Genomic DNA, 55725 nt, shown 5'->3' on the forward strand with positions numbered 1-55725 from the left:
GCGGACGACGCACTGGGGGCCAGCGCGGATCACGTCGCGGGGATCAGGCGGATGATCCGGGGCGGCTGAGGCTCAGGAATCGGCGGGCGGGTTCGCGCGCGTCACGATGAAGACCGCCACGGCCGTCAGGATCACCACCTGCACCGCCCAGTAAGGGTGGGGCAGGATGAACCAGCTGACGCAAAGGCCGACGGCCATGCTGACGCAGACGATGACCTTGACGCGCGGGTCGATGGCCCGGTGTTCCTGCCAGTCCCGGATCTGGGGGCCGAAGACCGGATGGGTCATCAGCATGTTGTGGAACCGCGGCGACGAGCGGTTGAAGGCGAAGGCCGCCACGATCAGGAAGGGCACGGTGGGCACGATCGGCAGCACCGACCCGGCAAGAGCCAGGACGATGGCGAGAATCCCGATCGCACCCCAGAGAAGCCGCATCAGTAGCGGTAATGCTCCGACTTGAACGGCCCCTGGACCGGCACGCCGATGTAATCGGCCTGGTCGGGGCGCAGTTCGGTCAGCTTGACGCCGATCTTGTCCAGATGCAGCCGCGCGACCTTTTCGTCCAAAGCCTTGGGCAGGATGTAGACGCCGGGCTGGTATTCGTCGCCCTTGGTCCAAAGCTCGATCTGCGCCAGCACCTGGTTGGTGAAGCTGGCCGACATGACAAAGGACGGGTGGCCCGTGGCGTTGCCGAGGTTCAGCAGGCGGCCTTGGCTCAGCAGGATGATGCGGTTGCCCGAGGGCATCTCGATCAGGTCCACCTGGTCCTTGACGTTGGTCCACTTGTGGTTGCGAAGGGCCGCGACCTGGATCTCGTTGTCGAAATGGCCGATGTTGCCGACAATGGCCATGTCCTTCATCTCGCGCATGTGCTCGATGCGGATCACGTCCTTGTTGCCGGTGGTGGTGACAAAGATGTCGGCGGTGGACACCACGTCTTCCAGCAGCACGACCTCGAAGCCGTCCATCGCGGCCTGCAGGGCGCAGATCGGGTCCACTTCCGTGACCTTCACGCGCGCGCCCGCGCCGCGCAGGGACGCGGCCGAGCCCTTGCCTACGTCGCCATAGCCGCAGACCACGGCGACCTTGCCCGCCATCATCACGTCGGTCGCGCGGCGGATGCCGTCCACGAGCGATTCCTTGCAGCCGTACTTGTTGTCGAACTTGGACTTGGTGACGCTGTCGTTCACGTTGATCGCCGGGAACGGCAGGCGGCCCTGCTTGTGCAGGTCATACAGGCGATGGACGCCCGTCGTGGTTTCCTCGGACACGCCACGGATGGCGTCGCGCTGCCGGGCGAACCAGCCGGGCGACTGCGCGATCCGCTTGCGGATCTGGGCGAACAGCGCCTCCTCCTCCTCGGACTGGGGAGTGGCGATCAGGTCGGTCTCGCCCGCCTCGACCCGCGCGCCCAGCAGGACATACAGCGTCGCGTCGCCGCCGTCGTCCAGGATCATGTTCGCGGTTCCCTCGGGGAACTGGAAGATGCGGTCGGTATAGGCCCAGTATTCCTCAAGCGTCTCGCCCTTGACGGCGAAGACGGGGATGCCCGCGGCGGCGATGGCGGCCGCGGCGTGGTCCTGGGTCGAATAGATGTTGCAGGACGCCCAGCGCACCTCGGCGCCCAGCGCGACCAGCGTTTCGATCAGCACGGCGGTCTGCACGGTCATGTGCAGCGACCCCGCGATCCGCGCCCCGGTCAGGGGCTTGGCCCCGCCGAATTCCTCGCGCAGGGCCATCAGGCCCGGCATCTCGGTCTGCGCGATGTCCAGTTCCTTTCGGCCGAAATCGGCCAGGCCGATGTCGCGCACGAGATGGTCGGGAGAAGCTGCCGGATTCATCGAGGACCTCGCTGGAACGGGAACAGGGCGGCCTTGTCACAGACCGCCCTCGAAAGCAACGCAGGTTCGGTGAAACGAGGCGTTTTTCCCCGATCAGCCCAGGCCGACCTTGGCGTAGAAGGCCCCCGGATCGACCCCGTCCTGATAGCCGATCCCCGAGGCGATCACGCAATGGGTGTCGCCGCGGTCCAGAAGCACCGTCCAGGTGCCCATCAGGTCCGAACCCCACAGCTGCGTCCCATCCGCGCGGCGGGCAACAAGATCCTCGTCGAACTCGGACTTCAGCGCGGTGCTGACGATCGGCGCGGCATCGCACCAGGGCAGGTTGCCGCTGGACTCGGTGGTCTGGGCAGGAAGGCTGCGCACGAGTTCGACCACCTCGGGCCCGGACATGCCGGCCACGGCCGTCCATCCCTTGACGGGCGCGTTCAGCGCGGGCGACGGGACGACGGCGGACTGGGCGGCGCTCACGGAAAGCGTGGCGGCAAGGGCAGCAAGGGCAACACGGGGCAAACGCATAGCAAGCGCCTTTCCTCAAACATCGTCAAGCAGTTTCATCTGGGTCGTGATGAAAACACCACAATTCGGGCGCAGTTCCGCCCGGGCCAGATTTCGACTCTTGACAAACCTGTGAGAACCGGACGTGCGGATTGTTTTTCCATCACAATCCGCGTCCGAAAAAATTTGCGGCCCTGCGGCAGAGGGTAGCAATCGCAGCCCTGTCCTGCGACACTCGGGTCAAAACAAGACATCAGGCGACGGGCGGGGCAGATGGCGAACTGGTGGAGGATGGCGGCAGCGGCCACCGCGGCAGGCTGCATGCTGGCCGGGACGGCGGCCGGGCAAAGCGGCAGCGGCTCGGGGTCGTCGGCGTCCTCGCCCTTCTCGGGCCTGCTCTCGCGCGGCGACCCGGTGGCGAACTCGCCCGTGGACCTGCAATTCCGCGTATCCAACGGCGACGAAGCCCTTGAGCGGCGGTTGCGCAACACTTCGCGCATCACCGGCGCGCTGGCCGAGGGACGCTATACCGCCCAGGACGTGCTGGCGGCGGCGCGGGCGGATTACTCGCGGCTTCTGGGGCTGCTTTACGACGAGGGGTATTACGACTCGATCATCGAGATCCGGCTGGACGGGGTCGAGGCGGCGGGGATCGCGCCGCTGGATGCGCCCCGGATCGTGCGCCAGGTGGTCGTCACGGTCGATCCGGGCCGGGCCTTCCGGTATTCGCGCGCCGAGATCGCCCCGGTCGCGCCGGGAACGGAACTGCCCGCCGACTATCGCGTGGGCGAGATCGCACGCACCTCGGACATGCGCACGGCCGCGCGCCAGGGGGTGACCGGCTGGCGCGACCACGGCCACGCCAAGGCCGAGGTCGCGCAGACCGAAATCATCGCCGATCACGAGATCCACCGCGTCGAAAGCCGCATCGCCCTGTCCCCCGGCCCGCAGGTCCGCTTCGGCCAGCTGCGCGCCACCGGCAACCAGCGGCTCAGCACCCGCCGGCTTTACAAGATCGCGGGCTTTCCCGAGGGCGAGCGCTTCGATCCCGAGAAGCTGGAGGAGGTCCGCCGCCGCCTGCGCCGCACCGGGGTCTTTTCCTCGATCACGCTGGAAGAGGCCGGAACCCTGGGACCCGGCAACACGCTGGACGTCAACCTGACGGTGCTGGAACAGCGCCTGCGCCGGATCGGCGCGGGCTTCGAGATCAGCAGCACCGACGGGGCTCAGATCTCGGGCTACTGGATCCACCGCAACCTGCTGGGCGGGGCCGAGCGGCTGCGCGTGGATGCCGAGGCCAAGGACATCGGATCGGGCACCTCGGGACGCGACTACCGCCTGGGCGTGCGGATCGACCGCCCCGCGACGATCGCGCCCGACATCACCGCCTCGGTCGAGGCGCGGGCCGAGCGGCTGCGCGAGGAGGACTATGACCTCGACCTGGGCGTCCTCGGCTTCGGCCTGACCTGGCTGCCCAGCGAGCGGCTGACGGGTCAGACCACGCTGGAATACCGCCGCTCGCGCGTGCGGGACGACACGGGGATCACCGATTTCGAGATCCTGGCGCTGCCGACCTCGGTCACATGGGACCGCCGCGACGAGCCCACGGACGCCAGGCGCGGCTATTGGCTGACCGCGACCGCGACGCCTTTCACGGGGCTGAACGACGATGCAGGATCGGGCCTGCGCTTCGTCGGCGAGGGCCGGGCCTACCGGAGTTTCGGCGAGGACAACCGCTTCACCCTGGCGGGGCGGGCGCGGGCGGGCACGATCTGGGGGCCCGAAATCGAGGAAACCCCGCGCGACTACCTGTTCTATTCGGGCGGGGGCGGCTCGGTCCGCGGCCAGCCCTATGAGTCGCTGGGCGTGCGGGTGATCGAGGGGCCCGACGGCGTCACGGTCAAGACCGGCGGCATGAGCGTGGCGAACCTGACCGCCGAAGCGCGCTTCCAGGTGCGGGAACGGATCGGCGTCGTGGCCTTCGCCGACGCGGGCCGTGTCTGGGCCGACAGCTCGTTCGACGGCCAGACCGACTGGCACGCGGGCGCGGGCCTGGGCGTGCGCTACAACACCCCCATCGGCCCCCTGAGGCTGGACGTCGCGGGTCCCGTGGGCGGCGACACCGGCGAGGGGGTGCAGCTTTACCTTGGACTGGGGCAGGCCTTCTGATGAAAAAGCTTCTGGCCGCCTTGGCCCTCGTCTTCCTGCTGCCCGTCGCGCCGATCCCGGCGCAGGAGCCGCCGGCACCGCCCGCTTCCGCGGCCGCCCCAGAGGCGGAAGGCGGCATCGCCGCCAAGGCCGCCGAGATTTCCGCCGAGGTCGAGGACGATCAGGGCTTCATCACCCGTTTCCTTGAACGCAACCTGTCCAGCGCCGGGCGGCAGGTCGAGATCCGGGGCTTCCAGGGGGCGCTGTCCTCGCGGGCGACCTTCACCGAACTGACCATCGCCGACGCCCAGGGCGTCTGGATCACGCTGCGCAACGGCGCGATCCAGTGGAACCGCTCGGCCCTTTTTGCCCGGCGCATCGAGATCCAGGAACTGTCGGCCGAGGAGATCCTCCTGCCCCGCCTGCCGCAAGGCGAAGGGAACGCCCGCACCCCCGAGGTGCGCGAATTCGCCCTGCCCACCCTGCCTGTCGGCATCAGCATCGCCCGCATCGCGGCGGGCCGGGTCGAACTGGGCCAGCCGGTCATCGGCGAGGCGGCGGTGGTTTCGATCGACGGCGCGATGAACCTTGCGGGCGGCGAGGGCGCGGCCAAGCTGGCCATCAACCGCGTGGACGGCAAGCGCGGCACCTTCGCCGTGGATGCGGCCTATTCCAACGAAACCACCGTGCTGCGGCTGGACCTGCAACTGGACGAGGACGCGGGCGGGCTGTTCGCCAATCTCGTGGGCCTCAACGGCCGCCCCGCCGTGCGCGCCGAGATCCGGGGCGAGGGGCCGCTGCGCGACTTCATGGCCGAGGTCCGGCTGGCCACGAACGGGCAGGACCGCGTGACCGGCCGCGCCTCGGTCCGGGCGCAGCCCGGCGAGGACGGCACCCCCGGCACCGCCTTCCGGCTGGAACTGGGCGGCGACGTCGCAAGCCTCCTGCCGCCCGAGAACGCCCCCTTCTTCGGCCCCCAGTCGCAGGTGCTGGTCGAGGGCTGGCGCGGCGAGAACGGGAGGCTGTCGCTGCCCGTCCTGCTGATCGACACGGAATCGCTGAACCTCACCGGCTCGGTCACGACCAATGACACCGGCGCGCCCCAGTCGGTGGTGCTGCTGATGACCTTGGGCGAGGATGCGGGCGCGACCACCCTGCCCGCCCGCCTGCCCTTGCGGGGCGAGCCCATCGACGTGCAGTCGGGCAGCCTGCAGATCAGCTATGACGCCGCGCAAAGCGACGCCTGGACACTGAACGGCCGCCTGGGCGACGTGACACGGGGGGGCAACCGCATCGGCGCGCTGACGCTGGAAGGCGGCGGCTCGGTCCGGCTGGAGGGCGGAAGGCTTCAGGCCGTCCTGGGGCGCATCGGCTTCGGCACCCGGGGCCTCGCGCTGGCCGACGCCGGGTTGCAGGCCGCGCTGGGCGCCGAGATCACGGGCGAAACCGGCTTCGACTTCACCCCCGGAAACGCGCTGGAACTGGCGGGCTTCAGCCTGTCGGGGCGCGACTACGGCCTCAGCGGCGACATCCTGATCGACGGGCTGCGCTCGGGGATCACCGTTTCGGGCGAACTGGACGCGGCCTACGAGGACGTGTCGCACCTTTCCACCCTTGCCGGGCGGCCGCTGACGGGGCAGGCCTCGGGGCGCGTCAGCGGGCTTTACACCGTGCTGACGCGCGGCTTCGACGCCGAGGTCGAGCTGAACGGCACCGACATCACCCTGAACCAGGAACAGCTGGACCGCCTGCTGGCGGGCGAGGCCGCGATCACGGTCAGCGCGCGCCGCGACGAGGCGGGAATCGAGATCCGCGACCTGACGGTCGACGGGCAGCGGCTGACCGCGCAGGCGCAGGGGCTCATCAGCTCGACCGCGACCGACCTGCGCGCGACGATGCGGCTGGCCAGCCTGACCGACGCCGATCCCGCCATGGCCGGCGCGCTCGAGGCCGAGGCGACGGTGACGGGCGCCCCCGGCGCGCGGCGCGTCAACGTCTCGGGCACGGCGACGGACCTGGTGCTGGGGGTTGAACAGCTGGACCCCGTGCTTCAGGGCCGGACCGAGCTTCTGGCTGTTGCAGAGGAGCGCGAGGGCAGCTTCGTCATCGACAGCTTCCGCCTGTCGAACCCGCAGCTCGCGGCGGAAGGCAGCGGCAGCTTCGGCGAGGTTCTGGATGCCACCCTCGATCTGGACATTCCCAGCCTGACCGCCCTGCGCCCCGAGTTCTCGGGCGCCGTCCGGGCGACGGCACGCGTCAGCGGCCGCGAGGGCGCACGGCTGCTCGAGGTCAGCGGCACCGGCGAGGACCTGCGGCTGGGCCAGCAGGACGTGGACGGGGTGCTGGCGGGCGAAACGCGGCTGACGGTGCGCGGGACGCAGAAGGGCGAGGTCTTCACCATCGAGCAGGCGATCCTCGACAACCCCAGCGCGCGGGCCGACATCTCGGGCGTCATCGGGAACGGCAGCACCAACGTCAGCGGACAGGTGGACATGCGCGACCTGTCGGCCCTGGGCCTGGGCTGGCGCGGGTCCTTCGCGGCGACGGGCAGCTTTGCCGATGACGGCACCGGCACCCGGCGGCTGGTGGTGGACGGGACGGCGAACGACCTGTCGCTGGGACAGGCGCAGGCCGACGCCGCGCTGGCCGGGGCCACGCGCCTGACGCTGCGCGGCACGGAACGCGAGGGCGTTCTGACCATCGACGAGGCCGTCGTGGACAACCCCCGCCTGAACGCGACCGCGCAGGGCAGGCTGGGAGCGGGGCAGACCGATGTCACGGCGCAGTTGCGGGCCGACAGCCTCGCCTTCCTGGGGCGCGGCATCGGGGGCGGGCTGAACGCGACGGCCCGGCTGACCGACACGCCCCAGGGCCGCCGCGTCACCGCCGAGGGCAGCGCGAACGGGCTGCGGATCGGCAACGCACAGGTGGACCGGCTGCTTTCGGGCGCGACCCAGTTCGACGCCGCCGCCACCCTGCCCCGCCGGGGGCCCGTGGCCATCGAACGGCTGAACGCGCGGAACCCGCAGCTGCGGATCAGCGCGGATGGCTCGGCCACGGCGCTGAACGTGGATGCGGGGCTGGCGAACACGGGCCTGCTGGTGCCGGGCCTGACGGGGCCGGCGACCGTGACCGGCAGCGTCCGCCAGGCCGGAGGCAACTACGTCGTGGACCTTGACGCAACCGCGCCGGGCGGCACCCGTGCCACGGTTGCGGGCAGCCTCGCAGCGAACCTCTCGAACGCCGACATCCGCGTGTCCGGCGTCAGCGACGCGGCGCTGGTGAACCCGCTGCTGCGCACGCGCTCGATCGCGGGGGCGGTGGACTTCGACCTGGCGCTGAACGGGCGCCCCGCGCTCGAGAACCTGTCGGGCCGCGTCAGCCTGCCGAACGCGCGGCTTGCCGATCCCAACATCGGCCTGTCGGTCGAGAACCTGGCGGCCACGGCCGACATCGCGGGCGGAGTGATCACCGTCAACGCGACCGGGGCCATCGCGGACGGGGGCACCCTGACCGTCACCGGCCCCGTGGACCTGCGCAACGGCACGCGCCTGGACCTGCGCGCCACGCTGAACCGGGTCGTGCTGCGCGACCCCAACCTTTACGAGGCGGTGGCGGACGGCACGGTCTCGATCTCGGGCAACCCGGCCGACGGGCCGCTGGTCACGGGCGCGCTGACCCTGGGCCCGGTCGAGTTCCGCATTCCCAACACGGGCCTGGGCGGGCGCGCGATCCCCGACATCGTGCACCTGAACGACCGCCCGCCGGTGCGCGCCACGCGGGCCAAGGCGGGGCTGCTGCCCTTCCCCAGCGCCGACAGCCGCATCGCGGGCATGGTGGCGCCGCCCGCCACGCCGCCGGCCAACCCGGCCCGGCTGGACCTGACGATCAACGCGCCGAACCAGGTCTTCGTCCGGGGTCGCGGCGTGGACGCGGAACTGGGCGGCCAGATCCGCCTGACCGGCACCGCCCGCAACGTCATCCCCATCGGCCAGCTTCAGCTGATCCGCGGCCGGGTGGACCTGCTGGGCCGCCGCTTCGACATGACCGAAGGACTGATCGAGCTGCAGGGCAGCCTCGTGCCCGTCCTGCGGCTGGTGGCGGAAACCCAGCAGGACGAGATCACCACCCGCATCGTCATCGACGGCGACCTGCGCGATCCCGAGATCACCTTCCAGTCCGACCCCGAACTGCCCGAGGAGGAGGTGCTGTCGCAGCTGCTGTTCGGGCGTGGCCTGGAAACCATCTCGCCCTTGCAGGCGGCGCAGCTGGCCAATGCCGTGGCCGTGCTGGCCGGCCGGGGCGGCGAAGGGCTGGTCGGCAACCTGCGCGAGGCCGCGGGGCTGGACGACCTTGACCTGACGACGGACGAGGAAGGCAACGTCTCGGTCCGCGCCGGGCGCTACCTGTCGCGCAACCTTTACAGCGACGTCGAGGTCGATGCGGAAGGCAGATCACGGATCAACCTCAACCTGGACGTGAACAATGCGATCACCGCGCGCGGCTCGGTCGCCAGCGACGGCGAAAGCACCTTGGGGGTCTTCTACGAACGCGATTACTGACGCGGCGCCCCGGCCACGGTTCCGGGGCGTCAACCCTTGCCAAACATTCTGGAATCTTGCGGCAAGCAGGGGCATTCTCTAATGACTCGGGCAAACCGCCCCTTCGGATCGGGACACGCTTGGAACGTCGCTTCTTCATCGGCACGATGACTGCCGCGCTGGCTGGCGCCATGCTGCCGCCCCGCGCCGGGCTGGCGCAGGCCATCACGGCTCCGGCCCCCGCCGAGCCCGTCCTGTTCGGCTTCGAGGAAGTGGCCCGGATCGCCACCGACCTTGCCCGCGCGGCCTATGTCGAGCCGGCCTCGACGCTGGACCCGCCCTTCCGCGACCTGGGCTATGATGCTTATCGCGGGATCCGCTTCCGGCGCGAGGCCGACCCCTGGGCAGGCGTGCCGGGTTTCGGGCTGGACTTCCTGCCGCCGGGGATGCTGTTCACGCAGCCCGTGCGCATCAACCTGGTGGATGCGGGCGTCGTGCGGCCCTTCCCCTTCGACCCCTCGGTCTTCGACTATCACCCGAACTCGTTCCCGCCGGACGCGGGGCAAAGCCCGCCGGGCAACATGGGCTGGTCGGGCTTCCGCCTGCGGACCGTGCTGAACCGCCCGGGCTTCCTGGACGAACTGGCCGTCTTCCAGGGCGCCAGCTACTTCCGCGTCCTCGGCCGCGGCAGCCGCTATGGCCTGTCCGCCCGCGGCCTCGCCATCGGCACCGGCAGCCGCGAGGGCGAGGAGTTCCCCTTCTTCCGCGAGTTCTGGATCCACGCCCCCGACCCGACCAGCCAGACCGTGACGGTTCACGCGCTGCTGGACAGCCCCTCGATCGCGGGCGCCTTCGAATTCGTGCTGAAGCCCGGCGACGAGACGCTGGTGGCGACCCGCGTGGCGCTGGTCCCGCGCCGCGACCTTGCGGATGTGGGGCTGGCGCCGCTCACCTCGATGTTCTGGTTCGGGCCGGGCGACCGCGGCAGCTTCGACGACTATCGCCCCGCCGTCCATGACAGCGACGGGCTGCAGATGGTGACGGGCGGGGGCCTGCGGCTGTGGCGGGCGCTGAACAACCCGTCGACCCTGCAGATCTCGGCCTTCGCCGACCGCGACCCGCGCGGCTTCGGCCTGATGCAGCGCGGCCGCGACTTCGACACCTACCAGGACGCCGAAGCCCGCTATGAACTGCGCCCCTCGGCCTGGATCGAGCCCGCGCCGGGCTGGGGCGACGGGTCCGTGGTGCTGGTCGAGATCCCGGTCGAGTCCGAGTTCCACGACAACATCGTGTCCTTCTGGAAACCTGCCCAGCCGCTGGTCGCGGGCGTGCGCCACGATTTCGCCTATGAGCAGCGCTTCGGCATGGCGCCCGGCGATGGCTTTCCGGTCGCGCGGGTGCGCCAGACCCGCTCGGGGCGGTCGGTGAACGCGCAAGGGGCGCGCAGCTATTTCATCGATTTCGACCTGGACCTGTTCCAGGACCAGCCGGACCCGGCCGCCGTGGTCAGCGCGTCGGCCGGGAATGTCGAGTATCCCTATGTCGTGCGCCTGCCCGACGAGGGGCTGCTGCGACTCGCCTTCGAGTTCCGGCCCGAGCGCGCCGACCTGGCCGAGATCACCGCCCGGCTGGAAACCCCGGACGGCGGCCCGCTGAGCGAGACCTGGATGTTCCGCTGGACAAGAGAATGATCGGTTGGAACGGACCGATCCACCGCTGCTGACCGGCCCGGACAGCCCGGCCGGCACCCTTCCCCGCCGTGCGCCGCAGCGTCCGCCGGCCGATGCCGGCTGGCTGGGCCGCATCCCGCCGGTCCCGCCCGAGGTGCCGCTGTCCATGCCCGCGCAGGACTTCCGCGCGGCTCCTCCCCCCGGCCCTGCGCGCGAACCCGCCACGGCGCGGGTGCTGGCCGCGCGGCTGATCGCCTTCGGGGGCGCGGCCCTGATCACGGCCATCGGCTTCTGGCAGATGCTGATCGTCTTCAGCGACGGCATCCAGCCGCTGCAATGGGCGCTGCTGGTCTTCTTCACCCTCACCTTCGGCTGGGTCGGCTTCAGCTTCTGCTCGCTGATCGCGGGGCTGGTCGCCCGCCCGCCCGTGACGCCCGCCGATCCGGGGACTGCCCGCGTGGCCATCGTGATGCCGATCTATCACGAGGACCCGGCCGACAGCATGGGGATGCTGGGCGCCCTGGCCGACCAGCTGGCCGAGGCCGGGATGTCCGACCGGGCCGAGATCTTCATCCTGTCCGACAGCCGCGACCCCGACTTCTTCGCGACCGAGACGCTGGCCGTCGCCGCGCTGCGCGACACCTGCCCCCTGCCCGTCTGGTACCGCAGGCGGACCGACAACACGGGCCGCAAGGCGGGCAACATCGCGGAATTCGTGCGCCGGTGGGGCGGGCGCTACGACCAGATGGTGGTGCTGGACGCCGACAGCGTCGTCAGCGGCGACGTCGTGCGACAGATGAGCGCGCGGATGGGCGCCGATCCCGCGCTTGCCCTGATCCAGACCCTGCCGATGCTGGTGGGCGGCCAGACCCTGTTTGCCCGCGTGATCCAGTTCGCGGGCCGGGTCTATGGTCCGCCCATCGGACGCGGCGTCGCCGCGTGGTCGGGCGACAACGGCAACTTCTGGGGCCACAACGCGATGATCCGCGTGCGCGCCTTCGCCGAATGCTGCGGCCTGCCGGAACTTCCCGGCACGCCCCCCTGGGGGGGCACGATCCTGTCGCATGACTTCGTCGAGGCCGCGCTGCTGCGCCGGGCCGGCTGGAAGGTCCGGCTGGACTGGGACCTGCGCGCCAGCTACGAGGGTTCCCCGCCCACCCTGCTGGACATGGCCGTGCGCGAACGCCGCTGGGCGCAGGGGAACCTGCAGCACCTGCGCCTGATCGAGGCGCGCGGCTTCACCGCCGTCAGCCGGGTCCACTTCATGATCGGCGTGCTGGGCTTCCTGATGAGCCCGATCTGGCTGGCGATGATCCTCGTGGGCCTTGCCCTGACCGCCAACGTGATCCTGTCGCGGCCGGAGTATTTCCCCAACAGCTACCAGTTGTTCCCCGACTGGCCGACCTTCGACGCGGCCCGCATGACCTGGCTGTTCGTCGCCGCCATGACGCTGCTGCTGCTGCCCAAGTTCGTGGCGCTGGGACGCGCCTGGCGGCGGCCGCTGGCCTCGGACGTGGGCGGCCGGCCGCGCATCCTGCTGAGCGCGCTGTTCGAGATCGTGCTGTCGGCGCTGATCGCGCCCGTGCAGATGCTGATCCAGACCCGTCAGATCCTGGAAATCCTGCGCGGCCGCAACTCGGGCTGGGAAAGCCAGGTCCGCAAGGGCTCGATGCCGCCCTGGGGGCTGGTGCTGCGGCGCCACGCGATCCATGTGGTCTCGGGCGTCGGCACGCTGCTGGTGGTCACGATGCTGTCGCCCGGCCATGCGCTGTGGCTGTCACCGATCCTCGCGGGGCTGATCCTGGCGCCCGCGATCTCGCGCTGGACGGCCTCGCCCGTCTTCGGTCGCTGGGCGCGGATGGCGGGGCTGCTGGTCACGCCCGAAGAGCGTGTGCCTCCGGCGATCGTCGTTGCCAGCACGGCCCATGCCCGCCGGCTGCGGCATGTCGAGGGCTCCACCCTGGCGCTGGGCCGCGACGCGCAGGCGCGGGCGCGCCATGTCGCCCTGCTGCCGCCCCTCCCCGACCTGCCCGCGGCCGAGCGGCTGCCCGCCATCGCAGCCGAGGCCAAGATCGGCGCCGCCGCCTCGCAGGCGCAGGCGCTGGGCTTCCTCGACCGCGCCGAGCGCGCCGCCCTGCTATCGGACCCCCGCCTGCTGGACCGCTGGGCCGCGCTGCCACGATGAGCCGGATCGTCTCGCTGGACATGCTGCGCGGTTACGCGCTGGTCTGCATCATGCTCAATCACATGCCGCGCGGCGCGCTGCGGCAACTGACGCTGACCAACTTCGCCATCTATGACGCGGCCGAGCTGTTCGTGCTGCTGTCGGGCTTCCTCGTGGGCCTGGTCTGGATGAAGGTCGAGCGCGCGCAGGGCCGCCTGGCCGCGCAATGGCGCTTTGCCCGCCGCGCGGGCCAGGTCTGGCTGGCGCTCGTGCTGGGCGGCATCCTGCTGGCGCTGCTGTCGCGGGGCCTGCTGGAACTGGGCTTCGCCCACAGCGCGATCTGGAACGAATACGCGCGCTGGATCATCGACGTGCCGGTGGGCTATGTCGCCACGCTGGCGCTGATGTGGATGCAGCCGAACCTTCTGGACGTGCTGGCGCTTTACGTCATCCTGCTGGCGCTCGCGCCCGTGCTGGTGCCGCTGATGCTGCGCTGGCCGGTGGCCTTCTTCGCGGGCTCGGTAGCCCTGTGGCTGGTGTCGGTTCCCCTGAACGCCGCCCTGCCCAACCAGCGGGTCGAGGGCGGGCTGCTGTTCAACCCCTTCGGCTGGCAGCTTCTGTTCCACAGCGGCGTCGCGATGGGAGCCTTCCGGCACCGTTTCATGCCGGTGCTGCGCCGCCATGGCCACGAGATCACGCTGATCGCGGCGGCGGTGACGCTCTATTCGCTGGGCATGGTGACGCTGTGGCGGTTCGGCGGGGATGGCAAGCGGCTGGCCGACATCATGTGGCACGCGGTCGGGACGGTGGACAAATGGTCGCTGGACCTGGTGCGCTACGTGGCGATCATGGCGGCGAGCTGGCTGGTCGCCGTGCCGCTGGCGGGCCCCTTCGCCTGGATGGCCGCCACCGGGCCCGGGCAGGCGCTGGCGACCATCGGCAAGGGCGGGCTGGTGGCCTTTGTCGCCTGCGTGCTGCTGTCGGTCCTGGGCGACGCGATGATGGTCAGTCTGCCCGACACGGCCCTGGCGCGGCTGGGCGTGGACCTGTGGACGATCGCGGCCCTATGGCTGGCCGCCCATGTCTGGCTGACGATCAAGGCCCGCCGGGACGGGCGGCTCGCAACCGACTGAGATGTCTGGAAACTGGTGGAGCCGAGGGGAATCGAACCCCTGGCCTCATCATTGCGAACGATGCGCTCTACCAACTGAGCTACGGCCCCACAGGCGCGCTATTTGGCGGGTCGGCGGGTGGTTGTCAAGCGGCCTTTGTCAGCCCGCGGCAACCTGACCGCGCACCCAGTCGGCCAGTTGCCCGGCAGGCCGTGCCCCGGTCAGGCGCGCCCGCTCGCGCCCGTCCCGGAACAGGATGAAGGCGGGGATCCCCTGGATGTTGAAGCGCACGGTCGCGTCGGGATGGCCTTGCGTGTCGATCTTGGCTAGCCGGGCCGTGCCGTGCAGCATGGCCGCGGCCTTTTCGAATTCCGGTGCCATCATGCGGCAGGGACCGCACCAGGGCGCCCAGAAATCCACCAGCAGCGGCAGAGTGTCACGGCGCGCCGCCTTTTCCAGCAGTTGCAGATCCAGCGCGACGGGCTTTGCAGGCAGCAGCGCAGCACCGCAGGTGCCGCATTTCGCATTGTCCCCAAGCCGCCCCTCGGGCAGGCGATTTCCCTGTCCGCAACTCAGGCATGTCAGCGTGTGGCTGTCGGGCATCTCCGGTTCCTCCGTTCCCCGACAACGCCAGGAAGCGGGGAAAGATCACTCGCAGGCGACGCCATCCCCGTCACGGTCGAGCTTGGGACGATAACCCGGCTCGCCCCGGCGGATGGGGGCGGCCCCCGCCCGACGCGCCTGCGTGCAGTTGGCGAACCGGACAGGGGCGCCGCTGTCCAGCAGATAAATGGGCGCGGGCCGGTCGGCTGCTTGCGACGCGCCATGGCAATGATATCCGCCGCGCTTGCGGTCGTTGTGGCATCCCTCGGCGTTCAGCCCGCCGGGATGCGCCAGGGCAAGCCCCGGAACAAGCGCCAGGGCGCATCCGAGAATCACCGTCCTGACCATGTCCGCACTCCGTTAACCATTCGTTAAGAATGATTAACGGACCTGCGGCGACAAGGCTATTCCGCCGCTTGCGCGTAGGCCTCGACCGGCGGGCAGGTGCAGATCAGGTTGCGGTCGCCATAGGCGTTGTCCACCCGCCCGACCGGTGGCCAGTACTTGTCCACCCGGAAGGCGCCGGGCGGGAAGCAGCCCTGCTCACGCGAATAGGGGCGGTCCCAGTCGGCGACCAAGTCCTCGACCGTGTGGGGGGCATGGCGCAGGGGGCTTGCCTCGGCCGGGATGCGGCCTTCGGCCACCTCGGTGATCTCGTCCCGGATTGCCAGCATCGCGGTGATGAAGCGGTCGAGCTCGGCCTTTGTCTCGGATTCGGTCGGCTCGACCATCAGCGTGCCCGCCACGGGCCAGCTCATGGTCGGCGCATGGAAGCCGTTGTCGATAAGGCGCTTGGCGATGTCGTCCACGGTGACGCCATGTTCCGCGAAGACGCGGGTGTCCACGATGCATTCATGCGCGACGCGGCCCCGGTTGCCCATGAACAGGACGGGATAGGCCCCGGCCAGGCGGCTGGCGATGTAGTTCGCGTTCAGGATCGCCACGCGGGTGGCCTGCGTCAGCCCCGCGCCCCCCATCATGCGGATATAGGCCCAGGAGATCAGCAGGATCGAGGCCGACCCCCAGGGCGCGGCCGAGACCGCCCCCGCCCCCTCGCGCGGGTCGGCGGGCAGGAAGGGGGCAAGGTGCGCCTTGACGCCGATCGGACCCATGCCGGGGCCGCCGCCGCCATGCGGGATGGCAAAGGTCTTGTGCAGGTTCAGGTGGCTGACGTCGCCGCCGATCTCGCCGGGCTTCACCAGCCCCACCAGCGCGTTCATGTTGGCGCCGTCGATATAGACCTGGCCGCCATGCTCATGCGTGATGCGGCAAACGTCGCGCACGGTGTCCTCGAAGACGCCGTGCGTGGACGGATAGGTGATCATCACCGCCGCCAGCTTGTCGCCGGCCTTGGCCGCCTTGTCCGCGAAATCCTCCAGATCGATGTCGCCGTTCGGGGCCGATTTCACCACCACGACCTTCATCCCGCACATCTGGGCAGTCGCGGGGTTGGTGCCATGGGCGCTGGTCGGGATCAGGCAGATGTCGCGGTCCTCGCCGCGGGCCTTATGATAGGCGGCGATGGTCAGCAGCCCCGCATATTCCCCCTGCGCGCCCGAGTTCGGCTGCAGCGAGAAGGCGTCATAGCCCGTGATGGTGCAGAGCTTCTCGGTCAGGTCCCTGAAGACGCGGTGATAGCCCGCCGCCTGCGCCTCGGGCGCAAAGGGGTGCAGCATGGCGAACTCGGGCCAGGTCAGCGGCATCATCTCGGCCGCCGCGTTCAGCTTCATGGTGCAGGACCCCAGCGGGATCATCGCCCGGTCCAGCGCGAGGTCGCGGTCCGACAGGCGGCGCATGTAGCGCATCATCTCGGATTCGGCCCGGTTCATGTGGAAGACCGGATGGGTCAGGTAGTCGCTTTCCCGCAGCAGGTCATCGGGGATGGCGGGCACGGTCGCCGTTTCGGCCGGATCGGTGATCCCGAAGGCGTCCAGCACCCGCGCGATCACGCCCGCGTCGGTCGTCTCGTCCACGCTGATGCCCACGCGGTCGCGGCCCACCTTGCGCAGGTTGATCCCGCGCTGCTCGGCGGCGGCGAGGATGCCCGCCTGCCCCACGCCCACGCGGACCGTGAAGGTGTCGAAGAAGGCCTCCGTCTCGACCTCGGCCCCGGCCGCGCGCAGGGCATCGGCCAGCGTCACCGCGTTCAGATGCACCCGCTGGGCGATCGCGCGCAGGCCCACCGGCCCGTGGAAGACGGCATAGAACGAGGCCATGACCGCCAGCAGCGCCTGCGCCGTGCAGACGTTGCTGGTCGCCTTCTCGCGGCGGATATGCTGTTCGCGCGTTTGCAGCGCCAGGCGATAGGCGGGGCGGCCCGCCGCGTCGATGCTGACGCCCACGATGCGGCCGGGCATGGCGCGCTTCATCTCGTCGCGACAGGACATGAAGGCGGCGTGCGGGCCGCCATATCCCATCGGCACGCCGAAGCGCTGGGCCGAGCCCACGCAGATGTCGGCCCCCATGGCGCCCGGCTCCTTCAGCAGGCACAGCGCCAGAAGGTCGGTCGCGACAATGGCGACCGCGCCCGCCTTGTGCAGCGCCTCGCAGTCGGCGGTCAGGTCGCGGATGTGCCCGAAGGTGCCGGGATACTGGAAGATCGCGCCGAAGACCTGGGCGGGATCGCAGTTCTCGGGCTTGCTGCGGATGATCTCGATCCCCAGCGGCTCGGCCCGCGTCTCGATCACGCTGATCGTCTGCGGGTGCAGGTTCTCGCTGACGAAGAAGGCGCGGGCCTTCGACTTCGCCACGCGCTGCGCCATGGCCATCGCCTCGGCGGCCGCCGTCGCCTCGTCCAGCAGCGAGGCGTTGGCGACCGGCAGCCCGGTCAGGTCGGCCACCATGGTCTGATAGTTCAGCAGCGCCTCGAGCCGGCCCTGTGCGATCTCGGGCTGGTAGGGGGTATAGGCCGTGTACCAGGCGGGGTTCTCGAAGATGTTGCGCTGGATCGCGGGCGGCGTGACGGTGCCGTAATAGCCCTGCCCGATCAGGCTGGTCATGACCCGGTTCTGGCCCGCGACCTCGCGCATCAGCGACAGCATCTCGCGCTCGGACAGGGCCGGCCAGTCCAGCGTCGCGTCCTGGCGGATCGACACCGGCACCGTCTGCTCGATCAGCTGGTCAAGGCTGCCCACGCCCACGGCCTTCAGCATCTCCTCCATCTCGGAGGGCGAGGGCCCGATGTGGCGGCGGTTGGCGAAATCGTCGGGGTTGTAGGAGGTCGGGTTCCAGCGGGTCATGGGATCGCTCATGTGCAAATGGCCACACCGGGCCGGATTACCTGCATCGGCAGCGCGGCCGTCCGCCGCCCGCGCCTTGTTCTTCTTCGGTCAACCGTCCCGGGCTTCGAAGCACCCGGAAAGCAGTCCGGGGACTGCTTTCAGTGCCGACGGGGCCGCCGGGCCCGGGCAGGGCAGAGCCCCGGCCCGGCGGCGCAATCTCAGCCGGTCAGCGCCTGATAGGCGGCCTCGTCCATGAAGCTGTCCAGCGACACACCGTCGGCGGGCCTGATGCGGAAGAACCAGGCTGCCATCGCGTCCGCGTTCACGTCCCCCGGCGCGTCCGCCAGCGCATCGTTGACGGCCGTGATGGTGCCCGCGACGGGCGCCACGATGTCCGAGGCGGCCTTGACCGACTCGATCACCACGATCTCCTCGCCCTGCGCCACCTCGCGGCCCACCTCGGGCAACTCGATGAACACGACATCGCCCAGTTGCTCGCTGGCGTGGGCGGTGATGCCGACGACGATCTCGTCGCCCTCGGCGCGCAGCCATTCGTGGTCGGGGGTGTATTTCAGCATGGCCGTCCTTCAGCGCTTGTAGGTGGGTTTGACGAAAGGCATGGGCGCGACGGCGGCCGGCAGGCGCTTGCCGCGCAACTCGGCATAGACCGTGGCGCCCTCGGGGATATCGGCGGGCAGGACGGCCATGGCGACCGGCGCGCCGATCGAGGGACCGAAGCCGCCCGAGGTCACGCGGCCGATCGGCTCGCCGCCCTCGGCCCCGGCAAAGACCGGCGTGCCCTCGCGGATCGGGGCGCGGCCCTCGGGGCGCAGCCCGCGGCGGGTGCGTTCGGCGTGGCCCAGTTCCGGCAGGATGACCCCGGCGCCGGGAAAGCCGCCCTCGCGCGCGCCGCCCGCGCGGCGGACCTTGGGAATCGACCAGCCGAGGCCCGCCTGCGCGGGCGTCACCCCGGCGTCCATGTCATGGCCGTAAAGCGGCAGCCCGGCCTCCAGCCGCAGCGAGTCGCGTGCGCCGAGGCCGATGGGTGCCACGCCCTCCTGCGCCAGAAGGGCGCGGGCGAAATCGACGGCCCGGCTTTCGTGGATGCTGATCTCGAAACCGTCCTCGCCGGTATAGCCGGACCGGCTGACCCACAGCGTGCCGCCGTCCCAGGCCAGGTCGGCCGCGTCCATGAAGCGCAGGTCGGCCGCCGCCGGCACCAGCGCGGCCAGAGCGGCCTCGGCGCCCGGCCCCTGCAGGGCCAGCAGGGCGCGGTCGGTCACGACCTCGGGCGTCAGCCCGGCTTCGGTCATGTGGGCGATGTCCTGTTCCGCGCAGGCCGCGTTGACGACCAGCAGCAGGTGGTCGCCCTTGGCCGCGACCATCAGGTCGTCGAGGATGCCGCCCTTGTCATTCGTGAACAGGCCGTAGCGCTGGCGCCCCCGGGCAAGCCCCATGATGTCGGCGGGCACGAGCCGTTCCAGCGCCTGCGCCGCATCCTCGCCGCGCAGGATCACCTGCCCCATATGGCTGACATCGAACAGGCCGGCGGCCTTGCGGGTATGCAGATGCTCGCCCAGCACGCCCATGGGATACTGGACCGGCATCTCCCATCCGGCGAAGGGCACCATCCGTGCGCCGAGTTCGATATGCAGGTCGTAAAGCGGCGTGCGGCGCAGTTCGGTCATGGCATCTCCCCTGGCGGCCAGCGGCCGCGTGTCGATGCCCCCTCTGTCCCTGCCCGCGACCGGGCGCCTGAGATCGTTATCCTTCGGCGGGCTGCCCCGAAGGGAAAGCCACTCTTCAGAGTTCTATGCGGACGCGGTCTTTCTGCCTGAGAGTTTACCGGGGCGGTTGCTCCTTCGGCCCTGGCCTGCGCCAGCGTCTCCCGTCATCCACGACTTTGGTAGCAGCGGACCCCGCGTCCTGGCAAGGGTCTTCGCGAAAGGGCCGGGCGAACCGCCCGGCCCCCTGTCCGTCAGGGATAGATCACGACCGGCACGCCGGGGCGCACCATGGCAAAGATCTCCTCGATCTCCTGGTCGTTGACGGCGATGCAGCCGGCGGTCCAGTCGCGCGACTTCTGCTGGTTGCCGTAAGGGCCGCGGCCGTGGATCATGATGTCGCCGCCGGGCTGCTGACCCAGCATCATCGCCCGCGCCTTGTCCGTCGGATCGGGATACGAGATCCCCAGCGACAGGTGATACTGGCTGTTCGGGTTCTGCCGGTCGATGAAATAGATCCCCTCGGGGGTGCGGCCGTCGCCTTCGTACATCTTGTGGCCGATGGGCTGGAACCCCAGGCCGATGTCATAGGCCTTCAGCACGGTGCTGCCGCTCAGCAGGAACATCTGCCGGTCGCCCTTCTCGACCACGATCTGGGTCACGGGCGGGCCGTTGTAGCTGCGGAACTTGCTGTGCGGCTGGCTGCCGCCGCAGGCTGCCAGCAAGACAAGCGCGGTCAGCGCAAGAAGATTGCGGATGGTCGAGATCATCACTGCCCCAGAATCGCTTATTTGCGTCTTATTGATCGAGCGTTACCACAACCGGCGGTTTTCCGCCAACTGCGTGTCCCGACAATCATAGACAAATCTTCCGGGGCTATTGCGTGAAAGCCGCAGTCAGCTCGACATGGGGGGACCAGCGGAACTGGTCGATCACCTCGATCCGGTCCAGGGCATAGCCGCCCTCCAGCATCACGCGGGCATCGCGGGCGAAGGTCACGGGATCGCAGCTGACCCAGGCCACGGTGGGCACCCGCGACTGCGCCAGCGCCGCCGCCTGCGCAGGCGCCCCGGCGCGCGGGGGGTCGATCACCACCGCGTCGAAGCGTGCCAGCTCGTCCGCCAGCAGGGGCCGTCGCGCCAAGTCCCGAACTTCGGTCGTCACCTTCCGCAAACTCGGCGCGGCCCGCCAGCCCGCGTCCAGCGCGGCCAGAGGCGCGGCCAGCCCCTCGACCGCGTGAACCTCGGCCGTCTCGGCCAAGGGCAGCGAAAAGGTCCCCGCGCCCGCGAAGAGATCGGCGACACGCCCCGCCCCTCCGACCGTGCGGCGGACAAAGGCCAGCAGCGCCGCCTCGCCCTCCGCCGTCGCCTGCAGGAAGCCGCCGGGCGGCGGCACGACCCGCGCGCGGCCGAAGGCCACGGCGGGCTGGCGCAGCGCGAGGGTCTCGCCATCCCAGTCGAGCCTTGCCCAGCCCGCACCGCCCGCCAGTTCCGCAAGCTGGGTCAACAGCGCCGGGGTCATCGGCTTGCCCCCGCGCACGGCGACATCCAGCCCGGCCGCTGTTTCGGTCACGACCAGCGACAGTTCGGCCGAGCGCGAGCCGCCAAGGATCACCAGCCGCCGCAAATCCGGCAGCGCCGCCAGGATCGCAGGCCGGACCACGAGGCACTCGGCCACATCCACGATCACCTCCGAGGCGCGCTGGTGGAACCCGACCAGCGCCCCGGCCTTGGTGCGCCGACCGGACAGCACCGCCCGGCGGCGCGAGCGCGGGGGCGAGACATGAACCGCCCCCACCTCGGCCGCAATCCCCTGCGCGGCCAGCGCCGCCTGCACCACCTGTGCCTTCCAGCCCGCCACGAAGCCATCGCTGGCGTGCATCAGCGAACAGCCGCCGCACAGCCTGTAATGCGGACAGGGCGCCTTCACCCGATCCGCCGAGGGCGTGAGGATGCGTGGCGGGGCAATGCGGCCACCCTCGGCCTCGCCCTCGATCTGCTCGCCCGGCAGCGTCAGGGGGGCCAGCGCACGCTCATCCCCGCGCACCGCAACCCCGTCGCCGCGCCGGCCCAGCCGCTCGATCGTCCAGGGGGTCATTCGGCGGCCTGCGCGTCCTCGGGCTCGGTCCCCAGGAAGCCGCCCGACTGGCGGTTCCAGTAGCGCGCGTAAAGCCCGGCCCGCGCCAGCAGTTCGGCATGGGTGCCCTGCTCGACGATCCGGCCGTCGTCCATGACCACGATCCGGTCCATCTCGGCGATGGTGGACAGGCGGTGGGCGATGGCCAGCACGGTCTTGCCCTGCATGATCCGGTGCAGCGATTCCTGCACCTGCGCCTCGACCTCGCTGTCGAGCGCGCTCGTCGCCTCGTCCAGCACCAGGATCGGCGCATCCTTGATGAAGGCGCGGGCCAGCGCGATCCGCTGCCGCTGGCCGCCCGACAGCTTGACGCCGCGTTCGCCCAGATGCGCGTCATAGCCCTTGCGCCCCGCCGAATCCTGCAGCCCCAGGATGAAGTCATGCGCCTCGGCGGCCTTTGCCGCGGCGACCATCTCCTCCTCCGTGGCATCGGGGCGGCCATACAGGATGTTGTCCCGGGCCGAGCGGTTGAACATCGCCGTTTCCTGCGTGACCATGCCGATGTTGCGGCGCAGGGATTCCTGCGTCACCCCGCGCACGTCCTGCCCGTCCACCCGGACCGCGCCCTTTTCCACGTCATGCAGGCGCAGCAGCAGCGAGACCAGCGTGGACTTGCCCGCGCCCGAGGCGCCGACGATCCCGATCCGCTCGCCGGGCGCGATCCGCAGCGACAGGTCGTCGATCCCGCCGTCGCCGCGACCGTAGGAGAAGCTGACGCCGTCGAAGACGACCTCGCCCCGCAGGCGGCCGAGTTCCACCGCATCGGGCGCATCGACCAGGCTGTGCGGCGGCGAGAGGGTCTGCATCCCGTCCTCCACCTCTCCGATCGAGCCCCAGATGCCCATCAGCGCCATGCTGACCCAGCCGGTCATCTGCGCCAGCCGCATGGCGATGGCGCCGGCGGCCGCCACGTCGCCGGGCGTGGCCGCCCCGCGCTGCCACATCGCCACCGCGCCGCCGACCAGCACCACCGGCAGGATGCCCGAGACGACCGTCAGCGACAGCCGGAACCAGGTGTTCAGGCGGCCGAAGTCGATGGCCCGGTCGCGGAAGGTCTCCATCGCGCCCAGGGCCGCCTGGTCCTCGTATTCGGCGCTGGCAAACAGCTTGACGGTCTTGATGTTGGTGATCGTGTCGACGACCTGGCCCGTGATCATGGCCCGCGCGCTGGCGCGCCCCTTGGACTGCGCCCGCACGCGGGGCAGGAAGAAGCGGATCAGCGCCAGATAGACGACCAGCCAGACGACCAGCGCCACGGCGGCCCATGCGTCGATCGTCACCAGAAACAGCGCCGAGCCCAGGACGGCCGAAAGCGCAAAGGTGCCGGTGTTGACCATCTCGCTGGCGACATCGGTGACGGCACGGGCGGTCTGCATCTGCTTCTGCGCGATGCGCCCGGCGAAGTCGTTGTCGAAGAAGGTGACGGCATGGCCCATCGTCCAGCGGTGCAGGCGCGACAGGACCAGCGGCAGGATGTTCGGCCCGATGATGACGTTGGACGAGGCTGCCGACAGCCCCATGATCGCGGGCCGCAGGACCAGGAAGAAGCCGACAAAGGCGGCGATCAGCCAGCCGTGATCGACCAGCGCCCGCCCGCCCGACTGCGCCACGGCATCGACGACCCAGCCCAGCAGCGTGGCCGAGGCGACCTCGGCCGCCCCCGACAGCGCCGAGGCGAAGGCCGCGACCCCGAGCCCGCCCCAGGCGCCCGACAGCGCCCAGCGGAAAAAGGCCAGAAGCGTGCGCGGCGGCGGCCCCTCGGCCGGACGGAAGGCATCGATCAGTCGCTCGAAAGTCCGGTGCAGCATCATGGCGCATCCCCCGCCAGCACGGCGATATCCACCAGCGCAGGTGCCGGCATCAGAAAGTCGCCCTCGATCCACGCCGCCTCGGCCGCCTTGAGGCCACGTCCCAGGGCAGGCCCCGACAGCCGGTGCGACAGGTCGGCGGCAGAAATCGGCAGCACCTGCTTCGCGGCGAAATCGATCTGCTCGCGCCAGTCGGACCTCAGCGCCTCGCCCCGCGACGCGCGCAGCAGGGCAAGTTGCCCCGCCCGGCCGGCCCCCAGCCGATAAGCCGCCTCGCCCAGCGGCAGGCCCGAGCGCAGTTCCTCCTGCACCCGCGCCTCGGCCCGGGACAGCCGCAGGGCGCCTGCCGTATCCTCCGCCCCGAGCGCCGCAAGCCGAAGCTCCCAGTCCTTCTTCTTCGTCGAAATATCCCGGGGTCCGGGGCAGCGCCCCGGTCCGGCGCCTCCCTCCGGCGCCACGGCGCAAAGCGCGGCCAGACCGTCCGCCCTGCCCCCCGGCAGGACCTGCGCCAGAACCCCCGTCGTTTCCATCAGCCGCACCGCCTCCACGGGATCGTCGGCCGACAGAAGCTTGCGCATCTCGGCCCCGATCCGCTCGCGCGAGATGCGGGACAGCCCTTGAGCATGGCGGGCACAGGCGGCGACGGCCTCGGCGTCGGCCGCCCCGGGACGGCCATAGCGGGCATGAAAGCGGAAAAAGCGCAGGATGCGCAGGTAATCCTCGGTGATGCGCCGGTCAGGGTCGCCCACGAAGCGCACCCGCCGGGCGGAAAGGTCGGGCAGGCCCCCCACCGGGTCCAGCACCTCGCCCGACGGCTCGGCGTAAAGCGCGTTCATGGTGAAATCGCGCCGCGCGGCGTCGTCCTCGATCCGGTCGGAAAAGGCCACGACGGCGCGGCGGCCGTCCGTTTCGACATCGCGGCGGAAGGTCGTGACCTCGAAGCCACGGCCGTCCGCGACCACGGTGACGGTGCCATGCTCGATCCCCGTGGGCACCGGCTTCAGCCCCGCCGCCCGGGCGAGGTCCACCACCTGCCCGGGCCGCGCATCGGTGGCGATGTCGATGTCCTCGACCGGCTCGCCCAGCAGGGCATTGCGGACCGCGCCGCCCACGACCAGCGCGCGGTGCGGGGCCAGCGCCCCCAGCACCCGGCGCAGGGACGGATCGCCCATAATCGCCCTTGGCAGCCTCATGCGGACAGCCTTTTCGCCAACGCCAGCAGCACCCGCGCCGTGGCGCCCCAGATGTAGTAGGGCCCCCAGGGCGCGACGTGATAGGACCGCCAGCCGCCGCGCCAGAGCCGCCGTTCAAGGCGATAGTTCGCCGGATCGGCGACATGGGCGAAGGGCACGGTGAAGGCTTCCTCCACCTCGCCCGCCTCGGGAACCGGGGTGAAGGGGCCGCGGATCATCGCCAGAACCGGGGTCATGGCGAATCCGGTGACGGTCCGATGCGCCGGCAGCACGCCCAGCACCTCGACCGCCGAGGGCTCCAGCCCCACCTCCTCGCGCGCTTCGCGCAGGGCGGCGGCGATCTCGTCGGCATCGCCCGGATCGACCTTGCCGCCCGGCAGGGCGATCTGGCCCGGATGGTGGCGCAGCCCGCTTGCCCGCTTGGTCAGCAGAAGCCGCCCATCCTCGTGAAAGGCCGCAAGAACGCCTGCCGGCCGCGCTTCAAGCCCCGCCGGGACGGAGCCGTTCTGGTCGAAGTCCGAGGTGGCCCCGGCGGGCACGTCCAGCGCCCGCCTGAGCCTTTCCCGCACCTCGGCCGCCTGCAGCATCAGCCGCGCCCCTCGGCGTCGGCCGGCAGGGCGTTGCCCTCGGCATCCACGGTCGCCTCGAAGCCCAGCGAGGCCGGGTCGAACTCGTAATGCGCGCCGCAGAACTGGCAATCGGCGGTGACGGTGCCCTCGTCCGTCGTCATGTGGCGGATGTCCTTGGCCGAATAGATCGACAGCGTGCCCCGCACCCGGTCGGCCGAGCAGGAACAGCCGAACTCGACCCGCTGGGGATCGAAGACGCGCGGGGTTTCCTCGTGGAACAGGCGCACCAGCAGGTCGGTCGGCGCGACCGAGGGGCCGATCAGCTCCATCGGCTCGACCGTGGACAGCAGGTGGTTGGCGCGGCTCCAGTCCTCGGACTGGGCGCCCTGCAGGATGTCGGCGGCCTCGATCAGCCCCTGCTCGCCCGAGCCGCCCTTGCCCGCATCCATCGGCTGCGCCGGCAGGGTCTGCAGCATGGCGCCGCCCGCGCGCCAGCGTTCGGCGGCATCCCCGGCCATGCGGCTTTGCCCGTAGGACAGGGTGAAGCTGGTCGGGATCTGCTCGGACTGGGCGAAATAGGTCCCCGCGCAGGCCGACAGCGAGCCGCTCGCCAGAGGGGTGATCCCCTGATAGGGCAGGTTCCCCGCGCCCTGGTCGATCAGGATGGCGAAATAACCCTCGCCGATCTGCTCGAAGGGCGGGCGGTCGTCCAGCCGGTCCGCGTCGAAGCTGGCCCAGGCGCGGATGCGCGCCGGGCCGTCCTCCGAAGCAGGCGCATAATAGTCCGCCGCGATGGTGCGGACGGCGCCGTTGCCGCGCACCTGGATCGACAGCTTCCAGCGCAGCTTGATGGTGGGCCCGATCAGCGCGGTCAGCAGCGCGACCTCGGCCACCAGCGCGGCCACGGGCGCCGGATAGTCGTGGCGCGACAGGATATGCTCCAGCACGCCGTCCAGCCGGGCCACGCGTCCGCGCACCCCCGAACGGTCAAGCTGGAAGGGCAGAACGGTATCGTCCCAGGCGATCTGGTTGATGTTGGTCATGGGGGCCTTTCGGAAATCTGCGCGCCAAGGGTCGCGGCGCGGCGTCGCCTGCCAATATAGGCGGCCCCGCGCGTCAACCCAAGGTCAGGCCCAGCCGGCCATGTTTTCCGCAATGACGGCCGTCAGGACGGCGATATGGGCGTCGTCGTCGTTCAGGCAGGGGACATAGGTGAACTGCTGCCCGCCCGCGTGCTCGAAGGCCTCGCGGATCTCGCCGTTGATCTCCTCCAGCGTCTCGATGCAGTCGGCGCTGAAGGCGGGCGAGATCACCGCGATGTCGGTGATGCCGCGCTTCGCCAGTTCCGCCACATGCTCGACCGTATAGGGCCGCAGCCATTCCTCGGTCCCGAAAACCGACTGGAAGGTGGTGTCGATGGAACCCTCGGGCCAGCCCAGCCGCTCGCGCAGAAGGCGCGAGGTCTTCTGGCACTGGCAATGGTAGGGGTCGCCTTCCATCAGGTAGCGCCTGGGCATCCCGTGGTAGGAGGCCACCAGCTTCTGCGGGCGGCGGCCCTGAAGGGTACGCTCGACCGACTGCGCGAGCGCCTCGATATAGTCGGGGCGGTCGAAATAGGGCGGGCAGACGCGGGCCGAGGGCTGCCATTTCTGCACCATCAGCGCGCGGAAGAACTGGTCGTTCGCCGTGGCCCAGGTCGCGCCCGCGTATTGCGGATACATCGGCAGGAAGACGATGCGGTCGCAGCCCGCCTTGACCATCCGGTCCACGGCCGACTGCGTGGACGGGTTGCCGTAGCGCATGCAGAAATCGACGATCACCCTGTCGCCCCAGCGTTCCGCGCAGGTCCCGCGCAGCTTGGCGACCTTGGCCTTGGTGATCGTCATCAGCGGGCTTTCGTTCGCCTCGTTGTTCCAGATGGAACGGTAGTTCTTGCCCGAGGTGAAGGGCCGCTTGCTGAGGATGATCCCCTGCAGCAGCGGCTGCCACTTCCACGCCGGGTAGTCGATCACCCGCTTGTCCGACAGGAACTCGCTGAGATAGCGGCGCATGGACCAGTAGTCGTGCCCGTCGGGCGTGCCGAGGTTGGCGACAAGGATGCCGATCTTCGGCTGCGGCAGCGCGGGGTGGTCCTTGGGGGCGTGGCGCGGCTGGCTCAGGTCCTGCGGGCGGGCGTGCTGGTTCATTGGGTCCTCTGGCTCAGCGCCGCGGCGAGGCTCGTCTTGGCCGAGCCGGGGCGCAGGGGTTTCTGCTGGTTGTCGGCGGGCGCCCATCCGGTCAGGAACATCAGTTCCAGTTCAAGCCGGATCCGCGCAGGGTCCTGGGGATCGGGCGCGGTCTCGGCAAGGATCGCGGCTGCGCGCAGCAGCACGTCGCGGCGGGTCGGATGGCGCAGGCGGCGGTCGAGCGCATTGCCCTCGGCCATCGCGCGCAGGTCGCGGGCAAGGTGGAAGAAGTCGCGGTAGCTGACGTTCTGGGAAATCTGGTCGGCCACAGGCAGCGCCAGTCCCGCGCGCGCAAGCAGCGCGCCGAGGTCGCGGATTTCCCCCAGCGGCACGATGCGGGGCGACAGGCCGCCGGTGACCTCGACCTCGGCCCGGGCCAGCGCGGCGCGAAGGGGGGCAAGCGTCTCGCCCCCAGGCAGCACGGCCATGAACAGCCCGTCGGGCACGAGGGCGCGGGCCGACTGGATGACCTGGCCCACCGGGTCGTCGGCCCAGTGCAGCGCCAGCGCGTGGATCACGAGGTCATGCGCACCCGGCTCAAGGTCCAGCACGGCCCCGTCGGGCACGACCCGCGCACCCGGCATCGCGGCGGACCAGAACCCGGGATGGCCGGTCACGACGGCAGGAGCCGTAAACCTTCTGTTAATCCCGGCCAGCCTATCCTGGATCTCGTCCAGCACCAGCGCGTGCAGCCAGTCCTCGCGTCCCATCCGGGCGGCGCGGGCGCGGTTGCGTTCAAGCGCGGGACGGTCGGTCAGGCGCGGCGGGGCGCTGGAAGGGGCGGGAACGGACATGGGACGTGAACTTAGGGCGTTCGGGGCGGTGATGAAAGCCGCGCGCACGATTCTGTTTCCGCCGCAATGCCTCGATTGCGGGACGGGCGTGGCCGAGGACGGGGCGCTCTGCCCCGCCTGCTGGGGCGAGGCCGAATTCATCGGCGCCTGCCTCTGCGACACCTGCGGCATCCCCCTGCCCGGCGACGGCGGAACCGAAGCGGGCCTGACCTGCGACGACTGCCTTGCCCGCCCGCGCCCCTGGACGCAGGGCCGCGCGGCGCTTGTCTATGCGGGCAGCGGGCGACGGCTGGTGCTGGCGCTGAAGCACGGCGACCGCCCCGACCTCGCCCCCGCGCTGGGGCGCTGGCTCGCGGCGGCGGCCGTGCCGCTGGTTGCGCCGGACATGGTGGTGGTGCCGGTGCCGCTGCACCCCCGGCGGATGCTCAGGCGCAAATACAACCAGGCGGCGCTGCTGGGGGCGGCGGTCGCGCGCGCCCACGGGCTGCTGCTGGAAGCGGCGGCCCTGCGGCGGGTGCGGCACACGCCCATGCAGGACCACGGCTCGGTCGGCGACCGCTTCGCCAATGTCGAGGGCGCGATCCGCCTGGCCGTCCGCGCGCGGCCACGCCTGCAGGGGCGGCCGGTGCTGCTGGTCGATGACGTCATGGCCTCGGGCGCGACGCTGGCGGCGGCGGCAGATGCGCTGGCCGGGGCGGGCGCGGGCGAGGTGTCGGTTGCGGTGCTGGCGCGGGCGGTCAAGGCAGGCAGGCCGGCCGCCCCGGGGGTCGAGCCGCCGGAATGAGGTCCCCTGCCCGGTTCATCCACGGGGCCCTGCCCGCCATGAGGTCATCCCGTGGCCCTTGCAAAGCCACTGCCCGGGCCGCCCGCCGGCAAGGCCGCGGCGTGATTTCAGGTCAGGAACGCAGGCGATCGAGATAAGTTATCCTTCAACCTCTTTCCATTCGGCACAGGGATTTGCATCTTTTCTGCATGCTGCGGATCAACGACTCCATCTCGCTTGCGGACTGGGAACTGTCCGAGCAATTCACGCGCGCCCAGGGACCGGGGGGACAGAACGTCAACAAGGTCTCGACCGCCGTCGAGTTGCGCTTCGAGGCCGAGCGCTCGCCCCACCTGCCCGCGCCCGTCAAGGCGCGGCTGCGGCGGCTTGCGGGCCGGCGCTGGACCAGCGACGGGGCCATCGTGATCCAGGTCCAGGACACCCGCAGCCAGGCCCGCAACCGCGAGATCGCGCGCGAGCGGCTGGCCGAACTGGTCCGCTCGGCCCTGACCGCCCCCCGCCCCCGCATCGCGACCCGCCCCACGCTGGGCAGCCAGCGCCGCAGGCTTGCCGCCAAGGCGCAGCGCGGCACGGTCAAGGCCCTGCGCGGCTCGGTCGGCCTGTCGGAGGACGGATGACGCGCCTGCGCCGGGGACTGGCCCGGCTGCTGGGCGCCCGCCCGCCCCTGCTGCAGGTGGGGGCCGTCTGCCTTGATCCCGCGACGGGCAGGGTCCTTCTGATCACCAGCCGGGGCACGGGCCGCTGGATCATCCCCAAGGGCTGGCCCATGCCCGGCCGTTCGCTGGCCGAGGCCGCCCTGCAGGAAGCATGGGAGGAAGCGGGCGTCCGCGCCAAGTCGGGCGAGGAGATGGGCAGCTACCATTACGACAAGGACCAGGACCGCGGCTTTGCCGTGCCGGTCGAGGTGCGGGTCTTCCTGGTCGCGGTCGAAGCGCTGGCCGACGATTTCCCCGAGCGGGGCGAACGCAGGCGGCGCTGGTTCGCCCCCTCGGAAGCCGCCGGGCTCGTGGCCGAGCCCGAACTGGCCGCCCTGCTGAGGACGCTCGCGTCGCCCCCGTCCCCGGCAGCGTCCCCGCCCGCGCTCCCTCCGGCGCGCGCCTGACCGACGGATGAACACGTTCCGCATCCTCGACAAGGACCTCGACCGCATGGCCAATGCCGAAAGCGCGGGCGTCCATTCGCTGCGCACAGGGCCGCGGCTGGGTCTGGCGCTGGTCTTCGCCGCGGCCATGGCGCTTGTCGGCGCCATGCTGCCGGGCGCCGCCGCGCCGGGCCTGGTGATCGCGGGCGTGCTGGTGGCGGCCTTGCTGGCGCTGACCATCGGCGCCAATGACGTGGCGAACGCCCTCGGCCCCGCCGTCGGGGCGGGCGCGGTGTCGATGGGCGCGGGGCTCGCCCTGGTGGCCCTGGCCGAGATCGCGGGCGCGATGCTGGCGGGCGGGCGCGTCAGCGAAACGCTGTCCACCGGCATCCTGCCCGCCGCACTGATGCTGCGTGGCCCCGAGCCCGCCGCCGTCATGCTGGCCGCCATGGGAGCCGCCGCCATCTGGATCGCCTTGGCGACCTGGGCGGGTGCGCCCGTCAGCACGACCCATGCCATCGTCGGCGGCATCGCCGGGGCGGGACTGGCCGTCTATGGGCCGGCGGCACTGAACTGGCGCGGGCTGGCCGGGATCGCCACCGGATGGGTGGCCTCACCCGTCCTGGCGGGGCTGACGGGGGCGGCGCTGTTGGCAGTGCTGCGGCGCGCGATCCTTCGCGCACCCGACCGCAACAGGGCGGCCTCGCGCTGGCTGCCCTGGCTGGTCGGGTTCATGGCCGCCGTGCTTGCGGCCAATGCCCTGTCCCTGGGCGGCGCCCGGCCCGCCATCGTCCTTGGCGCCACCCTGGCCATCAGCGCCGCCGCGACCGCGGCCGCGCATCTCCGCATGGCAGGTCAACTGGCCGCGGGCCACAACAGCCGCCAGATGCTCGACCGGCTGCTCGGGCCGCCGCTGGTCCTGGCGGCGGTGCTGATCGGCTTCAGCCACGGATCGAACGACGTGGCCAACGTGGTGGCCCCCCTGGCCGTGCTGGTGCGGTCGGCGGCGATGCTGCCCGAGGTCCAGCCGACGGCGGTCTGGATGCTGGGACTGGGCGGCGGAGGCATCGCAATCGGCGCGCTGCTGTTCGGGCGCAGGCTCGTCCACATGGTCGGAAGCCGGATCACCCGGCTGAACACGCCCCGCGCGCTTTGCGTGGCGCTGGCCACCTCGCTGACGGTGCTGGGCGCGACGCGGCTGGGGCTGCCCGTCTCGACCACCCATGTCGCGGTGGGGGGCGTCTTCGGCGTCGGCTTTTACCGGGAATGGGAAGAACGGCGGAACCGCCAGGCCCGCCCGCACAAGCCCCTGCCACCGGAAGAGCTGCACCGCCGCCGCCTGGTCCGCCGCGCGGCGCTGGTGCGCACCCTGGCGGCCTGGGTCGTGACCATGCCCGCGGCGGGCGTGCTGGCGGCGGCGCTGGCCTGGGCGCTGGGCTGAGCGCCTTCAGAAGGCGCGGAAGGTCATCGTCGTCAGCGTTCGGTTGATGCCGGGGATGTCGAACAGCCGTTCCGACAGGTAATGGCCCACGTCCTGGTCCTCGGGGACATAGACCTTGGCCAGCAGGTCGTATTCGCCCGAGGTCGAGTAAAGCTCGCTCACGACCTCGCGGTCATAGATGGCGTCGGCGACCTCGTAGGTCTTGCCGGGGGTGCAGCGGAACTGGACGAAGACGGGACGCATGGAAACCTCGCAGGCAGGGCGCGGGCCAGTCTAGCGGGCTTGCGGCGCGCGGGCCAGAGCGGCGCCCTGCGCGCCCGCCCACCGCCAGAAGCGCGACATCAGCAGCCCGGCCGCCGCCATCAGCCCGATCAGCAGCCCCAGCCACAGGCCGGGCGGCCCGAGCCCCAGCGGAAAGGCCAGCAGCCAGCCCGCGGGCAGGCCGATCAGCCAGTAGCTGACCACCGCCAGCACCATGGGCACGCGCGTGTCCTGCACCCCCCGCAGCAGCCCCAGTGCGATGGCCTGCATCGCGTCCGCCAGCTGGAACAGCCCCGCATACAGCATCAGCGAGGCCGCCAGCGCCACGATCTGCGGCGCGCGCGGGTCGGCGGGGTTGAGGTAAAGCCCGGTCAGCGTCTCGGGGATAGTCAGGAAGGCCGCCATCGGGATCAGCGCAAAGCCCACCGACAGCAGGATCGCCGCAACGGCGGCCAGCCGCAGGCCCTGCGCGTCGCCCGTCCCGTGCGCCGTCCCCACGCGGATCGTCGCGGCGTTGGAAATGCCCAGGTGGACCATGAAGGTCAGCCCCGCGATCTGAAGGGCAATGCCATGGGCGGCCAGCGGCTCGGCCCCGAACCAGCCCATCAGGACGTTGGCGCCGGTGAACATCCCCGTTTCCGCGACCAGCGTCAGTCCGATCGGCAGGCCCAGCGCGAAGACCGACCGGAAGGCCGCCCAGTCGGGCCGCCAGAACCGCTGGAACAGGCGGTAGGGCCGCCCCTCGGGCGCCCAGGCGGCGCAGGCGGCCAGGGCCGCAAGCTGCAGCCAGTTCACCGTGAGGCTGGCAATCCCCGAGCCGCGGACGCCCAGTTCGGGCAGGCCCCAATGACCGAAGATCAGCAGCCAGTTGAACAGCGCGTTGACCGGCAGGCCGATGAGGTTGACCGCCAGGACCAGGTTCGGCCGGCCCAGCGCGGCCAGGTAGCTGTTCAGCACCATGCCCGCCAGCACGGCGGGCATCGCCGGGATCATCACCCGCAGCCATTCCTGCCCCAGGACCGCCACCCGGGGCTCCTGCCCCAGGGCCGACAGGATCGGCCCCGACCACCACAGAAGGGGCACGATCAGCAGGGAATGAAGAACCGACAGCCACAGCGCCATGCGGGTGGCCCGCCGCAGCTCGGCCGCGTCGCCGCGGGCGCGGGCATTGGCGATCACCCCCATGACGCCCAGCGCATAGCCGGACCCGAGCATGGTCAGGATGAAGAAATACGAGGTCGCCAGCACCAGCGCGGCCAGTTCATCGACGCCATAGCGGCCGATCAGGATCGTGTCCGTCACCCCGATCAGCATCCGGCTGACATGGGTGCCGACCAGCGGCAGGCCGAGAAGGAACGTGGCGGTCAGATGCGGGCGCAGGCTCATGCCCTGCCGTTACCCCCAATCGGGCGGCGCGGGAAGGCCGCCTCCGGCCCCGCCTGCAAGGCGTCGCGGTGCCGGGCTGGTCTTCCCGGCTCCGGTCAGTCCAGACGCGCGGGCAGGTCCATCCCCCGCAACGCCTCGGCGGCGGGCATCGGGCGCTTGCCCTCGCGCTGCACTTCGGTGATCTCGACCGCGCCGTTGCCGCAGGCGACGACCAGCCCGCCCAGCACCTCGCCCGGCACGCCCTGCTCCTCGGACAGGCGCGAGCGCAGAAGCTTCAGCCGCTCGCTCCCCGCCACGCACCAGGCGCCGGGAAATGGCGACAGCCCCCGGATCAGACGGTCCACCTCGGCGGCGGGGCGCGTCCAGTCCACCCGCGCCTCGGCCTTGTCGATCTTGGCGGCATAGGTCACGCCCTCGGCCGCCTGCGGCACGGCGGGCAGCGGCAGGCGGTCCAGCACATCCACGATCAGCGCGGCACCCATTCCCGACAGCCGGTCGTGCAGGTCGGCGGTGGTGTCCTCCGCCCCGATGGGGGTGCGCGCCTCGGCCAGCACCGGCCCGGTGTCCAGCCCCGCCTCCATCTGCATGATGGCGACGCCGGTCTCGGCGTCCCCCGCCATCACCGCGCGGTGGATCGGCGCGGCCCCCCGCCAGCGCGGCAGCAGCGAGGCGTGGATGTTGAGGCACCCCAGCCTCGGCGCATCCAGCACCGGCTGCGGCAGGATCAGCCCATAGGCCACCACCACCGCCACATCGGCGCCGAGGGCCGCGAACTCCGCCTGCTCCTCGGCCCCCTTCAGCCGCACGGGGGTCCGCACCGGAATGCCCAGCGCCTCTGCCGCGGCCTGCACCGGCGAGGGCCGGGGCTTCTGCCCCCGTCCCGCAGCCCTCGGCGGCTGCGAATAAACGCAGACGACCTCGTGGCGCGCCGCGATGGCCTGCAAGGCAGGAACGGAAAACTCGGGCGTTCCCATGAACACGACGCGCATCACCCGCTCCCTTCCTTCTTCTTCGTCCAAATATCCCGGGGTCCGGGGCAGCGCCCCGGTCCGACGGCCGTCACCTGCGCGACAGCTTCGCCGCCTTGGCCACCAGCATCCGCCGCTTCAGGGGCGACAGGCGGTCCACGTAGAGCCGACCGTCCAGGTGGTCGATCTGGTGCTGAACGCTGGTCGCCCACAGGCCCACGAAGTCCCGCTCCTCGACCTCGCCCGCCGCGTTGAGAAACCGCACTGTCACCGCCCGCGGCCGCTCGATCACCGCAGAGACGCCCGGCAGGTTCGGCGAGGCCTCCTCGTGCGACCGCAGCTTCACCGAGGCGTGCAGCACCTCGGGGTTCGCCATCCGCACCGCCTGCCCCCGCGCGTCCGAGGCATCCACGACCGCCAGCCGCAGCATCACCCCGATCTGCGGCGCGGCAAGGCCGACGCCCGGCATGGCCTCCATCGTGTCGACCATGTCGTCCCAGATCGCCCGGATCTCGTCCGTGACCGCCTCGACCGGCGCTGCGGGCATGTGCAGCCGCCGGTCGGCATAGGGGATGAAGGGCCGGACCGCCATTCAGGCCCGCGCCATCTCGCGCTTCATCTTGGTCATCCGGCGCGCGATCATCTGCCGCTTCATCGGCCCGATGTGGTCGATGAAAAGCTTGCCGTTCAGGTGGTCCAGCTCGTGCTGCGCGCAGGTGGCCCAGAGCCCGTCGAAGTCCCGCTCATGCGTCTTGCCGTCGAGGCCCGTCCAGCGCATCCGCACCTCGGCGGGCCGCGTGACATCGGCATATTGCTCGGGGAAGGACAGGCAGCCCTCCTCATAGGTGTTCAGCGCCTCCGAGGTGCCCACGATCTCGGGGTCCACCATGACCAGCGGCGCGCGGGGCGCCTGCGCGTCCTTGGTGCAGTCCATGACGAACAGGCGTTGCAGCACGCCGACCTGCGGCGCGGCCAGTCCCACGCCCGGCGCGGCATACATGGTGGCCAGCATCTCGTCGGCCAGGGCTTCGATCTCGGGCGTGATCCGGCCCACGGGGGCGCAGAGCTTCTTCAGCCGGGGATCGGGAAACAGAAGGATGGGGCGCGTCATGGCCTTCGCACATAGGACAAGGCTTCCCGCCGCGCAACAAGCCGCTATGGTCGGGGCGCGCGTGACAGGAGATCCCCGATGAACCGACCCAACCGCTTCGCCGCCCCCGATTTCGATGCTGTCATCGAGCGCCGGGGCACGATGTGCAACAAGTGGGACGACATGGCCGGGGTCTTCGGGCTGGACGCCCCCGACGCCCTGCCGATGTGGGTCGCCGACATGGACTTCGCCGCGCCTCCGGCCGTCCGCCGCGCGCTCGAGGCCACCGTGGCGCATGGGATCTACGGCTATCCGGGCGTGAACCAGCCCTATCTGGACGCGATCCGCTGGTGGATGCAGACCCGCCACGGCTGGCAGGTGGAACGGGACCACATCCTGTCCGTCCACGGCCTCGTCAACGGCGCGGCGCTGGCGGTGGACGCCTTCACCCAAGCGGGCGACGCGGTGGCGCTGATGACGCCCGTCTACCACGCCTTCGCCCGCGTCATCAAAGCCTCGGGCCGCACGGTGACGGAACTGCCGCTGGCGGTCCGCGAGGGCCAGTACGCGCTGGACTGGGAGGGCTGGGAGAGCCGCCTGACGGGGCGCGAGAGGATGCTGATCCTCTGCTCGCCCCACAACCCGGGCGGCCGCGTCTGGACGGCCGGGGAACTGCGCCAGGTGGCCGAGTTCTGCCGCGCCCGCGACCTGATCCTGGTGTCGGACGAGATCCACCACGATCTCGTCCTGCCGGGCGGCCCCCGCCACACGGTCACGGCGCTGGCCGCGCCCGAGATCGCGAACCGGCTGGTGACGCTGACGGCCGCGACCAAGACCTTCAACATCGCGGGCGCCCACCTCGGCAACGCGATCATCGCCGACCCTGCATTGCGGGACCGCTACAAGGCGCGGATGATGGCGCTGGGCATCTCGCCCGGCCTTTTCGGCCTGCCGATGGTGACCGCCGCCTATTCGCCCGAAGGCGCGGCCTGGGTGGATGCGCTGGTGGACTACATCGCCGGCAACGCCCGCATCTTCGACGAGGCCGTGAACGCCATCCCCGGCGTCCGGTCCATGCCCCTGCAGGCGACCTATCTCGCCTGGGTGGACTTCACCGGCACCGGGATGGAGCCCGCCGAAATCCACCGCCGCGTCGAGGGGGGCGCCCGGATCGCGGCCAACCACGGCGAAAGCTTCGGCCTCGGCGGGGCGGGACACATGCGCTTCAATCTCGCGACGCCCCGCGCGCGGGTGGCCGAGGCCGCCGGGCGCCTGCGCGAGGCCTTTGCCGACCTGCAATGAGGCTGCGCCGCATGGCCGCGCTGGGGGCGGTGGTTCTGGGCGGGTGGCTTGCCTGGACCGGCACCATCCCCCTGCCGGTGCCGCTGCCGCCCACCCTGCCGCTGCCGGTGCCGCCGCCCTCCACGAACATCCCGATCCCGCGCCCGCCGCGCCTGCCCGAGATCCGCATCCCCCGGCCGGCGCCCGCGATCACCAGCCCGGTTCAGCGCATCCTGGTCGAGAAATCCGCCCGCCGCATGACCGTCTTCCAGCGCGACGGCAACCCGCGCGTCATGCCCATCGCACTCGGCTTCGCGCCGGAAGGCGACAAGGTGCAGCAGGGCGACGGCAGGACGCCCGAGGGCATCTTCACCGTGGACCGCCTGAACGACCGCAGCAGCTTCACCCTGTCGCTGGGGCTGGACTATCCCCGCCCCGAGGACCGCGCCCGGGCCCGCGCAGAAGGAGTCGATCCGGGCGGCGACATCATGATCCACGGCCAGCCCAACCAGGTCGATGAGGGCTTCAAGGTCAGGGGCGACTGGACCGCCGGCTGCATCGCCGTCACCAACCCCGAAATCCGCGAGCTCTTTGCCCACACGCCCATCGGCACCGAGGTCGAGATCCGGCCCTGAGCCTTCTTCCTGAGCCAAATACCCCGGGGGAGTCACCGCAGGTGACCGGGGGCGGAGCCCCCTCTTCTCACGTCCCCCGCGGCTTGGCCCGCAACGTCGGGTCCGCCGTCGTCGGGTCCTCGGGCCAAGGGTGGCGCGGATAACGCCCGCGCATGTCCTTGCGGACATCGGCATAGCCCCCCGTCCAGAACCCCGGCAGGTCGGTCGTGACCGCGACGGGCTTGCCGCCCGGCGACAGCATCTGGATGCGCAGGGGGCGGCGGCCCGCCATGGGGTGGCGGGTGACGCCGAACAGTTCCTGCAAGCGCGCCTCGATGGTGGGCGTCTCGGCGTCGTAGTCGATGGGGATGCGGCGGCCCAGCGGCGAGACAAAGGCCGCAGGCGCGGCCTCGTCCAGCCGCCTCTGGCCGTCCCAGCCGATCAGCGCCTTCAACGGCTCGGTCAGGTCCAGCGCCCGCAGGTCCGAGGCCGTGCGCGCCTTTTCCAGCCACGGCAGCAGCCAGCCGGGATCGGCCAGCAGCGCCGCGTCGCTGACGTCCGGCATCCCGGGCACCAGGGCGATCCGCGCCCGCAAGCGCCGCGCCGCAGGACTCCAGGGCAGGCCCTGGTCGCGCAGCCCTTCCCAGGCCGCAAGCGCCACCGCTTCGGGGTCCGGGTCCTCCAGCGCCCGGTCGGACAGGACCAGCGCGCCGAAGCGCTCCTGCCGGCGCGCCAGCACCCGGCCCTCGCGGCGGGACCATTCGACCGGTTCGGCCGCCTCGATGCGGTCGCCGCAAAGCGCCCTCAGGTCCGCCTCGTCCAGCGCGGCGCCGATCCGCACCCGCGCCTCGCGCGCGTCGCCGTCGAGGTCGGTCGCCACGATCAGCCTTTGCGACCCGAGCGGATCACCCTCGGCCAAGACCGCACCCTTGCCGCCCGACAGGACATAGCGCGGCGCATCCCCCTTGCGGCGCAGGCCGACGCGGTCAGGGTAGGCCAGCGCCGCCATCCCGCCCGGGCTCATCGCGGGCGCATCCGGCGCAAGGCGGCGCAGGCGGCGTCCTTCCGCGCGGATGCGCTCGATGGTGCCACGGTCGGCGGGCCAAGGGTGGCGCTCGGCATAGGCGCGGGGGTCGCGGATCGCCTCAAGTCGCAGCGAAAGGTCGGCGGGGGCGCCGCGGATCGGGTCGCGCTCGGCCATCAGCGCGGCAAGCTCCGCCGCCCCGCGGCCGGCCCTCAGCAGCATGTGGCCCAGCCGCGGATGCAGCGGCAGCGCGGCGAGCGCACGGCCATGCGGGGTGATCCGGCCGTCCTTCAGCGCGCCCAGGTCCTCCAGCAGCGCCCGCGCCTCGGCCAGCGCGGGGGCAGGCGGCGGGGTCAGGAAGGCCAGCCCCTCCCCGGACCCCCAAGCGGCCAGTTCCAGCGCCAGGCCGGCCAGGTCGGCGGTGGCGATCTCGGGCGAGGCGAAGGCGGGCAGGCTCCCCTCCTCGGCCCGCGCCCACATCCGGTAGCAGATGCCCGGCGCGACGCGGCCCGCGCGGCCGCGGCGCTGCTCGGCCTCGGCGCGGCTCACGCGTTCCGTCACCAGCCGCGTCATGCCGGAACCGGGATCGAAGCGCGCCCGCCTTGCGCGGCCCGCATCCACCACCACCCGCACGCCGGGAATCGTCAGCGAGGTTTCCGCGATGGCTGTCGCCAGCACGATCCGCCGCCGTTCGCCCGGGGGCGCCAGCGCGGCGCGCTGCGCCGAAAGCTCCATGGCGCCGAACAGCGGCATGACCTCGGCAGGACCGTCCAGCATCGCGGCCACGCGGCGGATCTCGCCCTCGCCCGGCAGGAAGGCCAGGATCGTGCCGCCGGTGCCGCGCGTCTCCGCCTCGGCCTGCAGGATCAGCCGGGCGGCCTCGGGGACCAGCCTCGCCCCCGCGGGCAGGGGGCGTTCGAGCCAGCGCGTTTCCACCGGAAAGGCCCGGCCGAGCGAGCGCACCACGGGCGCGTCGTCCAGCAGCGCCGCCACGGGTTCGGCATCCAGCGTCGCGGACATGACCAGCACCGCCAAGTCGGGCCGCAGCGCCCCCCGGCTTTCCCAGACCAGCGCCAACCCGAGGTCGGCGTTCAGGCTGCGCTCGTGGAACTCGTCGAAGATCACGCAGCCGACGCCCGGCAGGTCGGGGTCGGACTGGATCATGCGGGTCAGGATGCCCTCGGTCACGACCTCGATCCGCGCGCCCGGCACGGCCTCGCCCCGGATGCGATAGCCGACCATGGCGCCCAGGGGCTCGCCCAGAGTCGCGGCCATCCGCTCGGCCGCCGCGCGGGCCGCCAGCCGGCGCGGTTCCAGCATCACGATGCGGCCAGGCACCATGTCCAGCAGCGCCAAGGGCACCCGCGTCGTCTTGCCCGCGCCGGGGGGAGCGACCAGCACCGCACGGCCGTGACCGGCCAGCGCCGCCCGCAGGTCGGGGATCGCGTCGTCGATGGGAAGGGCGTCCGTCATGGGCGTGTCGTGGCGCAAAACATCCGGGGGTGCAAACGCGCGCGACGGGAACCCCGCGCGGTTGCCGCTGGTTGACGCTGGCGCGGACGGGCGAAGGCCCCGATGCCCGACCCGACCCTTCGCCCGAAAGCCATCATGCCTCCATCCCCAAAGTCCGGCCGCGCCGACGGCCGCCTTGGAAATGCCGAATGCGCCGCCGCCCTGGCGGAACAGATCCCCACGGGCGACATCATCTTCGCCGCCGAATCGGAAACCGACGCCATCGCCGTCGCGCGCGCGCTGGCTGTCGCCGCACCGGGGACGCAGGTGGTCCTGCTGCCCGAAAGCGATGCGCTGCCGGGGGACAACCTTCCCGCCTCGCCCGCCAACACCGGCCTGCGGAACGCGGGGCTGTCGCGCCTGCGCGGGCGCGAGAACGGGCCTGTCGCCCTGATCACCACGGCCGACGCGCTGGCGCTGTCCTGGCCGGCGCCGTCCGAGGTCCCGGCCGAACTGCTGTCGGTGACGGTGGGCACCGCCATCGACCTGCCCGCCCTGCGCGATTCCATCGTGGCGCTGGGCTATGCCGAGGACGACCGCGTGGACGAGCCGGGCGAGGTCGCCCTGCGCGGACAGGTGCTGGACGTCTTTCCCGCGCAATCCGAAGACCCCGTGCGGATCGAGGTGGCGGACGGCCGGATCGCCTGGATCAGCACCTATGACGTGATCGACCAGCGCACGCTGGATGAAATCGAGGCCTGCGCGGTCGCCCCCGTGACCGAGCCCGCCCTGGGCGAGACCCGCTGCGCCCTGCCCGACCATCTGCCCGGCGCGCGGCTGGTCCTTTCGCCCGCCGCGGACAAGCGCCGCCGCAACGTCCTGAAGCTGGCCGCCGAGATCGGCAGCGCCGCCGCCCTTCGCCGCGTGCTGCCCGACGAGGCCTGGGCGGCCACCATCGAGGGCCGCGAGACCGTGGAACTGGCGCGCGCGGGCGATCCGCCCCCGCGCTTCGTCGAAAGCCGCGCGCCCGAACGCGCCTTCACCCGCGCCGCCCGCGCCGCCTTCGAGGCGGGCGAGCGGCTGGTCCTTCTGGGCAGCGAACGCGACCTGCGCTTCCTGTCCCGCCGCGCGGCCAGGCTGCTGGAGCGCACGATCCGCGCCGCCGCGTCATGGGAGGATGTCGCCGGGGCCGAGCCCGGCAGCCTCCTGTCCCTGCCCATGCCCGCCGAGCGCGGCTTCCGGCGCGACGGCGTCCTGGCCGTCGCCGCCGCCGACCTGCTGGGCAGCCGTGCCCTGCGCGAGGACGCGGTGGCCTCGGGCCAGACGCTGCTGGACCAGGTGGGCATCCGAATCGGCGACGTGGTGGTCCACGAGGACCACGGCATCGGCGTGGTGGCGGGCATCGAGCCCCTGCCCGACCTGGGCGAGGGCGACCCGGGCGAGGCGATCCGCCTGACCTATGCGGCAGACGGCGTGCGGCTGGTCCCTGTCCTTCAGGCGCACCGCATCTGGCGCTACGGGGCCGAGCCCGAGGCGGTGACGCTCGACCGCCTGGACGGGTCGAGCTGGCGCAAGCGCAGGGACGAGGTCGAGGCGGCGGTGGCGGAAACCGCGCAGGCCCTGTCGGAACTGGCCGAGGCCCGCAAGGGGCAGGCGGCCCCGGTGCTGGAAGGCGATCCCGCCGATTACGAACGCTTCGCGGCGGGCTTCGCCTTCACCGAAACCCCCGATCAGGCCCGCGCCATCGAGGCGGTGCGCGACGATCTCGCCTCGGGGAAACCGATGGACCGGCTGGTGATCGGCGACGTGGGCTATGGCAAGACCGAGGTCGCGCTGCGCGCCGCCGCCATCGCCGTGCTGGAAGGCCGGCAGGTGGCCGTCGCCGCCCCCACGACCGTGCTGGCCCGCCAACACGTCGAAACCTTCCAGCGCCGCTTCGCCCCCCTTGGCAAGACGGTCGGCGCGCTGCACCGCCTGTCCTCCGCCGCCGAGAAGAAGGCGGTGAAGGAGGGACTGGCCGACGGCTCGATCGACATCGTGATCGGCACGGGCGCGGTCGCGGGTAAGGGTGTCGCCTACAAGGACCTCGGCCTCGTCATCATCGACGAGGAGCAGCGCTTCGGCACCGCCGACAAGGCGAAGCTGCGCGAGATGTCGGCGGGTCACGTCCTGACGCTGACCGCGACGCCCATCCCGCGCACGCTGCAATCGGCGCTGGTGGGCCTGCAGCAGTTGTCCGTCATCGCCACGCCCCCCGCGCGCCGCCAGCCCATCCGCACCTCGGTCGCGCCCTTCGACGCAGGCACCCTGCGCGCCGCCCTGCTGCGCGAGCGCGCCCGGCGCGGCCAGAGCTTCGTCGTCGTCCCCCGGATCGAGGACATGGAGCCGATGGCCGCCGAGCTGCGCGAGCTTCTGCCCGGCTTCGAGATCCTGCAGGCCCATGGCAAGCTGCCCGCGGCCGAAATCGACGAGGCCATGATCCGCTTCGCCCGGGGCGAGGGCGACGTGCTGCTGGCCACCAACATCATCGAGGCGGGGCTGGACGTGCCGCAGGCCAACACCATGGTCGTCTGCAAGGCCGACCGCTTCGGCCTGTCGCAGCTGCACCAGCTTCGGGGTCGCGTGGGCCGGGGCAACCAGCGGGCGCACATGCTGATCTTCACCGAAAGCGGCAAGACCATCCCCGACCTGACGCTCAGGCGCCTGCAGACGCTGGAAACGCTGAACCGCCTGGGCGCGGGTTTCGAGATCAGCGCCCGCGACCTCGACCTGCGCGGGGCGGGCGACCTGCTGGGCGAGGAGCAGGCCGGCCACATGAAGCTGATCGGGATCGAGCTTTACCAGCGGCTGCTGGCCGACGCCCTGTCGGCGCGGGGCGGCGCAGGCGAGCGCTGGATTCCGGACCTCCAGCTTGGCCTGCAAGGCAAGCTGCCCGAAAGCTGGATCGCCGATCCGGACACGCGGCTGGAAATCTATATGCGTCTGGCTCGCATGGATTCCTCGGAAGCCGTGGACCTGCTGGAAGCAGAGCTCGAGGACCGCTTCGGCGAGATCCCGGCCGAAGCGCGGGTGCTGCTGGAAACCGTCCGCCTGCGCGAGGCCGCCCATGCGGCGGGCATCGCCCGCGTGGTCGCGGGCCCGGCGGGCATCGTGCTTTACCCGCGCGAGGGCGTCACCCCCGACGCCGAGGCGCTGGGCTGCGAGCGCAAGGAGGACTGCCTCGTCCTGCGCGAGGCGATCGAGGACCCGCGCGAAAGGCTCGACCGCACCGCCGGACTGCTGGCGGCGGTGGCCGAGCGCGCCGAGGAGATGGAGCCCGCGCAGGCCGCCTGACGCAAGGGCGCGGCGTCACGCCTGCGCCATGTGCTGAACCCGACGGCCCTGCTGGCCGTTGGGGCCGGGACCGCCTATGTGACAGGCCGTCCATTCATGCCGTTGATTTCACGGGGGACCGCATGGCCTTGTCCGATACCACTGGCAGTCTGATGCGCGGGCTGGGGCTGGCCGATCCGGTCATCCGGCTGGGCGTCACGGGTCTCAGCCGGGCGGGCAAGACGGTGTTCATCACCTCGCTGGTGGCGAACCTCCTGGACCGGGGCCGGATGCCGGGCCTGCGGGCCGCCGCCGACGGCACCATCCGCGCGGCCTGGCTGCAGCCCCAGCCCGACGACACCGTGCCCCGCTTCGAGTTCGAGCGCCACCTGGCCGCCCTGACCGGCCCCGACCCCCACTGGCCCGAGGGCACCCGCCACGTCAGCGAACTGCGCCTGTCGCTGCGGGTCCAGCCGCGCGGGCTTCTGTCGGGGCTCAGGGGCATCCAGAACATCCACCTCGACATCGTGGACTATCCCGGCGAGTGGCTGCTGGACCTGCGCCTGATGGACCGCAGCTTCGCGCAATGGTCCGCCGAGACGCTCGACCGGATGGCGGGCCGCCCCGGCGCCGAGGGCTATCTTTCGGGCCTCGGCGGCATCGACGCGCAGGCGCGGTTCGCCGAGCCGCTGGCCCAGCGGCTGGCCGCCGCCTACACGGCGCATCTGGCCGCCGCCCGCGACGCAGGCTTTTCCGACACCACGCCGGGCCGGTTCCTGCTGCCGGGGGAAATGGAGGGCTCGCCCGCCCTGACCTTCGCGCCGCTGCCCGAGACCATGGCCGCCTCGCCGCTTTACAAGGAGTTCCGGCGCCGCTTCGACGCCTACAAGTCGCGCGTGGTCCGGCCCTTCTTCCGCGACCATTTCGCCCGCATCGACCGGCAGGTTGTGCTGGTGGACGTGCTGGGCGCGATCCACGCGGGTCCCCGCGCGGTCGAGGACATGCGCCGCGCCATGGCCGACATCCTGTCGGCCTTCCGCCCCGGCCGGGTGGGATGGCTGGCGCAACTGCTGGGCACGCGGCGGGTGGAACGCATCCTTTTCGCCGCGACCAAGGCCGACCACCTGCACCACCTGCAGCACGCGCGGCTGACGAACATCCTGACCGCCATGCTGCGCGAGGCCCGCGACCGCGCCGACTTCCAGGGCGCGCGGACCGAAGGACTGGCGCTGGCCGCCCTGCGCACCACGACCGAGGAGATCATCCGCCAAGACGGGCTGGAGCTTCCGGCGGTGCGCGGCACGCTGATGGACGGGCGGCAGGCGGCCTTCTACCCCGGCGAGCTGCCCGACAACCCCGCAGACCTGCTGCGCCCGGCCGCCGAGGGCGCATCGCGCTGGCTGGACGCGGACTATGCCGTGATGAACTTCGCCCCTGCGCCGAACACCCTTCGTCCCGGCGACGGCCCGCCCCATATCCGCCTGGACCGCGCCGCCGAGTTCCTGATCGGGGACCGGCTGTGAGCACGAAAGGAGAGGGCGGCATGGAAAGGCTTTCCACACAGGGCTCCCAGAGGCTTGCCCGGTTCCACGAGGGCCATGATGGCTGACATTCCTCCTCCGCCCCGCCGGGGACCGGTGCTGATCGAATACGGGCCTGCCGCGCCCGATCGCGGGCCGCAATCCGGGCCCGGACCATCCGCGGACCCGGTGGCGGCTGAGCCGGCGCAGGCCGAGGACGCAAGCCGCGCCGCGTCACGGCCGCAGGATGCCGGTCCGATTGGCGGTGAGCACCGCGCCCGGCCCACGCCTCCGCCGCCCCGCGCCGACTGGACCGACAGGCCCCCTCCCCCGCGGGATGCCCGCGCGCCGCGCCTGCTGGATGCGCCCGCCGGACCCTCGCCCGCCGACGCGCCCCCCATCGATGACGGGCTGTCCGCCCCGCTTCCCCGCCCGCGCACGATGGAGATGGTGACGCGGATCGTGGGGCGCGGCCCCTCGAAGGTGACGCGGTTCTTCCTGAACTCGCTGGCCGCGCTGCTGACCTTCCTTCTGTCCATGGCGGCGCTCGAGTTCTTCGACAGCCTCATGGCGCGCTCGCCGGTGCTGGGGTGGGTCGGGGTCGGGCTGTTCGCGGCCTTCACCCTGGCCACCCTGGCGCTGGCTGTGCGCGAATACGCCGCCTGGGCGCGGCTGGGGCGAATCGACGCGATCCACCGCGAATCAGGCCTTGCGCTGTCCTCGGGTGACCTGGCGCGGGCGAACGCGGCCGTGGACAAGCTGGACGCGCTTTACGCCCGCCGCCCCGAGATGGCGCGCGCGCGCCAGAACCTCGCCGGGCGCCGCGGCGACAGCTTCGACGCCCGCGTGGTCCTGGCGCTGGCCGAGGCCGAGCTGCTGGCTCCGCTGGACCAGCAGGCCCGGCGCGAGATCGAGGCCGCCGCCCGCACCGTCGCCGCCGCGACCGCCCTGATCCCGCTGGCGCTGGCCGACGTGCTGACGGCGCTGGCCGCGAACCTGCGGATGATCCGCCGCATGGCCGAGATCTACGGCGGCCGCGCAGGCGCCGTGGGGGGCTGGCGGCTGGCCCGGACCGTCGTCACCCACCTGATCGCCACCGGCGCGGTCGCGGCAGGCGACGACCTGATCCACACGATGGCGGGCGGCGGGGTCCTGGCCAAGGTCAGCCGCCGCTTCGGCGAGGGTGTCGTGAACGGCGCGCTGACCGCCCGCGTGGGCATCGCCGCGATGGAGGTCTGCCGCCCCCTGCCCTTCATCCAGGCGCCGAAGCCCAAGGTCGGCAACCTGCTGACGCGCGGCCTCAAGGGCCTGTTCGGCAACGACTGACGCGCGATCCGGCGCCGGTTCGCCGCAGGCGGATGAAAGCTCCGTGCATCGCGCCTGCCGCCCCTTTCGCCCGCGCGCCCGAGACACTAGCCTGCAGGTCATGAGATGGAACCTGCCCAACCTGCTGACGCTTCTGCGCCTGGTCGCCGCCCCCGGGGTGCCGCTGATGTTTCTGTTCATCAGCCGCCCCTTCGCCGATTTCGCGGCGCTGGCGCTGTTCGTGCTGGCGGCGGTGACCGACTGGATCGACGGCCACCTGGCGCGCAGTTGGCAGCAGGAAAGCCGCTTCGGCGCGGCGATGGACCCGATCGCGGACAAGGCGATGGTGGTGATCGCGCTGGTGGTCATCACCGGCTATTCCGGCATGAACCCCTGGCTGATCCTGCCCGCCACCGTGATCCTGTTCCGCGAGGTCTTCGTGGCGGGCCTGCGCGAGTTCCTGGGTGCCGACGCCGGGCGGCTGAAGGTCACCAGGCTCGCCAAGTGGAAGACCACCGCCCAGATGATCGCCATCGCGACGATGTTCCTGGGAACAGGCGTCGATTACTATGAAAAGGGCCTGCCGCCCTTGGTGGGCGAAGGGCGGGTCTGGCGGGGCGACTGGTCGGATCTCGCCACGCATCTGGGCCTTGTTCTGATGTGGTTCGCGGCGATCCTGACCGCGATCACGGGCTGGGACTATTTCCAGAAGGCCAGGCCCTGGCTGAGGGATGTGCGATGACGCTGGATGTCCTTTACTTCGCTTGGCTGCGCGAGCGTATCGGCGCCCCGCGCGAACGGGTGGAAACCTCGGCCGCCACCGTGCGCGATCTAGTCGCGGAACTGGTCGCGCGCGGCGACCGCCATGCGGCGGCGCTGTCGGACCTGGGCGCGGTGCGCGTGGCCGTGGACCAGGCGCTGGCGGATCTGGACGCGCCCTTGGGCGACGCGCGCGAGGTGGCCTTCTTCCCGCCCATGACGGGCGGCTGATGCGCGTCATTGTCCAGCCGGGGGTCTTCGACGCCGCCGCCCTGATGCAGGGTTTCGGCGCAGGCGCGGGCGCGGTCGTGACCTTTACCGGCCTTGTGCGCGGCGACGACGGGCTGGTCGCGCTGGAGATCGAGCATTACCCCGGCATGACCGAGCGCGCCCTGCAGGACCACGCGCAGGCAGCGGTCGGGCGCTTCGGCCTGGCCGACGTGCTGGTCGTCCACCGCCACGGCCGCATGGAGGTGGGCGAGCCGATCATGATGGTCGCCACCGCCGCCCGCCACCGCCGCGCGGCCTTCGACGCGGCGGATTTCCTGATGGACTGGCTGAAATCCCGCGCGCCCTTCTGGAAGCGCGAGATCGGCCCCGAGGGTCCGCGCGGCTGGGTCTCCGCAAAGGACGAGGACGAGGCGGCGCTGGGCCGCTGGTAAGTCACGACCCCGGCAGGATCAGCCCGCCCATCTGGATCGCCGTGTAGCGGAAGCCGAGGCCGGCGGTCATCACCGGATCCCCCTCGACCAGCCGCAGCGCGGCGGTCTCGCTGTCGGCCCAGACAAGGGCAAGGCCCCAGACCCCGTCCGGGTCCAGCACCGGGCCGACCGCGATCGCCTGGCCTTCGTCGGCCATCGCCTGCCACCAGACCGCATGGCGCGACATGGCCCGCTCTTCGGCGGCGGTCGCGCCGTCGGGAAAGTCGGAACGGGGCGGATGAAGGCGCAAAAGGACGGCGGGCATCGGAAACCCCCTTGGCATCTTTGCGCGACTCTGCGCCCCTTCGCAGGCCCTGGCAAGCGCGGCGCGGCCCGCGTCCTCGGCAGGGGCCGCCCGCGCGGAAAGGTCCGTGACGGGGCATTGCCGTCATGCGGCCTTTCGTTGCAATCCGCCGCCCCGCCCCGCATATAGGCGGCGATCAGCGAAAGGCATCCGCCCATGACCTATCTCGAGTTCGAAAAGCCGCTGTCCGACCTGGAAGGCAAGGCCGAGGAGCTGCGCGCCCTTGCCCGCAGGGGCGAGGGTGTCGATCTCGAGAAAGAGGCGGCGGCGCTGGACCGCAAGGCGCAGGACATGCTGCGCGACCTTTACCGCAACCTCGATCCCTGGCGGAAGACGCTGGTCGCGCGCCACCCTGACCGGCCGCATTGCAAGGATTATGTCGAAACGCTGTTCACCGAATGGACGCCGCTGGCCGGTGACCGCACCTTCGGCGACGACCACGCGGTAATGGGCGGCCTTGCGCGCTTCCGCGACCAGGCCGTCGTGGTGATCGGGCACGAGAAGGGCAACGACACCCGTTCCCGGATCCAGCGCAACTTCGGCATGGCCCGCCCCGAGGGCTATCGCAAGGCGATCCGGCTGATGGACATGGCCGACCGTTTCCGCCTGCCCGTGGTGACCCTGGTGGACACCCCCGGCGCCTATCCCGGCAAGGGCGCCGAGGAACGCGGGCAGTCCGAGGCCATCGCCCGCTCGACCGAGAAATGCCTGCAGATCGGCGTGCCGCTGGTGTCGGTCATCATCGGCGAGGGCGGGTCCGGCGGCGCGGTGGCCTTTGCCACGGCCGACCGTGTCGCGATGCTCGAGCATTCGATCTATTCGGTGATCTCGCCCGAAGGCTGCGCCTCGATCCTGTGGAAGGACGCCGAGAAGATGCGCGAGGCGGCCGAGGCATTGAAGCTGACCGCGCAGGACCTCAAAAAGCTGGGCGTCATCGATTCCATCATCCCCGAACCCCTGGGAGGTGCCCAGCGCGAGCGCGACGAAGCGATCCGCGCCGTCGGCGACGAGGTCGCGCGCCTGTTGAGCGAGCTGCAGGGCCGCAAGCCCGCCGAGCTGATCCGCGATCGGCGGCAGAAATATCTGGACATGGGCGCCCGCGGCCTGGCCGCCTGAGCGGCGGGTCGAGGAAGCGCGGGCAGGCCGAAGGCCCCGCGCCGCGCCCCTCGTCCTCTGCGGGCCGGCATGAAACCCGCAGGCTCGGTGGTCCCGTCACGGCGTGCGGCCTTCGCCGGCCCTGGTTGGCAGGATCAGTGCGCGACCTGACTTTCAGTTCCAGACCAACTCGGCTCGCCATTCCGGCATCCGGCCACTCCGGCACCTGCCCCACCTGCGGGTTCGAGGCCCCCAAGGCCTCGTGCCGGAGGCTCGTGCCTCACGGGGGCATCATCCTCCACCCTGGTAGCCCCGCACCAGCGCTGCGGCGATCAGCCCCCAGCCATCGACCGCCACGAAGAAGGCCAGCTTGAACGGTAGCGCCACAACCGTGGGCGGCACCATCATCATCCCCATCGACATCAGGATCGCCGAGACGACCAGGTCGATGATCAGGAAAGGCAGCGAGACAAGAAAGCCGATGGCAAAGGCGCGCTCGATCTCGGTCAGCATGAAGGCCGGCACAAGAAGCGACAGCGGCGCCGTCCCGGGGTCCGGCACGTCGCCCTGATCTGCGTCCGGCGCGCCCAGTTCCGGCTGCAAGGTTTCGGGGCGCGGCGCCACCTCGGCCAAGGCGGCCATCGTGTCCAGGTCGGTGCGTTCGGACATGAAGCGGCGGAAGGGCTCGATCCCCCGTTCAAAGGCGATGTCCAGCGCGATGTCGCCGCGCGTCAGCGGCGCTCCCGCGACATTCCAGGCGTCCCGCAGCACCGGGTCCATGACATACCAGCTGAGAAACAGGGCGAGGCTGACGATCAACATGTTGGGTGGCGACTGCTGCAGCCCGATCGCCTGGCGCATGATCGACAGCACCGTGACGACAAAGGGAAAGCAGGTCACCATGATCGCAAACCCGGGCGCGAGCGACAGCAGCGTAAGCCCCGCCACGAGGATCACGGCATTCTGGCTGACCCCGCCTGCAGCCTGCGCGGCAAGGCCCGCAAGATCCTGTGCCGCCGCGCTGTCCGGCAGGGTTGCGGCCAGGGCGCAAAGGATCGTCCCGGCAATCCGGCCAAGCCGGGGGAAGGGGCTGGTCCTTCCGGGCTCCGGCACGCTCCCTGTCGGGCCGGTTGCGCGCTCGCAGCAGCGCTCCGGCATGATCGCCACGGCAACTCGCTGCCTTTCCCCGCGCCCCGCGCAGCCCGGAGCGCCTCGGCCGTGCTTTGCCGTCATGGGGCCGCCGGGCCCAGGATGCGCACGGCCAGACGGCCTTCGCCGCCATGCTCGACAAGCTCGCCACGGGCGACCACCTTGTCGCCGATGCAGATCTCGACCCCGTCCGCCGCGTCCTGGTCCAGCGGCAGCACGTCCTCGGCCTGCAGCCGGGCGAGGTCGGCCACCGACATCCGGGTGCGGCCGATGCGGATCGCGATCTCGACCTGGATCTGTTCGGTCGGGATCAGGCTTTGTGCCAACTCCATGTCACTCCATCTCCATCATTTCGCAGACGAGGTCGCGCAACTGCCCGGCCGCCTGCGCGACACTCCAGGTTGCAAGCCCTCCCAGCATCTCGGCCTCGACGGTGCCCTCCGGGCCCGAGGGGTCGATCCCGATCGCCTCGATTCCCGTGGCTGCAAGGCAGGCGGAAACGAAAGCCGCCATGTCCGGACCGCAGCGGATCGTCGCGGCAAGCGGCGTGACCGAGGCCGCGAGCTGCCGCAGTTCGGCCAGCAGCGCCGCTTCCAGCCGTCCGCGTGCCACCGCGGGGATGATCCCGTCCAGAAGCGCCCCGATCAGCGGCGCGATCGCGTGCAACTGGTCCTCAGCCGAGGCGGCCCGTGCGGCGCTTTCGGCCGCCAGCCGTTCGGACAGTGCGACCAGGGCGCCGCAGATCTGGCCAAGGCGCTGCGCCTCGGCCTCCTGCCGGCCTTGGGCCAACCCTTCGGCGAAGGCGGCCTCCAGGTCGGACTGGGCGAAGACGGGAGGCGGCGCAGGCTTCTCGGCGCCAAGGTCGAAGCGTTCCAGCTGAAGGAGAGCGCCCATCAGGCTTCCTCCTTCTGGCCGATCCAGCCCGACAGGATGCGCATGCTTTCGTCCTGCCGTTCGCGCATCAGCTCGCGCAGGCGCGCCACGGGATCGGGAAGCGCCGCGGGCGGGGTGACTTCGAACTCAGGAGTTGTGTCCACCAAGCCTGACAGTCCCGCCGCAGGAGCGGCTTCGGGCGGCGCCAGGGCCGGCGCCAGGATCTCGGCCGTCCCTGCGCCCGAGCCGTCCAGCAAGGCTTGCTCGGCCCTGGCGGAACGTCCCCGCAGGACCGGGCGCATCACCACCAGCGCCACGGCCAGCGCGAAGAACCCGATCAGCGCCAGCCGGGCAAGGTCGTTCAGCGGCAGCTGCGCCAGCAGCCCGCGGGGCTCGGCCGCCGTGCCCTCGGCGCCCAGGGCCGAGAAGGGCAGCGACTTGACGGTGATGACGTCGCCCCGTGCCTCGTCGAAGCCCACGGCCGAGGCGACAAGCTCGCGCAGCGCCTCAAGCTCGGGCTCGCTGCGGGGGACGAGCGCCTCGGTGCCGTCGGCGGCCTTCTCGACCGTGCCGTTCACCAGCACGGCCACCGTCAGCCGCCGCGTCGCGCCGGGCTGGCGCAGGACCTCGCGCGTGACGCGGCTCACCTCATAGTTCTGGCGCTGCCGGGTTTCGGAGCTGGACGTCCGGCTCTGCTCGCCCTGCGCGCCCGTTCCCTCGGGCAGGTTCGAGGAGGCCGTGACCGCCGCCTGCTCGCCGTTGGTGGACTGGTCGGTCGTTTCCTCGTTCTCCTGCGAGACCAGGGCGCGGGCATTGGGATCGAAGGTCTGCTCGGACAGCTGCTCGGTCTCGGTCACGAGGTCGAGGTTCAGTTCCACGATCGCGTTGCCGGGGCCGACATGGGGTTCCAGGATGCGCTCGACGTTGCGCTTCATCTCGGCCGCGCGGTCGGTGGCGACGGTTTCCTCGCCGGTCGAGACGATGCCGCGCGCGCTGTCGATCACCTTGACCCGCTCGGGTTCAAGGCCCGGCACCGCCGAGGACACCAGGAACTGCAGCGACTGCGCCTGCCTGGCGTCCAGGGCCTCCCCGTTCATGGTCACCGTCACCGAGGCTGCACCGCCCGCGTCCCGCCGGTAACCCCGCGTCGAGGGCGGCGCGACATGCACCCGCGCCGCCTTGACGCCCGGAACCGTCAGGATCGTCCGGGCAAGCTCGCCTTCCTTTGCGCGCCAGTAAGCCGCGTCGAACATCTGCGAGGTCGTGCCGAAGCCCGACATGCCGTCCAGGATCTCGTAACCCGCGCCACCCGCCGAGGGCAGGCCCATACCTGCCAGCGTCATCCGCAGCCGGTCGCGCTCGGCTTCGGCGACCCAGATCGCGTCGCCGCGGATTTCGGACGGAACGCCGGTCTTGTCGAGCTCGGCCATCACCTCGCCCGCCCGCGCCGGATCAAGGCCGGAATACAGCAGCGCCATCGGCGTCCGGCTGGCCAACCAGGCAAAACCTGCGACCGCCAGGAAGGTCAGCAGGAACGCCGCCCCGATCAGCTGCTTCTGGCTGCTGCTGCGGTCGTCCCAGTATTCGGCAAGCTTCTGCATTCCGCCCTCTCGAATCGTTCTCGAATCGACGGAACCGGTGATGGCACGGGGCCGATTAAGATTTGGTTAGCCCCCTGCTGCTACTCCGGTCCCATCAGGACGGAGAATCAGATGACGGACATCAGCGAACCGCTTGACGCGCCCCCCCCAAGGCCGCTGCTGAAGCGGCTGCTTCCGGTGCTGCTGCCCGTTCTGGCGCTGGCCGCGGGACTGGGCTCGACCGTCACCGGTCTCTGGTCGCCGCTTTCGATGCTGCGCCCGGCCGCGCCCGCCCCGATGGAAGCGCAACAGCCTGCGGCCGCGACCTTTCTCGACGTGCCCCGCCTTGTGCTGACGCTGCCGGGCGAGCGGACACAGACCCTGGCGCTGGCCATCACGCTCGAGGTCGAACCCGCATCTCTTTCTCAGGCGCGCATGCTGATGCCGCGCATCACCGACAGCTACAACGGCTTCCTGTCGCAGATCGACGCGGCCGCCTTCAGCCGGCGCGGCATCCTGGAAATCCTGCGGGGAGAACTGGCGACCCGCACCCGCTTCATCCTGGGCGACACGGCGCTCCGGGACCTTCTCATCACCGAGTTCCGCATCCAATGACCCTTTCCCTCATCCTGCAAGGCGCGCTGGTGGTCGCGGGGCTGGCCGTGGCCGGGTTCTGCCACCTGCTCGCGCGACGGCTGCGCAAGCTGAACGACCTGGAAACCGGCCTCGGCGGCGCGATCGCCGTCATGGCGGCCGAGATCGCACGGCTGGAGGCCGCGCTGGCCGCCGCCCAGGCGGGCGCCACCACAGCGACCGACGGTCTTGCGCGCGAGATCGAGAAGGCCAAGTCCGAACGCGCCTATTGGGCGCTGCAGCAGCAGTTCCTGCCGCAGGCGGCGGCGCCGGCCCGTCCGCTGCGCCGCCGGCGCCTCAAGGAGGCCGGCCATGCCTGACCGCATCTTCTGGACGGGCGGCGCCATCGCGCTGGTTGCGGCTCTGGCCATCGCGCAGGGCGACCGGCTTGCCCGCCTGCTGACCGCCGAGGCCGCCCCGACCGGGCTGCTCGACGGCTGCACCGACGTCCCCGAGGCCGTGGCCCTAGCCGAGACGCTGCGGCTGCGCGGCATCGCCGTGGACCGGGCGCTGGCCGACCTTGCCCGCCGCAAGGAGGAGATCGCCGCCGCCGAGGCGCAGATCGTCTCGCGCCTGACCGCGCTGAAGAAGGCCAAGGCCGCACTGGGCGAGACCAGGGCCGGTCGGGACGCGGGCCGCAACGAAGGGATCGAGCGGCTGATCGCTGTCTACGACGCTATGAAACCTGCCGAGGCCGCGACGATCATCGCGACCCTGCCACCCGATTTCGCGGCCGAAATCCTGACGCGCGTCCAGCCCGACGCGGGCGCGCGCATCATTTCCCAGATCGACCCGGGGCAGGCCGCGGTCCTGACCGCTCACATGGGCGCGCGCCGCCTGACCGGAGACTGAGCCCATGTTCGGCATCATCGGCATCGTCCTTACCTTCGCCATGGTCTTCGGCGGCTACATCCTCGCCGGCGGCAAGATGGCCGTGATCACCCATTCGCTGCCCTTCGAGATGATGATGATCGGCGGCGCGGCGGTGGGATCCTACCTGCTGTCGAACGACGGCGCGACGCTCAAGCACACGGTCCCCGGCATCCTCCGCGCCTTCAAGGGGCCGCGCTGGCACGAGGCGGACAACACGCAGATGCTGTGCCTGCTGTTCCAGCTGCTCAAGCTCGCGCGCTCGAACCCCGTCGCGCTGGAGGAGCATGTCGAGAACCCGCACGGCTCCGCGATCTTCCAGGCCTATCCCGCGATCCTCGCCGACGGGAACGCGGTGACGCTGATCACCGACACGCTCCGCTCGGCCAGCCTCAACTACGATGACCCCTATCAGGTCGAGGACATGCTGGCCCGCCGCATCGCCCTGATGAAGGAGGAGGCGATGCATGTCCCGCACGCGCTGCAGAACATGGCCGATGCCCTGCCCGCCCTGGGGATCGTCGCGGCCGTTCTGGGCGTGATCAAGACCATGGGCGCGATCGACCAGCCGCCCGAGGTGCTGGGCGGCATGATCGGCGGCGCGCTCGTCGGCACCTTCTTGGGCGTGTTCCTCGCCTACGGGCTGGTCGCGCCCCTGTCGCAGCGGCTGGCCGCGGTGATGAAGCAGGACCTCGCCTTCTACGAGGTCATCAAGTCGGTGCTGATCGCGGGCCTGCACCAGCACGCCACGAACCTCTGCGTCGAGGTGGGCCGCCAAGCCGCGCCCGAGCACCTGCGCCCGAGCTTCACCGAGGTCGAAAGCGCGCTGCGCGAGATGAAGAAGGCCGCATGATGCTGGCGGCCCTTGCCCTTGCCGCCGCCCAGGCGCTCAGCCCCGCCGCGACCGCCTTTGTCGATGACGCGACCGCGCGCCTGCTGGCCGGAGAGGAGCTTGCCCCCGACTTTCCCGTCCGGTTGCAGGCCCTGCCCCCCGACCAGCGGCTGATGGTGATCGTCTACCTGCGCCGCGCGGGCTTCCTGTCCGACGTGGTGATGCCGGTGGACTGGGTGATCTCGCCCGCCAGCCCCGCCCTCGAGCCCGAGCCCGAGGACCACGAATGAGCGCCGTTGCACCCGCCGAAGGGCACGGGGCCTCGGCCAAGCCGCTCGCCATCACGGGCGTGCTGGTGCTGGTGGTGATGTCGATGGTGATCCCGATCCCGGCGGCTCTGCTGGATGCCGGGATCGCGCTGTCGATCGCCACGTCGGTGCTGATCCTCGTCATGGCCAGCGTCGTCCACAAGCCCACCGACTTCCAGGCATTCCCGGTGATGCTGCTGCTGTCGCTGGTGATCCGGCTGTCGCTGAACGTTTCCTCGACGCGGCTTATCCTGACCGAAGGGCATACCGGCCCCGATGCCGCGGGCGAGGTCATCAACGGCTTCGCCCAGTTCGTGGCGGGCGGCTCGCTGATGGTCGGGATCACGGTCTTCGCGGTCATCTCGATCGTGAACTTCATGGTCATCACCAAGGGCTCGGGGCGGATGGCCGAGGTCTCGGCGCGCTTCGCGCTCGACTCGCTGCCGGGCAAGCAGCTGGCGATCGACGGCGACCTGAACTCGGGCGCCATCACCCATGACGAGGCCAAGCGCCGCCGGGCTCAGGACGGGCGCGAGATCAGCTTCTACGGCTCGCTCGACGGCGCGTCCAAGTTCGTCAAGGGCGACGCCATCGCGGGGCTGCTGATCACGGCGGCCAACTTCTTCGTGGGCCTTGGCGTGGGCCTGATCGCCCACCGGATGCCCGCGTCCGAGGCGCTGTCCACCTATTCGCAGCTGACCATCGGCGACGGGCTGGTGACGCAGGTGCCGGCGCTCATCACCTCGATGGCGGCGGCGCTGCTGCTGTCGCGCGGGGGCTCGACGGAATCGACGGCGGACCTGTTGTCCCAGCAACTGGCGCAGAACTGGCACGCCCCGGCACTTGCCGCGGGCG

Annotated in this window: 52 protein-coding genes, 1 tRNA gene and 1 riboswitch (2 of these 54 running past the window's edge); of the genes, 25 read left to right on the forward strand and 28 right to left on the reverse strand. The window is 71.2% G+C overall.

The annotated features are described in order from the left end of the window. On the forward strand, positions 1-69 hold the 3' portion of the coding sequence (locus tag CK240_RS06910) for an enoyl-CoA hydratase/isomerase family protein (RefSeq protein ID WP_095639610.1). The gene continues 555 nt to the left of window position 1, outside the view; 69 of the gene's 624 nt are visible here — the last part of the coding sequence; its start codon lies beyond the left edge, outside the window; the stop codon is at positions 67-69. Positions 70-72: 3 nt separating this feature from the next. On the opposite strand, the gene CK240_RS06915 is transcribed toward CK240_RS06910, so the two are convergent. From CK240_RS06915 to CK240_RS06925, 3 genes are all read right to left on the reverse strand, one after another. After that, positions 73-435 (reverse strand): YbaN family protein, encoded by a 363-nt coding sequence (locus tag CK240_RS06915; protein ID WP_095639611.1) that lies wholly within the window; start codon positions 433-435, stop codon positions 73-75. Further along, on the reverse strand, positions 435-1841 hold the full coding sequence (gene ahcY / locus CK240_RS06920; protein WP_095639612.1) for an adenosylhomocysteinase: 1407 nt from the start codon (positions 1839-1841) through the stop codon (positions 435-437). Before ahcY ends, CK240_RS06915 begins: the two co-directional genes overlap by 1 nt. Positions 1842-1934: 93 nt before the next feature. Further along, positions 1935-2360 carry a hypothetical protein gene (locus CK240_RS06925; RefSeq protein ID WP_095639613.1) on the reverse strand — a complete coding sequence of 142 codons (426 nt, stop codon included), beginning with the start codon at positions 2358-2360 and terminating at the stop codon, positions 1935-1937. Positions 2361-2612: 252 nt separating this feature from the next. Here CK240_RS06925 and CK240_RS06930 point away from each other — a divergent pair, with 252 nt between their 5' ends. From CK240_RS06930 to opgC, 5 genes are all read left to right on the forward strand, one after another. Further along, a complete protein-coding gene (locus tag CK240_RS06930) occupies positions 2613-4508 on the forward strand; it encodes an autotransporter assembly complex protein TamA (protein ID WP_240517323.1) in 1896 nt (631 codons plus the stop codon). After that, a complete protein-coding gene (locus tag CK240_RS06935; RefSeq protein ID WP_095639614.1) occupies positions 4508-9049 on the forward strand; it encodes a translocation/assembly module TamB domain-containing protein in 4542 nt (1513 codons plus the stop codon). The genes CK240_RS06930 and CK240_RS06935 overlap by 1 nt, the downstream gene beginning before the upstream one ends. A 119-nt stretch (positions 9050-9168) precedes the next feature. Beyond that, complete coding sequence (locus tag CK240_RS06940; protein WP_240517324.1) at positions 9169-10719, forward strand: OpgD/OpgG family glucan biosynthesis protein; 1551 nt, start codon at positions 9169-9171, stop codon at positions 10717-10719. Positions 10720-10723: 4 nt separating this feature from the next. Further along, complete coding sequence (gene mdoH, locus CK240_RS06945) at positions 10724-12883, forward strand: glucans biosynthesis glucosyltransferase MdoH (protein WP_240517325.1); 2160 nt, start codon at positions 10724-10726, stop codon at positions 12881-12883. Further along, positions 12880-13995 carry an OpgC domain-containing protein gene (opgC, locus tag CK240_RS06950; RefSeq protein ID WP_095639615.1) on the forward strand — a complete coding sequence of 372 codons (1116 nt, stop codon included), beginning with the start codon at positions 12880-12882 and terminating at the stop codon, positions 13993-13995. The genes mdoH and opgC overlap by 4 nt, the downstream gene beginning before the upstream one ends. Positions 13996-14008: 13 nt before the next feature. On the opposite strand, the gene CK240_RS06955 is transcribed toward opgC, so the two are convergent. From CK240_RS06955 to CK240_RS07020, 14 genes are all read right to left on the reverse strand, one after another. Then, positions 14009-14084 (reverse strand) — tRNA-Ala (locus CK240_RS06955). A gap of 49 nt (positions 14085-14133) precedes the next feature. Beyond that, on the reverse strand, positions 14134-14577 hold the full coding sequence (locus CK240_RS06960; protein ID WP_095639616.1) for a thioredoxin family protein: 444 nt from the start codon (positions 14575-14577) through the stop codon (positions 14134-14136). Positions 14578-14622: 45 nt separating this feature from the next. Continuing rightward, positions 14623-14925 carry an excalibur calcium-binding domain-containing protein gene (locus CK240_RS06965; protein ID WP_095639617.1) on the reverse strand — a complete coding sequence of 101 codons (303 nt, stop codon included), beginning with the start codon at positions 14923-14925 and terminating at the stop codon, positions 14623-14625. A 56-nt stretch (positions 14926-14981) separates the two neighbouring features. After that, entirely contained in the window at positions 14982-17816 is a 2835-nt protein-coding gene (gcvP, locus tag CK240_RS06970) for an aminomethyl-transferring glycine dehydrogenase (RefSeq protein ID WP_095639618.1), read from the reverse strand. Between the two features lie 200 nt (positions 17817-18016). Continuing rightward, positions 18017-18373 carry a glycine cleavage system protein GcvH gene (gcvH, locus tag CK240_RS06975; RefSeq protein WP_205957782.1) on the reverse strand — a complete coding sequence of 119 codons (357 nt, stop codon included), beginning with the start codon at positions 18371-18373 and terminating at the stop codon, positions 18017-18019. A gap of 12 nt (positions 18374-18385) precedes the next feature. Next, entirely contained in the window at positions 18386-19486 is a 1101-nt protein-coding gene (gene gcvT / locus CK240_RS06980; protein WP_095639620.1) for a glycine cleavage system aminomethyltransferase GcvT, read from the reverse strand. A gap of 124 nt (positions 19487-19610) precedes the next feature. Further along, positions 19611-19699, reverse strand: a riboswitch (glycine riboswitch). A gap of 77 nt (positions 19700-19776) precedes the next feature. Further along, the gene (locus CK240_RS06985; RefSeq protein WP_095639621.1) at positions 19777-20292 is read right to left on the reverse strand and encodes a L,D-transpeptidase family protein; all 516 of its coding nucleotides are present in this window, start codon (positions 20290-20292) and stop codon (positions 19777-19779) included. A gap of 106 nt (positions 20293-20398) precedes the next feature. After that, positions 20399-21619, reverse strand: coding sequence for a class I SAM-dependent RNA methyltransferase (locus tag CK240_RS06990; protein WP_095639622.1), 1221 nt, complete (start codon positions 21617-21619; stop codon positions 20399-20401). Further along, positions 21616-23469 carry an ABC transporter ATP-binding protein gene (locus CK240_RS06995; RefSeq protein ID WP_420818614.1) on the reverse strand — a complete coding sequence of 618 codons (1854 nt, stop codon included), beginning with the start codon at positions 23467-23469 and terminating at the stop codon, positions 21616-21618. Before CK240_RS06995 ends, CK240_RS06990 begins: the two co-directional genes overlap by 4 nt. After that, complete coding sequence (locus CK240_RS07000; RefSeq protein ID WP_095639623.1) at positions 23466-24659, reverse strand: CCA tRNA nucleotidyltransferase; 1194 nt, start codon at positions 24657-24659, stop codon at positions 23466-23468. The genes CK240_RS06995 and CK240_RS07000 overlap by 4 nt, the downstream gene beginning before the upstream one ends. Further along, entirely contained in the window at positions 24656-25246 is a 591-nt protein-coding gene (locus tag CK240_RS07005) for an NUDIX hydrolase (RefSeq protein ID WP_095639624.1), read from the reverse strand. Before CK240_RS07005 ends, CK240_RS07000 begins: the two co-directional genes overlap by 4 nt. Continuing rightward, positions 25246-26271, reverse strand: a complete 1026-nt coding sequence (gene hslO, locus CK240_RS07010; RefSeq protein ID WP_095639625.1) for an Hsp33 family molecular chaperone HslO — start codon at positions 26269-26271, stop codon at positions 25246-25248. The genes CK240_RS07005 and hslO overlap by 1 nt, the downstream gene beginning before the upstream one ends. An 84-nt stretch (positions 26272-26355) precedes the next feature. Beyond that, entirely contained in the window at positions 26356-27414 is a 1059-nt protein-coding gene (hemH, locus tag CK240_RS07015; protein ID WP_095639626.1) for a ferrochelatase, read from the reverse strand. Then, positions 27411-28247 carry an SAM-dependent methyltransferase gene (locus CK240_RS07020; protein WP_095639627.1) on the reverse strand — a complete coding sequence of 279 codons (837 nt, stop codon included), beginning with the start codon at positions 28245-28247 and terminating at the stop codon, positions 27411-27413. The genes hemH and CK240_RS07020 overlap by 4 nt, the downstream gene beginning before the upstream one ends. On the opposite strand from CK240_RS07020, the gene CK240_RS07025 reads away from it, so the two are divergent. From CK240_RS07025 to CK240_RS07040, 4 genes are all read left to right on the forward strand, one after another. Beyond that, positions 28246-29031, forward strand: coding sequence for a ComF family protein (locus CK240_RS07025; protein ID WP_240517326.1), 786 nt, complete (start codon positions 28246-28248; stop codon positions 29029-29031). The genes CK240_RS07020 and CK240_RS07025 overlap by 2 nt on opposite strands. Positions 29032-29219: 188 nt before the next feature. Then, the gene (gene arfB / locus CK240_RS07030; protein ID WP_095639751.1) at positions 29220-29648 is read left to right on the forward strand and encodes an alternative ribosome rescue aminoacyl-tRNA hydrolase ArfB; all 429 of its coding nucleotides are present in this window, start codon (positions 29220-29222) and stop codon (positions 29646-29648) included. Further along, entirely contained in the window at positions 29645-30133 is a 489-nt protein-coding gene (locus tag CK240_RS07035) for an NUDIX hydrolase (protein ID WP_095639629.1), read from the forward strand. The genes arfB and CK240_RS07035 overlap by 4 nt, the downstream gene beginning before the upstream one ends. Positions 30134-30140: 7 nt before the next feature. Further along, positions 30141-31553, forward strand: a complete 1413-nt coding sequence (locus CK240_RS07040; RefSeq protein ID WP_095639630.1) for an inorganic phosphate transporter — start codon at positions 30141-30143, stop codon at positions 31551-31553. A gap of 6 nt (positions 31554-31559) precedes the next feature. Here CK240_RS07040 and CK240_RS07045 read toward each other — a convergent pair whose 3' ends face one another. The 5 genes from CK240_RS07045 to def (CK240_RS07065) form a co-directional block, all read right to left on the reverse strand. Then, positions 31560-31796 (reverse strand): Lrp/AsnC ligand binding domain-containing protein, encoded by a 237-nt coding sequence (locus CK240_RS07045; protein ID WP_090751669.1) that lies wholly within the window; start codon positions 31794-31796, stop codon positions 31560-31562. A gap of 30 nt (positions 31797-31826) precedes the next feature. After that, a complete protein-coding gene (locus tag CK240_RS07050) occupies positions 31827-33200 on the reverse strand; it encodes an MATE family efflux transporter (protein ID WP_095639631.1) in 1374 nt (457 codons plus the stop codon). Between the two features lie 95 nt (positions 33201-33295). Continuing rightward, positions 33296-34189 carry a methionyl-tRNA formyltransferase gene (gene fmt, locus CK240_RS07055; RefSeq protein ID WP_095639632.1) on the reverse strand — a complete coding sequence of 298 codons (894 nt, stop codon included), beginning with the start codon at positions 34187-34189 and terminating at the stop codon, positions 33296-33298. 70 nt (positions 34190-34259) lie between these two features. After that, on the reverse strand, positions 34260-34760 hold the full coding sequence (gene def / locus CK240_RS07060) for a peptide deformylase (protein WP_095639633.1): 501 nt from the start codon (positions 34758-34760) through the stop codon (positions 34260-34262). Then, entirely contained in the window at positions 34761-35279 is a 519-nt protein-coding gene (gene def / locus CK240_RS07065) for a peptide deformylase (RefSeq protein WP_095639634.1), read from the reverse strand. Positions 35280-35357: 78 nt separating this feature from the next. Here def (CK240_RS07065) and CK240_RS07070 point away from each other — a divergent pair, with 78 nt between their 5' ends. Continuing rightward, positions 35358-36560 (forward strand): MalY/PatB family protein, encoded by a 1203-nt coding sequence (locus CK240_RS07070; protein WP_095639635.1) that lies wholly within the window; start codon positions 35358-35360, stop codon positions 36558-36560. Further along, positions 36557-37174 (forward strand): L,D-transpeptidase family protein, encoded by a 618-nt coding sequence (locus tag CK240_RS07075; RefSeq protein WP_240517327.1) that lies wholly within the window; start codon positions 36557-36559, stop codon positions 37172-37174. Before CK240_RS07070 ends, CK240_RS07075 begins: the two co-directional genes overlap by 4 nt. 67 nt (positions 37175-37241) lie before the next feature. Here the strand turns inward: CK240_RS07075 and hrpB are convergent, their stop codons facing one another. After that, the gene (hrpB, locus tag CK240_RS07080) at positions 37242-39650 is read right to left on the reverse strand and encodes an ATP-dependent helicase HrpB (protein WP_095639637.1); all 2409 of its coding nucleotides are present in this window, start codon (positions 39648-39650) and stop codon (positions 37242-37244) included. 135 nt (positions 39651-39785) lie between these two features. Here hrpB and CK240_RS07085 point away from each other — a divergent pair, with 135 nt between their 5' ends. The 6 genes from CK240_RS07085 to CK240_RS07110 all read left to right on the forward strand — a co-directional run bounded on the left by CK240_RS07085 (position 39786) and on the right by CK240_RS07110 (position 47187). Next, positions 39786-42962 carry a helicase-related protein gene (locus CK240_RS07085; protein ID WP_095639752.1) on the forward strand — a complete coding sequence of 1059 codons (3177 nt, stop codon included), beginning with the start codon at positions 39786-39788 and terminating at the stop codon, positions 42960-42962. Positions 42963-43084: 122 nt separating this feature from the next. Then, complete coding sequence (locus tag CK240_RS07090) at positions 43085-44464, forward strand: YcjX family GTP-binding protein (RefSeq protein WP_095639638.1); 1380 nt, start codon at positions 43085-43087, stop codon at positions 44462-44464. A 75-nt stretch (positions 44465-44539) separates the two neighbouring features. Next, the gene (locus tag CK240_RS07095; protein WP_420818615.1) at positions 44540-45787 is read left to right on the forward strand and encodes a YcjF family protein; all 1248 of its coding nucleotides are present in this window, start codon (positions 44540-44542) and stop codon (positions 45785-45787) included. Between the two features lie 100 nt (positions 45788-45887). Further along, positions 45888-46508 (forward strand): CDP-diacylglycerol--glycerol-3-phosphate 3-phosphatidyltransferase, encoded by a 621-nt coding sequence (pgsA, locus tag CK240_RS07100; RefSeq protein WP_095639639.1) that lies wholly within the window; start codon positions 45888-45890, stop codon positions 46506-46508. Between the two features lie 2 nt (positions 46509-46510). Next, complete coding sequence (moaD, locus tag CK240_RS07105; protein ID WP_095639754.1) at positions 46511-46756, forward strand: molybdopterin converting factor subunit 1; 246 nt, start codon at positions 46511-46513, stop codon at positions 46754-46756. Then, positions 46756-47187 (forward strand): molybdenum cofactor biosynthesis protein MoaE, encoded by a 432-nt coding sequence (locus tag CK240_RS07110; RefSeq protein WP_095639640.1) that lies wholly within the window; start codon positions 46756-46758, stop codon positions 47185-47187. Before moaD ends, CK240_RS07110 begins: the two co-directional genes overlap by 1 nt. Before the next feature lies 1 nt (position 47188). Here CK240_RS07110 and CK240_RS07115 read toward each other — a convergent pair whose 3' ends face one another. After that, positions 47189-47491: a YciI family protein gene (locus CK240_RS07115; RefSeq protein WP_095639641.1), complete on the reverse strand. Its 303-nt coding sequence runs from the start codon at positions 47489-47491 to the stop codon at positions 47189-47191. Between the two features lie 195 nt (positions 47492-47686). On the opposite strand from CK240_RS07115, the gene CK240_RS07120 reads away from it, so the two are divergent. Further along, positions 47687-48646: an acetyl-CoA carboxylase carboxyltransferase subunit alpha gene (locus tag CK240_RS07120; protein ID WP_095639642.1), complete on the forward strand. Its 960-nt coding sequence runs from the start codon at positions 47687-47689 to the stop codon at positions 48644-48646. Between the two features lie 270 nt (positions 48647-48916). On the opposite strand, the gene CK240_RS07125 is transcribed toward CK240_RS07120, so the two are convergent. From CK240_RS07125 to fliF, 4 genes are all read right to left on the reverse strand, one after another. Next, a complete protein-coding gene (locus tag CK240_RS07125; protein WP_420818617.1) occupies positions 48917-49693 on the reverse strand; it encodes a flagellar type III secretion system pore protein FliP in 777 nt (258 codons plus the stop codon). Between the two features lie 161 nt (positions 49694-49854). Continuing rightward, on the reverse strand, positions 49855-50106 hold the full coding sequence (locus CK240_RS07130) for a FliM/FliN family flagellar motor C-terminal domain-containing protein (protein ID WP_095639643.1): 252 nt from the start codon (positions 50104-50106) through the stop codon (positions 49855-49857). A 1-nt stretch (position 50107) separates the two neighbouring features. Further along, on the reverse strand, positions 50108-50668 hold the full coding sequence (locus tag CK240_RS07135; RefSeq protein WP_095639644.1) for a hypothetical protein: 561 nt from the start codon (positions 50666-50668) through the stop codon (positions 50108-50110). Continuing rightward, positions 50668-52248, reverse strand: coding sequence for a flagellar basal-body MS-ring/collar protein FliF (fliF, locus tag CK240_RS07140; protein ID WP_095639645.1), 1581 nt, complete (start codon positions 52246-52248; stop codon positions 50668-50670). The genes CK240_RS07135 and fliF overlap by 1 nt, the downstream gene beginning before the upstream one ends. A 111-nt stretch (positions 52249-52359) precedes the next feature. Here fliF and CK240_RS07145 point away from each other — a divergent pair, with 111 nt between their 5' ends. The 6 genes in view from CK240_RS07145 to CK240_RS07170 are tightly spaced (at most 4 nt apart) and all read left to right on the forward strand, a layout consistent with a single transcriptional unit that may run on beyond the window. Continuing rightward, positions 52360-52842: a flagellar basal body-associated FliL family protein gene (locus CK240_RS07145; protein WP_095639646.1), complete on the forward strand. Its 483-nt coding sequence runs from the start codon at positions 52360-52362 to the stop codon at positions 52840-52842. After that, complete coding sequence (locus CK240_RS07150; RefSeq protein ID WP_095639647.1) at positions 52839-53180, forward strand: hypothetical protein; 342 nt, start codon at positions 52839-52841, stop codon at positions 53178-53180. Before CK240_RS07145 ends, CK240_RS07150 begins: the two co-directional genes overlap by 4 nt. Beyond that, the gene (locus CK240_RS07155) at positions 53173-53712 is read left to right on the forward strand and encodes a MotE family protein (RefSeq protein WP_095639648.1); all 540 of its coding nucleotides are present in this window, start codon (positions 53173-53175) and stop codon (positions 53710-53712) included. Before CK240_RS07150 ends, CK240_RS07155 begins: the two co-directional genes overlap by 8 nt. A gap of 4 nt (positions 53713-53716) precedes the next feature. Continuing rightward, the gene (gene motA / locus CK240_RS07160) at positions 53717-54583 is read left to right on the forward strand and encodes a flagellar motor stator protein MotA (RefSeq protein ID WP_095639649.1); all 867 of its coding nucleotides are present in this window, start codon (positions 53717-53719) and stop codon (positions 54581-54583) included. Next, complete coding sequence (locus tag CK240_RS07165) at positions 54580-54852, forward strand: hypothetical protein (RefSeq protein ID WP_095639650.1); 273 nt, start codon at positions 54580-54582, stop codon at positions 54850-54852. The genes motA and CK240_RS07165 overlap by 4 nt, the downstream gene beginning before the upstream one ends. Continuing rightward, positions 54849-55725: the 5' end (the start) of a flagellar biosynthesis protein FlhA gene (locus CK240_RS07170; protein WP_095639651.1), read on the forward strand. The gene runs 1202 nt beyond the window's last position; 877 of the gene's 2079 nt are visible here — the first part of the coding sequence; its start codon is at positions 54849-54851; the stop codon falls past the right edge of the window. The genes CK240_RS07165 and CK240_RS07170 overlap by 4 nt, the downstream gene beginning before the upstream one ends.

Source organism: Paracoccus salipaludis, assembly GCF_002287065.1.
GTDB classification, from domain to species: domain Bacteria; phylum Pseudomonadota; class Alphaproteobacteria; order Rhodobacterales; family Rhodobacteraceae; genus Paracoccus; species Paracoccus salipaludis.

What these genes read in the sequence shown, in the direction of transcription:
- gcvP (WP_095639618.1), bottom strand. Translation starts at nt 17,816, where the DNA reads ATGACCCGCTGGAACCCGACCTCCTACAACCCCGACGATTTCGCCAAC.
- CK240_RS07005 (WP_095639624.1), bottom strand. Translation starts at nt 25,246, where the DNA reads ATGCTGCAGGCGGCCGAGGTGCGGGAAAGGCTCAGGCGGGCGCTGGAC.
- hslO (WP_095639625.1), bottom strand. Translation starts at nt 26,271, where the DNA reads ATGACCAACATCAACCAGATCGCCTGGGACGATACCGTTCTGCCCTTC.
- fmt (WP_095639632.1), bottom strand. Translation starts at nt 34,189, where the DNA reads ATGCGCGTCGTGTTCATGGGAACGCCCGAGTTTTCCGTTCCTGCCTTG.
- CK240_RS06965 (WP_095639617.1), bottom strand. Translation starts at nt 14,925, where the DNA reads ATGGTCAGGACGGTGATTCTCGGATGCGCCCTGGCGCTTGTTCCGGGG.
- ahcY (WP_095639612.1), bottom strand. Translation starts at nt 1,841, where the DNA reads ATGAATCCGGCAGCTTCTCCCGACCATCTCGTGCGCGACATCGGCCTG.
- hrpB (WP_095639637.1), bottom strand. Translation starts at nt 39,650, where the DNA reads ATGACGGACGCCCTTCCCATCGACGACGCGATCCCCGACCTGCGGGCG.
- motA (WP_095639649.1), top strand. Translation starts at nt 53,717, where the DNA reads ATGTTCGGCATCATCGGCATCGTCCTTACCTTCGCCATGGTCTTCGGC.
- arfB (WP_095639751.1), top strand. Translation starts at nt 29,220, where the DNA reads ATGCTGCGGATCAACGACTCCATCTCGCTTGCGGACTGGGAACTGTCC.
- CK240_RS07025 (WP_240517326.1), top strand. Translation starts at nt 28,246, where the DNA reads ATGGGACGTGAACTTAGGGCGTTCGGGGCGGTGATGAAAGCCGCGCGC.
- CK240_RS07095 (WP_420818615.1), top strand. Translation starts at nt 44,540, where the DNA reads ATGATGGCTGACATTCCTCCTCCGCCCCGCCGGGGACCGGTGCTGATC.
- CK240_RS07045 (WP_090751669.1), bottom strand. Translation starts at nt 31,796, where the DNA reads ATGCGTCCCGTCTTCGTCCAGTTCCGCTGCACCCCCGGCAAGACCTAC.
- CK240_RS06995 (WP_420818614.1), bottom strand. Translation starts at nt 23,469, where the DNA reads ATGATGCTGCACCGGACTTTCGAGCGACTGATCGATGCCTTCCGTCCG.
- CK240_RS07120 (WP_095639642.1), top strand. Translation starts at nt 47,687, where the DNA reads ATGACCTATCTCGAGTTCGAAAAGCCGCTGTCCGACCTGGAAGGCAAG.
- CK240_RS07040 (WP_095639630.1), top strand. Translation starts at nt 30,141, where the DNA reads ATGAACACGTTCCGCATCCTCGACAAGGACCTCGACCGCATGGCCAAT.
- CK240_RS07165 (WP_095639650.1), top strand. Translation starts at nt 54,580, where the DNA reads ATGATGCTGGCGGCCCTTGCCCTTGCCGCCGCCCAGGCGCTCAGCCCC.
- CK240_RS07110 (WP_095639640.1), top strand. Translation starts at nt 46,756, where the DNA reads ATGCGCGTCATTGTCCAGCCGGGGGTCTTCGACGCCGCCGCCCTGATG.
- CK240_RS07150 (WP_095639647.1), top strand. Translation starts at nt 52,839, where the DNA reads ATGACCCTTTCCCTCATCCTGCAAGGCGCGCTGGTGGTCGCGGGGCTG.
- CK240_RS07145 (WP_095639646.1), top strand. Translation starts at nt 52,360, where the DNA reads ATGACGGACATCAGCGAACCGCTTGACGCGCCCCCCCCAAGGCCGCTG.
- def (WP_095639634.1), bottom strand. Translation starts at nt 35,279, where the DNA reads ATGACGCGCCCCATCCTTCTGTTTCCCGATCCCCGGCTGAAGAAGCTC.
- fliF (WP_095639645.1), bottom strand. Translation starts at nt 52,248, where the DNA reads ATGCAGAAGCTTGCCGAATACTGGGACGACCGCAGCAGCAGCCAGAAG.
- CK240_RS06935 (WP_095639614.1), top strand. Translation starts at nt 4,508, where the DNA reads ATGAAAAAGCTTCTGGCCGCCTTGGCCCTCGTCTTCCTGCTGCCCGTC.
- gcvT (WP_095639620.1), bottom strand. Translation starts at nt 19,486, where the DNA reads ATGACCGAACTGCGCCGCACGCCGCTTTACGACCTGCATATCGAACTC.
- def (WP_095639633.1), bottom strand. Translation starts at nt 34,760, where the DNA reads ATGGCGGTCCGGCCCTTCATCCCCTATGCCGACCGGCGGCTGCACATG.
- CK240_RS07115 (WP_095639641.1), bottom strand. Translation starts at nt 47,491, where the DNA reads ATGCCCGCCGTCCTTTTGCGCCTTCATCCGCCCCGTTCCGACTTTCCC.
- CK240_RS06925 (WP_095639613.1), bottom strand. Translation starts at nt 2,360, where the DNA reads ATGCGTTTGCCCCGTGTTGCCCTTGCTGCCCTTGCCGCCACGCTTTCC.
- CK240_RS07090 (WP_095639638.1), top strand. Translation starts at nt 43,085, where the DNA reads ATGGCCTTGTCCGATACCACTGGCAGTCTGATGCGCGGGCTGGGGCTG.
- opgC (WP_095639615.1), top strand. Translation starts at nt 12,880, where the DNA reads ATGAGCCGGATCGTCTCGCTGGACATGCTGCGCGGTTACGCGCTGGTC.
- CK240_RS06960 (WP_095639616.1), bottom strand. Translation starts at nt 14,577, where the DNA reads ATGCCCGACAGCCACACGCTGACATGCCTGAGTTGCGGACAGGGAAAT.
- CK240_RS06930 (WP_240517323.1), top strand. Translation starts at nt 2,613, where the DNA reads ATGGCGAACTGGTGGAGGATGGCGGCAGCGGCCACCGCGGCAGGCTGC.
- CK240_RS07130 (WP_095639643.1), bottom strand. Translation starts at nt 50,106, where the DNA reads ATGGAGTTGGCACAAAGCCTGATCCCGACCGAACAGATCCAGGTCGAG.
- CK240_RS07020 (WP_095639627.1), bottom strand. Translation starts at nt 28,247, where the DNA reads ATGTCCGTTCCCGCCCCTTCCAGCGCCCCGCCGCGCCTGACCGACCGT.
- CK240_RS06990 (WP_095639622.1), bottom strand. Translation starts at nt 21,619, where the DNA reads ATGACCCCCTGGACGATCGAGCGGCTGGGCCGGCGCGGCGACGGGGTT.
- CK240_RS06985 (WP_095639621.1), bottom strand. Translation starts at nt 20,292, where the DNA reads ATGATCTCGACCATCCGCAATCTTCTTGCGCTGACCGCGCTTGTCTTG.
- CK240_RS06915 (WP_095639611.1), bottom strand. Translation starts at nt 435, where the DNA reads ATGCGGCTTCTCTGGGGTGCGATCGGGATTCTCGCCATCGTCCTGGCT.
- CK240_RS07155 (WP_095639648.1), top strand. Translation starts at nt 53,173, where the DNA reads ATGCCTGACCGCATCTTCTGGACGGGCGGCGCCATCGCGCTGGTTGCG.
- CK240_RS07135 (WP_095639644.1), bottom strand. Translation starts at nt 50,668, where the DNA reads ATGGGCGCTCTCCTTCAGCTGGAACGCTTCGACCTTGGCGCCGAGAAG.
- pgsA (WP_095639639.1), top strand. Translation starts at nt 45,888, where the DNA reads ATGAGATGGAACCTGCCCAACCTGCTGACGCTTCTGCGCCTGGTCGCC.
- CK240_RS07075 (WP_240517327.1), top strand. Translation starts at nt 36,557, where the DNA reads ATGAGGCTGCGCCGCATGGCCGCGCTGGGGGCGGTGGTTCTGGGCGGG.
- hemH (WP_095639626.1), bottom strand. Translation starts at nt 27,414, where the DNA reads ATGAACCAGCACGCCCGCCCGCAGGACCTGAGCCAGCCGCGCCACGCC.
- CK240_RS07035 (WP_095639629.1), top strand. Translation starts at nt 29,645, where the DNA reads ATGACGCGCCTGCGCCGGGGACTGGCCCGGCTGCTGGGCGCCCGCCCG.
- CK240_RS07085 (WP_095639752.1), top strand. Translation starts at nt 39,786, where the DNA reads ATGCCTCCATCCCCAAAGTCCGGCCGCGCCGACGGCCGCCTTGGAAAT.
- CK240_RS07000 (WP_095639623.1), bottom strand. Translation starts at nt 24,659, where the DNA reads ATGAGGCTGCCAAGGGCGATTATGGGCGATCCGTCCCTGCGCCGGGTG.
- CK240_RS07070 (WP_095639635.1), top strand. Translation starts at nt 35,358, where the DNA reads ATGAACCGACCCAACCGCTTCGCCGCCCCCGATTTCGATGCTGTCATC.
- CK240_RS07050 (WP_095639631.1), bottom strand. Translation starts at nt 33,200, where the DNA reads ATGAGCCTGCGCCCGCATCTGACCGCCACGTTCCTTCTCGGCCTGCCG.